Origin of the sequence: Alkalicoccus urumqiensis, from assembly GCF_002993335.1 — a bacterium.
Lineage (GTDB): Bacteria > Bacillota > Bacilli > Bacillales > Salisediminibacteriaceae > Alkalicoccus > Alkalicoccus urumqiensis.
In genome coordinates this window covers 1-56,658 of sequence record NZ_PVNS01000005.1, presented here as the reverse complement: position 1 = coordinate 56,658, position 56,658 = coordinate 1, and the positions used below count along the sequence as shown (strand labels likewise).

57 protein-coding genes, 10 tRNA genes and 1 pseudogene (1 of these 68 only partly in view) are annotated in these 56,658 nt (G+C 51.9%); 47 read left to right on the top strand and 21 right to left on the bottom strand.

All coding sequences use genetic code 11. The features are described 5' to 3' along the window. Nucleotides 1-627 carry the 3' portion of a sugar phosphate isomerase/epimerase family protein gene (locus tag C6I21_RS06435; protein WP_105958625.1) on the top strand. Its footprint begins 342 nt before the window's first position, so 627 of the gene's 969 nt are visible here — the last part of the coding sequence; its start codon lies beyond the left edge, outside the window; its stop codon occupies nt 625-627. Nucleotides 628-871: 244 nt separating this feature from the next. Here C6I21_RS06435 and C6I21_RS06430 read toward each other — a convergent pair whose 3' ends face one another. Continuing rightward, a complete protein-coding gene (locus tag C6I21_RS06430) occupies nt 872-1,063 on the bottom strand; it encodes a hypothetical protein (protein WP_142393223.1) in 192 nt (63 codons plus the stop codon). Nucleotides 1,064-1,296: 233 nt separating this feature from the next. Between C6I21_RS06430 and C6I21_RS16765 the strand changes: the two genes are divergently transcribed. From C6I21_RS16765 to C6I21_RS16875, 3 genes and pseudogenes are all read left to right on the top strand, one after another. After that, a complete protein-coding gene (locus C6I21_RS16765) occupies nt 1,297-1,419 on the top strand; it encodes a hypothetical protein (protein ID WP_280953443.1) in 123 nt (40 codons plus the stop codon). Continuing rightward, complete coding sequence (gene tnpB / locus C6I21_RS16880) at nt 1,397-1,579, top strand: IS66 family insertion sequence element accessory protein TnpB (RefSeq protein ID WP_105958623.1); 183 nt, start codon at nt 1,397-1,399, stop codon at nt 1,577-1,579. Before C6I21_RS16765 ends, tnpB begins: the two co-directional genes overlap by 23 nt. Beyond that, nucleotides 1,569-2,264 (top strand): annotated as a pseudogene (locus C6I21_RS16875) (IS66 family transposase); the annotation flags it as partial. The gene tnpB and the pseudogene C6I21_RS16875, both read left to right, overlap by 11 nt. On the opposite strand, the gene C6I21_RS06415 reads toward C6I21_RS16875, so the two are convergent. The 3 genes from C6I21_RS06415 to C6I21_RS06405 are packed head-to-tail and all read right to left on the bottom strand — an operon-like array spanning nt 2,170 to nt 5,782. Then, nucleotides 2,170-4,110 (bottom strand): PTS fructose transporter subunit IIABC, encoded by a 1,941-nt coding sequence (locus C6I21_RS06415; protein WP_105958621.1) that lies wholly within the window; start codon nt 4,108-4,110, stop codon nt 2,170-2,172. The pseudogene C6I21_RS16875 and the gene C6I21_RS06415 sit on opposite strands and share 95 nt — an antisense overlap. Continuing rightward, entirely contained in the window at nt 4,107-5,027 is a 921-nt protein-coding gene (gene pfkB, locus C6I21_RS06410) for a 1-phosphofructokinase (protein WP_181186131.1), read from the bottom strand. Before pfkB ends, C6I21_RS06415 begins: the two co-directional genes overlap by 4 nt. Next, nucleotides 5,024-5,782, bottom strand: coding sequence for a DeoR/GlpR family DNA-binding transcription regulator (locus C6I21_RS06405; RefSeq protein ID WP_105958619.1), 759 nt, complete (start codon nt 5,780-5,782; stop codon nt 5,024-5,026). Before C6I21_RS06405 ends, pfkB begins: the two co-directional genes overlap by 4 nt. A 193-nt stretch (nt 5,783-5,975) precedes the next feature. Here C6I21_RS06405 and C6I21_RS06400 point away from each other — a divergent pair, with 193 nt between their 5' ends. The 6 genes from C6I21_RS06400 to C6I21_RS06375 all read left to right on the top strand — a co-directional run bounded on the left by C6I21_RS06400 (nt 5,976) and on the right by C6I21_RS06375 (nt 14,172). After that, complete coding sequence (locus C6I21_RS06400) at nt 5,976-7,136, top strand: galactokinase (RefSeq protein WP_105958618.1); 1,161 nt, start codon at nt 5,976-5,978, stop codon at nt 7,134-7,136. A gap of 26 nt (nt 7,137-7,162) precedes the next feature. After that, a complete protein-coding gene (gene galE / locus C6I21_RS06395) occupies nt 7,163-8,164 on the top strand; it encodes a UDP-glucose 4-epimerase GalE (RefSeq protein ID WP_105958617.1) in 1,002 nt (333 codons plus the stop codon). Then, nucleotides 8,161-9,675 carry a UDP-glucose--hexose-1-phosphate uridylyltransferase gene (gene galT / locus C6I21_RS06390; protein ID WP_105958616.1) on the top strand — a complete coding sequence of 505 codons (1,515 nt, stop codon included), beginning with the start codon at nt 8,161-8,163 and terminating at the stop codon, nt 9,673-9,675. The genes galE and galT overlap by 4 nt, the downstream gene beginning before the upstream one ends. Beyond that, a complete protein-coding gene (locus C6I21_RS06385) occupies nt 9,672-10,865 on the top strand; it encodes an ROK family transcriptional regulator (RefSeq protein WP_105958615.1) in 1,194 nt (397 codons plus the stop codon). Before galT ends, C6I21_RS06385 begins: the two co-directional genes overlap by 4 nt. 116 nt (nt 10,866-10,981) lie before the next feature. Further along, nucleotides 10,982-11,743 (top strand): YtvA family blue-light photoreceptor, encoded by a 762-nt coding sequence (gene ytvA / locus C6I21_RS06380; RefSeq protein WP_245411553.1) that lies wholly within the window; start codon nt 10,982-10,984, stop codon nt 11,741-11,743. Between the two features lie 383 nt (nt 11,744-12,126). Further along, nucleotides 12,127-14,172, top strand: coding sequence for a catalase (locus C6I21_RS06375; protein WP_105958613.1), 2,046 nt, complete (start codon nt 12,127-12,129; stop codon nt 14,170-14,172). A gap of 48 nt (nt 14,173-14,220) precedes the next feature. On the opposite strand, the gene C6I21_RS06370 is transcribed toward C6I21_RS06375, so the two are convergent. Continuing rightward, a complete protein-coding gene (locus C6I21_RS06370; protein WP_105958612.1) occupies nt 14,221-14,613 on the bottom strand; it encodes a hypothetical protein in 393 nt (130 codons plus the stop codon). Between the two features lie 146 nt (nt 14,614-14,759). Here C6I21_RS06370 and C6I21_RS06365 point away from each other — a divergent pair, with 146 nt between their 5' ends. Further along, entirely contained in the window at nt 14,760-15,716 is a 957-nt protein-coding gene (locus C6I21_RS06365) for a D-2-hydroxyacid dehydrogenase (RefSeq protein WP_105958611.1), read from the top strand. On the opposite strand, the gene C6I21_RS06360 is transcribed toward C6I21_RS06365, so the two are convergent. The 3 genes from C6I21_RS06360 to C6I21_RS06345 form a co-directional block, all read right to left on the bottom strand. Next, a complete protein-coding gene (locus C6I21_RS06360) occupies nt 15,713-16,378 on the bottom strand; it encodes a class I SAM-dependent methyltransferase (RefSeq protein ID WP_245411552.1) in 666 nt (221 codons plus the stop codon). The genes C6I21_RS06365 and C6I21_RS06360 overlap by 4 nt on opposite strands. Before the next feature lie 237 nt (nt 16,379-16,615). Further along, nucleotides 16,616-17,080, bottom strand: a complete 465-nt coding sequence (locus tag C6I21_RS06350) for a hypothetical protein (protein WP_105958610.1) — start codon at nt 17,078-17,080, stop codon at nt 16,616-16,618. A gap of 111 nt (nt 17,081-17,191) precedes the next feature. Beyond that, a complete protein-coding gene (locus tag C6I21_RS06345) occupies nt 17,192-18,004 on the bottom strand; it encodes an HAD family hydrolase (RefSeq protein ID WP_105958609.1) in 813 nt (270 codons plus the stop codon). Nucleotides 18,005-18,333: 329 nt separating this feature from the next. Between C6I21_RS06345 and C6I21_RS06340 the strand changes: the two genes are divergently transcribed. Both C6I21_RS06340 and C6I21_RS06335 read left to right on the top strand, forming a co-directional pair. Then, complete coding sequence (locus tag C6I21_RS06340; protein WP_105958608.1) at nt 18,334-19,797, top strand: SulP family inorganic anion transporter; 1,464 nt, start codon at nt 18,334-18,336, stop codon at nt 19,795-19,797. 14 nt (nt 19,798-19,811) lie between these two features. Then, complete coding sequence (locus C6I21_RS06335) at nt 19,812-20,237, top strand: universal stress protein (RefSeq protein ID WP_105958607.1); 426 nt, start codon at nt 19,812-19,814, stop codon at nt 20,235-20,237. Nucleotides 20,238-20,375: 138 nt separating this feature from the next. On the opposite strand, the gene C6I21_RS06330 is transcribed toward C6I21_RS06335, so the two are convergent. The 4 genes from C6I21_RS06330 to C6I21_RS06315 form a co-directional block, all read right to left on the bottom strand. Beyond that, nucleotides 20,376-20,798 carry an ATP-binding protein gene (locus tag C6I21_RS06330; RefSeq protein ID WP_105958606.1) on the bottom strand — a complete coding sequence of 141 codons (423 nt, stop codon included), beginning with the start codon at nt 20,796-20,798 and terminating at the stop codon, nt 20,376-20,378. Beyond that, the gene (locus tag C6I21_RS06325; protein WP_181186130.1) at nt 20,795-22,045 is read right to left on the bottom strand and encodes a PP2C family protein-serine/threonine phosphatase; all 1,251 of its coding nucleotides are present in this window, start codon (nt 22,043-22,045) and stop codon (nt 20,795-20,797) included. Before C6I21_RS06325 ends, C6I21_RS06330 begins: the two co-directional genes overlap by 4 nt. 119 nt (nt 22,046-22,164) lie before the next feature. Next, nucleotides 22,165-22,473 (bottom strand): STAS domain-containing protein, encoded by a 309-nt coding sequence (locus C6I21_RS06320; RefSeq protein ID WP_105958604.1) that lies wholly within the window; start codon nt 22,471-22,473, stop codon nt 22,165-22,167. Continuing rightward, nucleotides 22,470-23,846 (bottom strand): methyl-accepting chemotaxis protein, encoded by a 1,377-nt coding sequence (locus tag C6I21_RS06315; protein WP_181186129.1) that lies wholly within the window; start codon nt 23,844-23,846, stop codon nt 22,470-22,472. Before C6I21_RS06315 ends, C6I21_RS06320 begins: the two co-directional genes overlap by 4 nt. Nucleotides 23,847-24,126: 280 nt before the next feature. Between C6I21_RS06315 and C6I21_RS06310 the strand changes: the two genes are divergently transcribed. Continuing rightward, nucleotides 24,127-25,119, top strand: coding sequence for a LacI family DNA-binding transcriptional regulator (locus C6I21_RS06310; RefSeq protein ID WP_105958602.1), 993 nt, complete (start codon nt 24,127-24,129; stop codon nt 25,117-25,119). Between the two features lie 105 nt (nt 25,120-25,224). Then, nucleotides 25,225-26,601 (top strand): sucrose-specific PTS transporter subunit IIBC, encoded by a 1,377-nt coding sequence (locus C6I21_RS06305; protein WP_105958601.1) that lies wholly within the window; start codon nt 25,225-25,227, stop codon nt 26,599-26,601. Between the two features lie 69 nt (nt 26,602-26,670). On the opposite strand, the gene C6I21_RS06300 is transcribed toward C6I21_RS06305, so the two are convergent. Beyond that, entirely contained in the window at nt 26,671-28,512 is a 1,842-nt protein-coding gene (locus C6I21_RS06300) for a BCCT family transporter (protein WP_105958600.1), read from the bottom strand. 155 nt (nt 28,513-28,667) lie between these two features. Here C6I21_RS06300 and csaA point away from each other — a divergent pair, with 155 nt between their 5' ends. Beyond that, the gene (gene csaA / locus C6I21_RS06295) at nt 28,668-29,000 is read left to right on the top strand and encodes a chaperone CsaA (RefSeq protein ID WP_105958599.1); all 333 of its coding nucleotides are present in this window, start codon (nt 28,668-28,670) and stop codon (nt 28,998-29,000) included. Between the two features lie 39 nt (nt 29,001-29,039). On the opposite strand, the gene C6I21_RS06290 is transcribed toward csaA, so the two are convergent. After that, nucleotides 29,040-29,876, bottom strand: coding sequence for a hypothetical protein (locus C6I21_RS06290; RefSeq protein ID WP_105958598.1), 837 nt, complete (start codon nt 29,874-29,876; stop codon nt 29,040-29,042). 107 nt (nt 29,877-29,983) lie between these two features. On the opposite strand from C6I21_RS06290, the gene C6I21_RS06285 reads away from it, so the two are divergent. Further along, entirely contained in the window at nt 29,984-30,547 is a 564-nt protein-coding gene (locus tag C6I21_RS06285) for a hypothetical protein (RefSeq protein WP_105958597.1), read from the top strand. Nucleotides 30,548-30,656: 109 nt separating this feature from the next. Here C6I21_RS06285 and C6I21_RS06280 read toward each other — a convergent pair whose 3' ends face one another. Beyond that, nucleotides 30,657-31,499, bottom strand: coding sequence for a GerMN domain-containing protein (locus C6I21_RS06280; protein ID WP_105958596.1), 843 nt, complete (start codon nt 31,497-31,499; stop codon nt 30,657-30,659). Nucleotides 31,500-31,709: 210 nt separating this feature from the next. Between C6I21_RS06280 and C6I21_RS06275 the strand changes: the two genes are divergently transcribed. Further along, nucleotides 31,710-32,324 carry a hypothetical protein gene (locus C6I21_RS06275; RefSeq protein WP_142393222.1) on the top strand — a complete coding sequence of 205 codons (615 nt, stop codon included), beginning with the start codon at nt 31,710-31,712 and terminating at the stop codon, nt 32,322-32,324. A gap of 66 nt (nt 32,325-32,390) precedes the next feature. On the opposite strand, the gene C6I21_RS06270 is transcribed toward C6I21_RS06275, so the two are convergent. The 3 genes from C6I21_RS06270 to C6I21_RS06260 all read right to left on the bottom strand — a co-directional run bounded on the left by C6I21_RS06270 (nt 32,391) and on the right by C6I21_RS06260 (nt 35,571). Next, the gene (locus C6I21_RS06270) at nt 32,391-33,416 is read right to left on the bottom strand and encodes a glycine betaine ABC transporter substrate-binding protein (protein ID WP_425352477.1); all 1,026 of its coding nucleotides are present in this window, start codon (nt 33,414-33,416) and stop codon (nt 32,391-32,393) included. 72 nt (nt 33,417-33,488) lie between these two features. Next, nucleotides 33,489-34,337 carry an ABC transporter permease gene (locus C6I21_RS06265; RefSeq protein WP_105958783.1) on the bottom strand — a complete coding sequence of 283 codons (849 nt, stop codon included), beginning with the start codon at nt 34,335-34,337 and terminating at the stop codon, nt 33,489-33,491. A gap of 37 nt (nt 34,338-34,374) precedes the next feature. Continuing rightward, nucleotides 34,375-35,571, bottom strand: a complete 1,197-nt coding sequence (locus C6I21_RS06260; protein ID WP_105958594.1) for a quaternary amine ABC transporter ATP-binding protein — start codon at nt 35,569-35,571, stop codon at nt 34,375-34,377. 288 nt (nt 35,572-35,859) lie between these two features. Between C6I21_RS06260 and C6I21_RS06255 the strand changes: the two genes are divergently transcribed. From C6I21_RS06255 to C6I21_RS06245, 3 genes are all read left to right on the top strand, one after another. Next, nucleotides 35,860-36,429 (top strand): GbsR/MarR family transcriptional regulator, encoded by a 570-nt coding sequence (locus tag C6I21_RS06255; RefSeq protein WP_105958593.1) that lies wholly within the window; start codon nt 35,860-35,862, stop codon nt 36,427-36,429. Nucleotides 36,430-36,660: 231 nt separating this feature from the next. Further along, on the top strand, nt 36,661-37,209 hold the full coding sequence (gene sigX, locus C6I21_RS06250; RefSeq protein ID WP_105958592.1) for an RNA polymerase sigma factor SigX: 549 nt from the start codon (nt 36,661-36,663) through the stop codon (nt 37,207-37,209). Then, on the top strand, nt 37,206-38,519 hold the full coding sequence (locus C6I21_RS06245; RefSeq protein WP_105958591.1) for a hypothetical protein: 1,314 nt from the start codon (nt 37,206-37,208) through the stop codon (nt 38,517-38,519). Before sigX ends, C6I21_RS06245 begins: the two co-directional genes overlap by 4 nt. A 663-nt stretch (nt 38,520-39,182) precedes the next feature. Here the strand turns inward: C6I21_RS06245 and C6I21_RS06240 are convergent. Continuing rightward, entirely contained in the window at nt 39,183-40,304 is a 1,122-nt protein-coding gene (locus C6I21_RS06240) for an MFS transporter (RefSeq protein ID WP_105958590.1), read from the bottom strand. A gap of 85 nt (nt 40,305-40,389) precedes the next feature. Beyond that, the gene (locus C6I21_RS06235) at nt 40,390-41,721 is read right to left on the bottom strand and encodes a sigma-54 interaction domain-containing protein (protein ID WP_105958589.1); all 1,332 of its coding nucleotides are present in this window, start codon (nt 41,719-41,721) and stop codon (nt 40,390-40,392) included. Between the two features lie 248 nt (nt 41,722-41,969). On the opposite strand from C6I21_RS06235, the gene C6I21_RS06230 reads away from it, so the two are divergent. Both C6I21_RS06230 and rocF read left to right on the top strand, forming a co-directional pair. After that, complete coding sequence (locus C6I21_RS06230) at nt 41,970-42,875, top strand: proline dehydrogenase family protein (RefSeq protein ID WP_105958588.1); 906 nt, start codon at nt 41,970-41,972, stop codon at nt 42,873-42,875. A gap of 87 nt (nt 42,876-42,962) precedes the next feature. Continuing rightward, the gene (gene rocF / locus C6I21_RS06225; protein ID WP_105958587.1) at nt 42,963-43,862 is read left to right on the top strand and encodes an arginase; all 900 of its coding nucleotides are present in this window, start codon (nt 42,963-42,965) and stop codon (nt 43,860-43,862) included. Nucleotides 43,863-43,934: 72 nt separating this feature from the next. On the opposite strand, the gene C6I21_RS06220 is transcribed toward rocF, so the two are convergent. Next, a complete protein-coding gene (locus tag C6I21_RS06220) occupies nt 43,935-44,702 on the bottom strand; it encodes a rhomboid family intramembrane serine protease (protein ID WP_105958586.1) in 768 nt (255 codons plus the stop codon). Nucleotides 44,703-44,782: 80 nt separating this feature from the next. On the opposite strand from C6I21_RS06220, the gene acpS reads away from it, so the two are divergent. From acpS to C6I21_RS06100, 24 genes are all read left to right on the top strand, one after another. Next, nucleotides 44,783-45,127 carry a holo-ACP synthase gene (acpS, locus tag C6I21_RS06215; protein WP_105958585.1) on the top strand — a complete coding sequence of 115 codons (345 nt, stop codon included), beginning with the start codon at nt 44,783-44,785 and terminating at the stop codon, nt 45,125-45,127. Nucleotides 45,128-45,141: 14 nt separating this feature from the next. Next, entirely contained in the window at nt 45,142-46,299 is a 1,158-nt protein-coding gene (gene alr, locus C6I21_RS06210) for an alanine racemase (RefSeq protein WP_105958584.1), read from the top strand. A gap of 150 nt (nt 46,300-46,449) precedes the next feature. Further along, nucleotides 46,450-46,722, top strand: coding sequence for an antitoxin (locus tag C6I21_RS06205; protein ID WP_105958782.1), 273 nt, complete (start codon nt 46,450-46,452; stop codon nt 46,720-46,722). Between the two features lie 5 nt (nt 46,723-46,727). Continuing rightward, on the top strand, nt 46,728-47,078 hold the full coding sequence (locus C6I21_RS06200) for a type II toxin-antitoxin system PemK/MazF family toxin (protein WP_105958583.1): 351 nt from the start codon (nt 46,728-46,730) through the stop codon (nt 47,076-47,078). Between the two features lie 202 nt (nt 47,079-47,280). Next, nucleotides 47,281-48,102, top strand: a complete 822-nt coding sequence (locus C6I21_RS06195) for an STAS domain-containing protein (RefSeq protein WP_105958582.1) — start codon at nt 47,281-47,283, stop codon at nt 48,100-48,102. Between the two features lie 12 nt (nt 48,103-48,114). Further along, nucleotides 48,115-48,471 (top strand): STAS domain-containing protein, encoded by a 357-nt coding sequence (locus tag C6I21_RS06190; protein WP_105958581.1) that lies wholly within the window; start codon nt 48,115-48,117, stop codon nt 48,469-48,471. A 3-nt stretch (nt 48,472-48,474) separates the two neighbouring features. Continuing rightward, entirely contained in the window at nt 48,475-48,876 is a 402-nt protein-coding gene (locus tag C6I21_RS06185; RefSeq protein WP_105958580.1) for an anti-sigma regulatory factor, read from the top strand. 32 nt (nt 48,877-48,908) lie between these two features. Next, nucleotides 48,909-49,913, top strand: a complete 1,005-nt coding sequence (locus C6I21_RS06180) for a SpoIIE family protein phosphatase (RefSeq protein ID WP_181186150.1) — start codon at nt 48,909-48,911, stop codon at nt 49,911-49,913. A gap of 65 nt (nt 49,914-49,978) precedes the next feature. Continuing rightward, on the top strand, nt 49,979-50,308 hold the full coding sequence (locus C6I21_RS06175; RefSeq protein WP_105958578.1) for an STAS domain-containing protein: 330 nt from the start codon (nt 49,979-49,981) through the stop codon (nt 50,306-50,308). Nucleotides 50,309-50,311: 3 nt separating this feature from the next. Beyond that, the gene (rsbW, locus tag C6I21_RS06170; RefSeq protein ID WP_105958577.1) at nt 50,312-50,800 is read left to right on the top strand and encodes an anti-sigma B factor RsbW; all 489 of its coding nucleotides are present in this window, start codon (nt 50,312-50,314) and stop codon (nt 50,798-50,800) included. Beyond that, nucleotides 50,763-51,560 carry an RNA polymerase sigma factor SigB gene (gene sigB, locus C6I21_RS06165; RefSeq protein WP_105958576.1) on the top strand — a complete coding sequence of 266 codons (798 nt, stop codon included), beginning with the start codon at nt 50,763-50,765 and terminating at the stop codon, nt 51,558-51,560. The genes rsbW and sigB overlap by 38 nt, the downstream gene beginning before the upstream one ends. A gap of 1 nt (nt 51,561) precedes the next feature. Beyond that, nucleotides 51,562-52,206, top strand: a complete 645-nt coding sequence (locus tag C6I21_RS06160; protein WP_105958575.1) for a SpoIIE family protein phosphatase — start codon at nt 51,562-51,564, stop codon at nt 52,204-52,206. A 214-nt stretch (nt 52,207-52,420) separates the two neighbouring features. Then, on the top strand, nt 52,421-54,571 hold the full coding sequence (locus tag C6I21_RS06155; protein WP_105958574.1) for a Tex family protein: 2,151 nt from the start codon (nt 52,421-52,423) through the stop codon (nt 54,569-54,571). A gap of 308 nt (nt 54,572-54,879) precedes the next feature. Beyond that, the gene (locus tag C6I21_RS06150) at nt 54,880-55,374 is read left to right on the top strand and encodes a SprT family protein (RefSeq protein ID WP_105958781.1); all 495 of its coding nucleotides are present in this window, start codon (nt 54,880-54,882) and stop codon (nt 55,372-55,374) included. A 138-nt stretch (nt 55,375-55,512) separates the two neighbouring features. Then, nucleotides 55,513-55,587 (top strand) — tRNA-Asn (locus tag C6I21_RS06145). 4 nt (nt 55,588-55,591) lie between these two features. Continuing rightward, nucleotides 55,592-55,682: transfer RNA gene (locus tag C6I21_RS06140), tRNA-Ser, on the top strand. 5 nt (nt 55,683-55,687) lie between these two features. Then, nucleotides 55,688-55,762 (top strand) — tRNA-Glu (locus tag C6I21_RS06135). 79 nt (nt 55,763-55,841) lie between these two features. Further along, nucleotides 55,842-55,917, top strand: a tRNA-Val gene (locus C6I21_RS06130). 11 nt (nt 55,918-55,928) lie between these two features. Next, a tRNA-Asp gene (locus tag C6I21_RS06125) sits at nt 55,929-56,004 on the top strand. Nucleotides 56,005-56,043: 39 nt separating this feature from the next. Beyond that, a tRNA-Leu gene (locus C6I21_RS06120) sits at nt 56,044-56,128 on the top strand. Nucleotides 56,129-56,137: 9 nt separating this feature from the next. After that, a tRNA-Leu gene (locus tag C6I21_RS06115) sits at nt 56,138-56,224 on the top strand. Between the two features lie 20 nt (nt 56,225-56,244). Continuing rightward, nucleotides 56,245-56,321 (top strand) — tRNA-Pro (locus tag C6I21_RS06110). 31 nt (nt 56,322-56,352) lie between these two features. Beyond that, nucleotides 56,353-56,426, top strand: a tRNA-Gly gene (locus C6I21_RS06105). A gap of 19 nt (nt 56,427-56,445) precedes the next feature. Next, nucleotides 56,446-56,522: transfer RNA gene (locus C6I21_RS06100), tRNA-Ile, on the top strand. Nucleotides 56,523-56,658: the final 136 nt, after the last annotated feature.

The window sequence follows — 56,658 nt, the reverse complement described above, 5'->3', positions numbered from 1 at the left end:
GCCGGGGATCACGACGGAGCCAAGCATCCGAACTGGCCTGTCGCTCCGTGGCCGCAGGAATACAGCGATATTCTGAAGTGGCAGTGGGAAGAAAAGCTGATTCCGACGTGGAAAAAGATTGCGGCGGAAGCAGACAACCACGGCATTAAAATCGGCATTGAACTGCACGGCGGATTTCTCGTACACTCGCCGCATACGATGCTGAAACTGCGTGAGGCGACGTCGCCGGCGATCGGCGCTAACCTGGATCCAAGTCACCTCTGGTGGCAGGGTATCGATCCAGTGGCTGCGATTAAGATTCTCGGTAAAGCCGGCGCGCTCCACCATTTCCACGCCAAGGATACGTACATTGATCAGGATAACGTGAACATGTACGGCCTGATCGATATGCAGCCTTACAGCGAGGTGCAGACACGCGCCTGGTCGTTCCGCTCGGTCGGCTGCGGCCACAGCATGCAGGAGTGGGCCGACATGATCAGCGCCCTCCGTACGTACGGCTATGACTACGTCGTCAGCATCGAACACGAAGACCCGATCATGTCGATCGATGAAGGCTTCCAGCGCGCAGTCAACAACGTAAACAGTGTGCTCATCCGCGAAGAGCCGACCGAAATGTGGTGGGCGTAAGCAGAGAAAGCCTTTATGATGAATTGGACACAGGCAGAGCTGGAGAGCGTTCTGCCGTGCAGCGGAAGCGCCCGGTCCACTCCAGGACCGGGCGCTTCCGTCTGAGAAAGAAGCAGACCGCTTCTTTTTTAACTAATAAGAATGTATAAAATCCAAAGCCTCTTCCAAGCAGGCATGCCAAGAGCTGCAGCATTTCAACGTTTTGCTGCATTTACCGTTTGTTTCTGTTGGTAGAGCTTCTCCGCTACTCGGCAGAAGCCTGCGTGGGCTTGTCTTTCAGCCGGGCACTATTTGCACGGCTGTATAGCATGAGCGGAGCCGGCCTATGGTTTGAGCCGCAGGGCAGCGGTCTTCTTTCATACGGCGCGGCCGCGCGGAGCCATGCTTCTTCAATCGAAGCATTGTCCAGCTGCAGCGCCCGCTCTGGTTCCTTCACCCCTGCCGAAGAAAGCAAAGAGCAGCTTTCGTCTGCAGGGCCTCCAGGACTGGTCGCTCGTGACCAGGGCGCTTCCGCTTTTCAGATTCCCTCCGGAACGCGTACGGCTGCAGGTGTAGGCAGGAAGCGGGAACCTATTCCATAAACCTCATTTTTTTCGAAGACCAGTCGGGTTCTGCCTGGTTTATTTAGGTTCTGCGGATTGGAAAGCGCCGCTTCCAGCTTCAAAGCGATTGGCAGGAGAGCTGCTTCTCACCTGCCGGGAGGTTCAGATTCACGTGCCGGCGGGATTTGAGCCGAAGCTTCTTGAGGAAGTCGTGGAGGTGGTGAAAGATGATACCGATATCCAGTGGTAAGCACCGGATTTTTCTTGCCCATGGCGACACCGGCATGCGCCTCGGAATTGACGGCATCTCGGCCCTGGTACAGGAACGCTTTCAATTGGATCCCTTCCAATCGGACCTTTTTTATTCTGCGGCAAATATAAGGACCGGATCAAGATTCTTCATTCGATAATAACCGGATGGAACGGGGCATTCGCAGTTTTGCCGTGGGACGAAACAACTGGATGTTTTCCCGAATCTCACGGGGAGCACGGATCAGCGCGGCGGTATACAGCCTGATCGAAACGGCGAAAGCTGACTACCTGCATCCCGATACGTACCCGACCTATCTGATGGACATGCTCCCGTACCGGCCGGACTGGAAGCTTACCTTCCCTGGTCCGACTCCCTTCCCGGCTCGCTGCGCCATAACTACCAAGGCACCGGCTCGTATAGGAAGCCGTCTGTTCGATGAAGCGGTGCTTCGGAAGGCCCGGCGGGGACGCCGATGGGATCAGCGCCGTCCGAAGATCCTTTCCCAGACCGGGGCGGTCTGGGAAATAGCTGAGGCAAGCCCCACGGCAAGCTTCCGCCGAGGTCTGGAGAAGCACCGCCATCCTTCTGCCTGTTCGACAACCTTCCCGAAAGGGAGGGTTTCTTTTTTTGCCTTCTATGCACGAATTCTTAGACGCTTCCGGCGGTCCGGTCCGGAAATACGCACAGCAAAAGGCCGTCCGCAATCGTCGATACGACTGCGGACGGCCCTGCTCTGTTCAGCAGTATTTAAGCTGCGGCGGATTTCTTTCCGCTGCTTTTCGTTTTCGGTGTGGCCGGTGCTGCTTTGTCCTTTTTCAGGATGCCGAGAAGCACAGCTGTGACAGCGGCTCCGATGACAATAGCCAGCAGGTACAGCGGCCAGTTTTCGACGAGCAGGAGAACGAACACCCCGCCGTGCGGCGCTTCGGTTGCTGCGCCGAACAGCATGGACAGGCCGCCTGCTACAGCGGAACCGGCAATAATGGATGGAATAACGCGGACAGGGTCCGCTGCGGCGAATGGAATCGCCCCTTCTGTAATAAACGATGCACCGAGCACATAGTTCGTGCGGCCGGAATCCTGTTCTTCTTTCGTGAACTTCTTCCGGAAGAACGTCGTTGCCAGGGCGATTCCGAGCGGCGGAACCATGCCGCCGGCCATGACCGCTGCGTGCGGTGCGAAGTTACCTGCTTCAATCATGGCAATACCGAAGGCGAAAGCCGCTTTGTTGATCGGTCCGCCCATGTCGACCGCCATCATACCGCCGAGCAGAATACCGAGGAATACAATGTTACCAGTGCCGAGACCGTCCAGCCAGCTGACCATTCCGGTCTGGGCTGCTTCGAGCGGCACAATCAGGAAGTACATGAGAAAACCAGTCGAGAAAATACCTAAGAGCGGAAGGACGAGAATCGTTTTAATTCCTTCAAGCGACTTCGGCATGAACGAGAAGAGCTTGCGGATACCAAGAACGAGATAACCACCGAGGAAACCGGCGATAATACCACCGAGGAAGCCGGCGCCGCCGGTTCCTGCCATCAGACCACCTACCATACCGGCAGCGAAACCAGGACGGTCGGCGATGCTGTAGGCAATAAAGCCGGCAAGAACAGGAACGAGCAGGAAGAACGCGTTGGCGCCGCCGATTTCAGACAGGATCTGTCCGAACGGGCTGATCTCGCCGCTGACCGGATCTTCAAAGAAAAAGGAGAGTGCGATGAGAATACCACCGCCGACAACGAATGGAAGCATATTGGAGACACCGCTCATCAGATGCTTGTAAATCGCCTGACCTGCGCCGCGGAGGCCTCCGCCACCGCCGGAGGAAGAGGCTTCTTCTCCTGAAGTACTGCTGCCGCTTCCACGGTGAACCGGTGCGTCGCCGCGGTTCGCCTGCTCCAGAAGTTCCTTTGGACGGCGTATTCCTGCAGTAACTGGTGCGTTGATCAGCTTCTTGCCGTCAAAGCGGTCCGTTTCCACCTTCGTATCGGCGGCGATGATGACCGCGTCCGCGCGGGAGATGTCCTCTTCGGTAAGGCGGCTCTTCACCCCGTCGGACCCGTTTGTTTCGACTTTGATTTCATAGCCGAGCTCTTTCGCTGCATCTTTCAGCCCGTCCGCTGCCATGTACGTGTGGGCGATGCCTGTGGGGCAGCCGGTAACAGCGATGAAGTAAGGGCGTGTGCCGCCGGAAGATTCCTGCGCTTCTGGCGCATCCTCTTCTGCGAGCTTTTCTTTTTCTTTTGCATCGACTGCTTTTAAAATATCCTCTTTCGAAGACGCTTTCAAAAGCACCTGACGGAAATCTTCGTCCATTAACAAGGTTGAGAGGCGGGAGAGGGCCTGCAGGTGTGTCTGATTGGCACCCTCGCTTGCTGCGATCATGAAGAACAGGTGGCTCGGCTGGCCGTCGAGGGCATCGTAATCAATGCCTTCCTGCGAGCGGCCGAACACGATCGCCGGTTCCGTGACTGCAGCTGTTTTTGCGTGCGGGATCGCAACCCCTTCCCCGATACCGGTGGAGCTCTGAGACTCGCGCTCACGGATCGCTTCTAAGAACGACGCGCGGTCATTCAAGTGGCCGGCTTTGTCGAGCGTTTCGGCAAGCTCCTCCATGACTGCTTCCTTGGAGGTCGATGCCAGTTCGAGCACCATCGTTTCTTTCTTCAACAGTTCTGTAATTTTCATGTTAATTCCCCCTTTAATAAATCAATCTCTGCTTCCAGTTTTTCAACAAGGGAACGAGTGGCAAATCCAGTGGAAAACGTCGTCGCCGACCCGAAGGCAACACTCGTGCGGAAAGCATCTTCGATCGAACCGTTTTCCTCCAGGCGGTAAAGAAATCCTGCCACCATAGAGTCCCCGGCGCCGACGGAGTTCCTCACTTCTCCTTTCGGTACGGCCGCTTCCGTAAAGCCGTCCCTGGATACGAGAAGTGCGGGATCCGCGCCCCTTGAAACGAGGACGTAATGTGCGCCGCCGGCCACCGCGCGGGAGGCAAGCTCTAAAACGTCGTTTTTCCCTGCCGCTTTTTCGCCGTACAATGCTTCCAGTTCTGCAATGTTCGGCTTAATGAGAAAGGGCTCTGCGTCGAGTGCCTTTTTCAGCGGTGTGCCGCTCGTATCGATCACGGTGCGGATGCCGCGGCTTCTTGCTTCGGCTGCCAGCCGGTAGTACGTGTCATCCTGGACGGTCGAAGGGAGGCTGCCGGAAAGGACGAGCGTATCGTCTTTGGTCAGTTCATCAATCTGCTGCTCCAGCTTTTTCACGTCTGCTTCGGTGATCGCCGGCGCCTGGCCGTTGATTTCCGTTTCGGTCTCTGTCTTCAGCTTCACATTAATCCGCGTCATGCCTTCCACGTGCAGGAAGTTTGTATGAAGCCCTTCCCCCTGCAGCGTGTCCTCCAGGTAGGCTCCGGTGAAACCGGCAGTGAACCCGAAGAGCTCTGTCCGGTGACCGAAGGCGTGAAGCACTTTTGATACATTAATACCTTTGCCTCCGGGAAGAAGCCGCTGGGAGGACGCCCGGTTTGTTTTCCCTTCGGTGAAGTGCTCCACTTCGAGGAAATAATCAATGGATGGATTCAACGTCACTGTATAAATCACAGCCTCACCGCCTTTACACGCGTATAGTCCATCAGCTGATGGAGAAACTTTTCCAAACTGTCCGTCTCTTCCGTGATCAATTCTGCTTCCTGCAGTTCCGCGAAGCGTGAAAACGACGTTTGATTCAGCTTGGAGGCATCCGCAAGCACAAAGGCCTGCTGTGCTTCCCGGATCGCCAGCTGCTTGATATTTGCTTCTTCCGGGTCCGGCGTAGAGTAGCCGAACTCAAGGTCAACGCCGTTTGTACCGATGAACGCTTTATCAAAGCGGTACTGCTTCATCGCTTCGACAGCAGCTCTGCCGACAAAGGCGTGCGTTCCGGATTTGACATAGCCGCCGAGAACGTAGGTGCGGAACCCGGCCCGGATGGAGGCTTCAATAATGTTCAGGCCGTTTGTCACGATCGTGACGTCTTTTGACTGTATGTGACTGATCATCGCTTCTGTCGATGTCCCGGCATCGATAAACACGGAATCTCCATCGGCAATTCTTCCTGCAGCGAGTCGGCCGATCTGATCTTTCGCTTTCGTAAACACCTGCCGCTTCGTCTGCATATCCGGCTCTTCCGACTTTCGTGACGGGAGGGATGCGCCGCCGTGGATCCGCTTGATGCGGTTCTGCTTTTCGAGTTCACTCAGGTCGCGGCGGATCGTCGATTCCGAGGCACCGGTCGCCGAAGTGAGTTCGGAAAGTTTGGCTATTTTCTGCTGCTCGAGAAGCTTTAAAATCGCTTCCTGTCTTTCATATGTGAGCATGATGTCCACCTCTTGTTGTTTTGTTAACGCTATCATAATACATCTTTCAATCAAAATCAATCACTTTTTATCAAAATCAATCAAAAAAATTCATTTTCGTGTAAGGGGTTGCATCTGCCAATCAATCCGCTATACTGCAAGTAGAACGTTTATTAAATTAATAAATAAAGATCGGGTAAGAAAGGATGGTTGGATGGAAGCCAAAGTACGTAAAGGGTTTGAAGAGCAGTTCGGCTTTCCGGCGGAGAAGCTGTTTTTCGCTCCGGGAAGAGTGAACTTAATCGGGGAGCATACAGATTATAATGGAGGATACGTGTTTCCGTGTGCACTGACCGTAGGTACCTACATGGCAGTCTCCCCGCGGTCGGACAGGCAGATCCGTCTGTTCTCCGGAAATTTCCGCGAACAGGGTGTCCAGTCGTTTACGCTGGATGAGCTTGTGTATGAGGCGGACCACGACTGGGCGAACTATCCTAAAGGAATGATGGCGGTTATGGCAGAGGCAGGCTGGAAAGGGGAGAAGGGCTTTGATGCTTACGTATACGGGAATATCCCAAACGGGGCCGGCCTTTCCTCCTCCGCGTCCATCGAACTCGTCATGGGAGCTGCCTGGGATGATCTGAATGATTTTCAGATCGACCGGATCGAGCTGGTGAAGCTGGCGCAGCGTGCGGAAAACGACTTTATCGGCGTTCAGTGCGGCATCATGGATCAGTTTGCGATCGGCATGGGTAAAGAAGCGCACGCCATGCTTCTGGACTGCAATACACTTGATTATGAATACGCTCCGGTGGAGTTAAAAGACATGAAGCTTGTAATTGCCAATACGAACAAACGGCGCGGACTGGCAGATTCGAAATATAATGAGCGGAGAGAGGAATGCGATAAGGCGCTGGCACTTCTGCAGCAGAAAAAAGACATCACTTACTTATGTGAACTGAGTCCGCAGGAGTTTGATGAGATCGCGGAAGTCCTGACAGACGATACACTCTACCGAAGAGCGCGTCACGCCGTCACTGAAAACGCACGCACGATTCAGGCAGCGAAGGCACTGGAAGAGGGGGATCTGCAGGCGTTCGGACAACTCATGACGGAATCCCATCAGTCGCTGAAAAACGATTATGAAGTAACCGGAACACATCTGGACGTGCTTCAGCATGCTGCAGCAAAACAGCCGGGTGTTATCGGCTCGCGGATGACCGGCGCCGGATTCGGAGGCTGTACCGTCAGCCTCGTGGAGAAGCAGGGAATGGATGATACCCTTTCCGCGATAGAGAAAGCATACGAAAACGAAATCGGCTGGAAGCCGGACTTTTACGTCGTCGGTATCGGCGGCGGAGCCGGTCTGTGCTGAATAGAAAAAAGAGAGGATGAGCGTATATGGCAGTATTAATCTGTGGAGGCGCAGGCTATATCGGCAGTCATGGAACAGCAGCACTGCTCGATCAGAACGAAGAAGTTGTCGTACTCGATAACCTGCAGACAGGACACCGGGAGGCCGTGATGGACGGAGCCGTTTTATACGAAGGAGATCTCCGCGACGGCGCGGTGCTCGATATTATTTTTCAGACCCATTCCATTACAGACGTACTTCATTTTGCCGCCGACTCCCTCGTCGGTGTCAGCATGAACGAACCGCTTACCTACTACGACAATAACGTCGGCGGAGCTTTAAATCTGCTGAAGAAAATGAAGGAATACGGCGTCGGACGCATCGTGTTTTCCTCAACCGCGGCGGTTTACGGAGAACCGGAAACTGTTCCGATTACGGAAGACATGCCGGTAAAACCCGGCAACCCATACGGTGAGACAAAGCTCGCGATTGAGCGGATGCTTCACTGGGCAGGAGAAGCGCACGGAATCCGCTCTGTCTGCCTGCGCTATTTCAATGTGGCCGGCGCGCATCCGGTACACGATATCGGCGAGGACCATCAGCCGGAAACCCACCTGATCCCGATTATTCTGCAGACCGCTCTGGGACAGCGGGAAAAAATATCCGTTTTCGGTGACGACTATCCAACAGAGGACGGCACGTGTGTACGCGATTATATTCACGTCCACGACCTGATTCAGGCCCACCTGCGTGCGGTCGACTACCTGCGCGGCGGCGGAGAATCGAATGTCTTTAACCTCGGCAACGGCAGCGGCTTCAGCGTGCAGCAGGTCATCGATACGGTGGAAGCCGTCACCGGGAAGGACATTCCGAAAGAAATCGCTCCGCGACGGGCAGGAGATCCGGCTGTTCTTATCGCCTCCTCCGACAAAGCGCGCCGCGTGCTGGACTGGCAGCCGGAGCAGCAGGATCTTCATACGATCGTGAAAACGGCCTGGGAATGGCATCAGCGCCATCCGGAAGGGTACCGCGGAGGCGGAGCGCTATGAACATCGACGCGCTGTTAAATGAACTGATCGACTACGCCGCCTCCAAGCATCTCATTGAGACCCAGGACCGCATTTACTGCAAAAATCAGCTTCTCTCTATCCTTGATATAACTGAATCGATCGAGCGTCCGGCTAAGGGAGACGGTGCCAGAGAAGCCGCAGCCATCCTTCAGGATATTCTGGACTGGGCCGCGGAAAACGGCGTTCTGGAACAGAACACGGTCACAGAAAGAGACCTGCTCGATACGAAGCTGATGGATGTTTTCGCCCAGAGGCCGTCGGATGTGACGCGCCGGTTCCGTGAACTGGAAAGAGAGAAAGGGATCCGGGAGGCAACGGCCTGGTTTTATGAATGGTGCCAGGATATACACTATATCCGCCGTGACCGGATCGCCAAAAACCTCAGCTGGAAAACGCCGACAGAGTACGGCGCTCTCGATATTACGATTAACCTTTCCAAGCCGGAGAAAGATCCGAAAGAAATTCAGGCAGCGAAAAAAGCGGTGGTTTCCTCGTACCCGCTCTGCCTGCTCTGCCAGGAGAATGTCGGCTACGCCGGACACTTAAATCATCCCGCCCGGCAGAACCTGCGGACGATTCCGGTGAAGCTCGCTGACGAAGAGTGGCACGTGCAGTTTTCGCCGTACGTCTATTACCATGAACATGCCATCGTTCTGAAAGCAGATCATGAGCCGATGAAAATTACAGCAGATACCTTTCTGCGGCTGCTCGACTTTGTGGAGCAGTATCCGCATTACTTTATCGGATCAAACGCAGACCTCCCGATCGTCGGCGGCTCCATTTTAAGCCACGATCACTATCAGGCAGGCCGGTACGAGTTCCCGATGGCGCGGGCGGAAGTCGATAACAAAGAGGAGCTTGCCGCCCACCCGGGAGTCACAGCAGGCCGCGTCCGCTGGCCGATGTCGGTCGTCCGTCTCAGCGGAAAGGATAAGCACAGTGTCGTCCGGGCAGGGGAAGACATACTCCGGCAGTGGAAGCAGTATGAAGACCGCTCCGTGCAGATCATTCCGGAAACGGACGGCACGCCGCATCACACGATCACTCCAATTGCACGGATGCGCGCGGAGCAGTTTGAGCTGGATCTGGTGCTTAGGAGCAACCTGACGTCCGAAGAACATCCGATGGGTATCTATCACCCGCACGAAGAAGTGCATCACATTAAAAAAGAAAATATCGGCCTCATCGAAGTTATGGGTCTCGCCGTTCTGCCGGGAAGGCTCGATAAAGAACTGGAACTGACTGCAGAAGCGCTGAACAGCGCGGATCCGGAAGCGGCATTGAAAGACAGCATTGCTGAAAAGCATGCCGCATGGGCGCTTGAGGCAGTGGAAAAAGGAGAAGCGGTGGACAAAAAAGCGTTTCTGGAGCAGGAAGTAGGCAATGTGTTCCATACGATTCTTCATCACGCCGGCGTCTTTAAACGCACCGGGGAGGGACTGGATGCATTTGACCGGTTTCTGCATACAGTGCAGGGGAAGCGGCCGTGAAAGAACAGACGAGCTTCTCCCGGATGAAATCCTACAACCGTTCCCGGATTCTCACCGCCATCCGGAGCCGCGGTCCCGTTTCCCGAGCAGAAGTGGCCAAATTAACGAAACTCACACCGCCGACGGTGACGAATCTGACCGCGGAGCTGATTGAAGAGAACGTCATTTTTGAAAGCAGTTCCGGGATTTCCAAGGGCGGCAGACGGCCGATTTTACTGAAGATAAAAGCAGACAGCCGCTCGATTATCGGCATTGATATCGGTGTGCAGAAAGTGCGGCTCGCCAGGACGAACCTGGAGGCGGAAGTGAAAGAGCGGCGGCTGGTGGAGATGCCGGATTCTCTGGATGCAGCGTCGTTTTCCGAGTGGATCGGGGAGGTGACCGAAGCCTTTATCCGGGAGATCCCGGAAGAGGCGCCTCCGCTTATGGGCATCGGTGTCGCCATGCACGGCATTATTGATCATGAAACGGGCACGGTCGAGCACGCACCGTCTCTCGGTTTCCGCCATGTGAAACTGAAGCAGTCGCTTGAGAAGCGGACGAACCAGACCGTGATTGTAGAGAATGATGCGAAAACGATGGCACTCGGAGAGCGCTGGTTCGGTGCGGGACGCAGTGCGGATACATTTCTCTGCCTGAACATCGGCGAAGGAATCGGCGGCGGCTGTATTATTGACGATACGCTGTACCACGGCGCCGACAGCCTCGCTGCAGAAATTGGTCATATGGCGATGGAGCGGAACGGGCGGATGTGCTCCTGCGGCGCTGTGGGATGCCTGCAGACGCTGGCATCCGGCGAGGCGCTCCGCTATCAGGCGGAAAAGCTTGCAGAAGCAGGTACGCTGAAGCTTGCGGAAGACCAGCGGGACGGAGCAGGAATTTTTTCGGCAGCTGAAAATGGAGACCGGGAGGCGGTGAACCTGCTGATGGAGGCCGGAGAAGAGCTCGGGCGCGGGCTCATCAACGCAATTCACCTGCTGAATCCGCCGTTGATTATACTCGGCGGCGGCGTGGCAAAAGCGGAGGACTACCTGCTGCCTGCCGTAAAAAGAGTCATTGAGGAACGGGCGCTCACAGAACGAGCCGCGGCGACGACAGTCGTGACGGCGGAGCTGAAAGGCGAAGCGTCGCTCATCGGTGCCTGCACGCTGATTCTTTCCAGGCTGTATGACCCGGATGTCCACGAATAGCTGCTGCTTTTCAATACTTTGGAATTTCGCTACAATAGAGAAAGCGGAAATTCAGAGCCTGCTTTCACCGGAAAGCGGGAGTATTTGAGAAAAGGGGCGATCCAGTGGTAACGGATTTGCAGGAACTAAAAAACAAAGTGCTCGAAAAAACGCAGCTCGTGTTCATTATCAGCGATCCCGAACAGCCGGATAATCCGATTATTTATGCCAACCAGGGTTTCTCGGATCTGACCGGCTATCCGAGGGAGGAAATGATTGGACGTAACTGCCGCTTTCTTCAGGGGGAAGATACCGATCCGGAGACGCTTGCCACGCTCCGGAAGGCGATTGCAGCGAAAGAACCGGTGTCTGTCGAAATCCTGAACTACAAAAGGGATGGGACGCCTTTCTGGAACCTGCTTCATATTGACCCCATCTACCTTGAGGCAGAGGAACAGCATTATTTTGTCGGCATTCAAAAAGATATTACGGAGTATAAAGAAGCGCAGGAGCAGCTGAAGCGGTTCAACGAAGAAATTGAGCTGCTCTCCACCCCTGTCGTGCCGGTAAAAGAAGGTGTCTCTGTCCTGCCGATCATTGGAAACATCGATGAGCGCCGGATGAATATTATCATTGAGCGCATTCTGCCGCAGCTTGATAAAGACGAGGTGGAGACGATGATCGTCGACCTGTCCGGATTTCAGGATATGGATGAAGCGGCGACATACGGCATTTTTCAGCTCGGAGACCTTCTCAAGCTGAAAGGAGTACGCATGATTATTACTGGCATCACGCCGAAAATCGCCATGCGTACAAGAGGCATCAATATCGACTTTACGGAACTGCAGACGTATGGCTCGGTCCAGCAGGCGATCGAGGCGCTGGAAAAAGGAAAATAATAAATAGAGGCTGGGACAAAACCAGAATCAGTAGAAGCCCTTACCATTGTTGGTGAGGGCTTTCTGTATGAGGGGTTGATCCTTCCAAGGGCAATCGCCTGCCGCGGGCAGGGCTTCAGCTAACCGCCGTAAAAACAGCAGCGGTGGATCTTCAGCTCCTGCTTTTCCCGCATGTATCTCTTTTCTTTTAAGACCAGGCAGTTTCTGCCTAATTTATTTATGCTGAAAGAAGGCATTCCAGTGGAATTTGTATGCGATTGTATTCCGACGAAAGTCTTGTTCGAAGGCAGAACGGTTTAAGTCATTTCCCGGATGGGAACAACTGTCTCTACAGGGAAAGGCCGGATACCGGCTTTTTCACTATGCAGGAGAGGATGACTTGAATGGCGGAAAACCGGAAACCAACGAAAAAAGACGAGCAGCTGGAAAAGTACACAGTCGTAGATAAAGGCAAGAAGCTGACGACGAACACGGGATTGAAAATGGCGGAGGATGAGTTCTCTTTAAAAGCCGGCGAGCGCGGGCCGACGCTTCTCGAGGACTTTCACTTCCGGGAGAAAATGACTCACTTTGACCATGAACGGATCCCGGAACGCGTCGTGCATGCGAGAGGGTATTCGGCACACGGCGAATTCCAGGTGTATGAACCGCTGAAGGAATTTACGAAAGCCGGATTTTTAAACGATACATCTAAAACGACGCCGGTATTTGTCCGTTTTTCCACCGTCGCCGGTTCAAAAGGTTCCTCCGAGACAGTGCGCGATGTCCGCGGCTTCTCAACGAAATTTTACACAGATGAAGGAAATTACGACCTCGTTGGAAATAACATACCTGTCTTCTTTATTCAGGATGCCATCAAGTTTCCGGATCTCGCCCATGCGGTGAAGCCGGAGCCGCACAACGGCATGCCTCAGGCAGCCTCAGCCCACGATACATTCTGGGACTTTATTGCGAACAATCAGGAATCTGCACACATGGCGATGTGGGCGATGTCCGACCGCGGTATTCCACGAAGCTTCCGTATGATGGAAGGCTTCGGTGTGCACACGTTCCGGCTCATCAATGATAAAGGGGAGTCCCATTTCGTGAAGTTCCACTGGAAGCCGGTGCTCGGTACGCACTCCCTCGTCTGGGATGAAGCGCAGAAGCTTTCCGGTAAAGATGCGGATTTTCACCGCCGCGACCTGTGGGAATCGATTGAAAACGGCGAATACCCGGAATACGAGCTCGGTCTGCAGATTATTAAAGAAGAAGACGAATTTTCCTTTGACTTTGATATTCTCGATCCGACAAAAGTGTGGCCGGAGGAAGAAATACCGGTGAAAATCGTCGGAAAAATGACGCTGAACCGGAACGTGGATAACGTCTTTGCAGAAAACGAGCAGGTCGCTTTTCATCCGGGAAGCATCGTGCCGGGAATCGACTTCTCCAACGATCCGCTGCTCCAGGGACGTCTCTTCTCCTACACGGATACGCAGCTGATCCGTCTCGGCGGACCGAACTTCCACGAGATTCCGATCAACCGTCCGGTCTGTCCGTTCCATAACAATCAGCGGGACGGCCACATGCGCCAGACGGTGAATCGGGGTCAGGTAAGCTACGGCAATAACTCGCTTGCAGATAATACGCCGGAGACGACGCCACCGGAAGAGGGCGGCTTCGAGCATTATCACGAGCGGATCGATGCACACAAAATCCGGGCGCGGAGCGACAGCTTCAAAGATCACTTCTCGCAGGCACGGTTATTCTGGAATTCGATGAGCGATCCCGAGAAAGAACACATTAAAGAAGCGTTCAGCTTCGAGCTCGGGAAAGTCGGCGAGCCATCTGTCCAGAAGCAGGTCGTGGACATGTTTGCCAACGTAAGCCGTGAGCTTTCCGACACGATTGCGGAAGCAACGGGTACAGAGAAAGCAGTCGGCACCGAGTCCCAGGTGACAAAAGCGTCCCCGGCACTCAGCCAGGAAAACACAACGTTTACGCCGTCCGGACGGAAAGTCGGCATTATTGCTGCAGACGGCTATAATGCAGATGCGGTACGCAGCGCGGCGGAAAAACTCCGTGCAGAGGGAGCGGTGATTGAAGTGATCAGCGCCAAGGGCGGCGAGCTCACCGGCTCTGACGGCACGAAACTCGGTGTGGATCATACGTTCCTTACCGGAGAATCCGTCCTGTTTGATGCCCTCCTTGCTGTCGGCGGAAAAGATACGGACCGTCCGTTCCAGCATGATGCCCGCTACTTCCTGCTGGAGGCGTTCCAGCACTTCAAGCCGATTGGCGCGACGAAAGATGCCGCTGCATGGCTGGAGGCAGAAAACATGAACGACCGGCCGGGAGTGGTACTTGAAGACAATGCGGCAGACTTCCCTAAGGCCTTCGCCGAAGCGGTTGCTTCGCACCGTTTCTGGGGCCGTGACATTATGAATTAAACGGTAAAACAGCCCCGGACAAAAAACGTCCGGGGCTGTTTCTTTTCATCAGGCAGTCTCATTATCCGGCGTTTTCAGTGCCATAATGAAAAAGAGGAAAAAGCTGATCATGAGGATAGAGCCGCTGATGATATAATAGAGAAGGGTAAACAATTCCGGCAGGTTAAACGGGCTGAGCATGAATACATACATGCCCGTACAGAGGCCGATCGTGCCGATGATGCCGCTCCAGACCTGGAAAAAAGCAAGCTTTCCGGGAGCAGGGCGGTACACTTTATAGTACATGGACCAGACCGCAAGCGTCAGCCAGCCTACGACGAGGACGTGTGCGTGAATCGGACGGAGCGCCGGACCGCCGGAGCCTGCCATGTGCCCTCCCATAAAAACACCGACGACACCGAAGGCCGCGGCAGTGACAAGAAGCAGTTTGTGATAGGACATGGGGATTCTCCTTTTCTGTATACGTTTGTTTTATGGTGCATCCTGTAGCACCAGCCTTGTTCAGTATACCGGAGAAAGTAGACACCATCTACCATGTTCACAAAGGTGTCGCGGAATAATCCAGCAGAAAAGGATGTGTGCGTACGATGAAACGGAAAATGTTTATTGGAAAAAACCTCTCTGACACGTTAAAACAGGAGCTGAGCCGGGAACTTCCGGACTGGGCGATTTCGTTTAAGGAAAAGGACAGCCTGCAGACAGAAAAGCTGCAGGAGGCGGATGTCATTGCAGCATGGAAGCCGGAAATGGAGGAAGAGATCGGAAAAGGAGCGCCGCTTTCCTGGATTCAGACGTGGAGTGCGGGCGTGGATCAGCTGCCGCTGGAGCGTTATGCGGGACGTGGATGGCGTGTGACGAGTGCGAACGGGGTGCATGCGCGGCCGATTTCGGAGACGATTTTTGCGATGCTTCTTGGGTGGACGCGGAAGATTGCGGCATACGTGCGTCTGCAGGGAAAAAAGGAGTGGCATCATGCGGGTCTGAAAGAGGAGATCCACGGGCAGACGGTGCTTTTGTATGGGATGGGGGCAATCGGGACAGAGACGGCCCGTCTGGCGGAGGCGTTCGGTATGCGTGTGATTGGTGTAAGGAGGAGCGGAAAACATGCGGATTATACGGAGAAGACGGTGACGCCGGAGGAGGCGGATGCGTACCTGGAAAAAGCGGATGTCGTGGTGAATACGCTGCCGCTGACGGAGAATACGAAAGAGTGGTTTACGAAAGCGCGGTTTGAGAAGATGAATGAGAGAACTTTTTTTATTAATATCGGCCGGGGCGGTACTGTCGAGGAGAAAAGTCTGGTGGAGGCGCTCCAGAACGGCGTGATTGCCGGGGCGGGGCTCGATGTGTTTGACGAAGAGCCGCTGCCGGAGAATCATCCATTCTGGGAGATGGAGCAGGTGATTCTGACGCCGCATACGGCAGGGTCTACGAAGTATTATGATGAACGTGTCGTCCGGGATATTTTGATCCCGAACGTGAAGGCGTTTGAGAAAAACGGGGAGCTTCCGGTCAACGAAGTGGATGTGACAAACGGTTATTAAACCGTCGACTCCGGAGCAGTCACGACGGCGATGCCGATCGGATAGTGGACGCCGGGGCGCTTCTGCTGATCAAAGCTGACGCCGAGCTGGTAGTACTGCTGTACGGATGCAAAGGAAAAATAGCTGTCGTGAAGCAGGGAGGTGAATTCCTGCTCGGTTAATTGAAAGTAATGGAACGGCGATCTGCATGGCTCGTGTCTGCCGGCGCCGAACGGCGTGGACAATACGAGTGTGCCGCCGGGCTTGAGGAGTGCGGCGAGCCGCTGCAGGCATTCTTTGTCATCGGGAAGGTGTTCCAGTGTTTCGAACGAAAGTATGGTATCGAAGGTGCCGATCTTTTCCGGGAGCTCCGGGTCAAGCAGGTCGCCGGCTGTGTACGTGAGCGACGGGTGGTAGTAGCGTCCTCTTGCGTAATGAATGGTTTCTTCATCCACATCGACCGCCGTTACTTCAGACACTTCGTTTTTCCGGGATTTCGCCGTCAGCTGCGCGCCGTATCCGCTGCCGCAGGCAATATCAAGAACCCGTCCTCCTGCATAAGGGAGGGCAAAGTGGTAGCGGGCGATGTGTTCGAGAAGCATGCCGTTGGTAGCTTTCATTTCATCCGGGATGATCCGTTCGCCGGTATCCTGCAGCATAAAGTTCACCGCTTTCCGTATCATTGCGTTCAACCGCAGTATAACACGGAGAGCGGACGGACGGCATAAGAAAAGCAGCCGGGAGCATGTCAAAGCTCTCCGGCTGTTTTTCGGTTATTCCGCGGTGCTGCCGGCAGCCTTCGACGTTCCGACCTCCTGCCAGTGTTTTAAATCGTTCAGCCTGAACAGCGGAGAAATAGACAAAAACTTCTTCACCGCTCTCCTGATAAAGCCGAATGCTTCTCTTTTAGGTTCAGGCAGTTATTCCTCGTCCAGAGCCTCTCCATCCTGCACTTCCAGTTCCTGAACAAGGCGGTGCTGATACATTTCTTCGGAGGCTTTCTCATCTTCATCCAGAACCGCAAAAGCGGCTTCCGCCTCTACCGTATACATACCGGGACCCGCGTCGATTTCCACCGTATAGCCGGCGCGGTCATCCCCTTCACGGAAAACTGTCTGCTGATCGACGTCGACAGCCTCTTCCTCCGCTTCATAAATTATTTCTCCCTCATGGCGGACTTCCGTAATTCTGGAGATGCTGTGCCCATAGTGAAATGTTCTGGTCTCTTCCCCATCGTATGTAAGAACCGGTGTGATAGAAAGCGTCCCCTGGGAATAGACGGGATCAATTGTCAGCTCCGCTGCCTCATATGGTTCATTATCACTGCAGGATTGAAATGTTATGACTGATCCTGCAAACAGTGCCAGTAAATATGTTTTGACCACGATAAACTCCCTCCCAGCCTAAGTGTAGCGGAGGCGGAAGGGGGCGTAAATCGTTTACAGTAAAATGGAGAAAAATAGGACAAACGATGATAAAATGACGTGTTTTACTTTTTACAGGGAAAGTGCAGCAGCCGGCGCGGGGAAATGATTCTTTAACACAAACCCTTCCAGAAAGCGGGCCACCCCGTCTGCTTCGTGATGCATCGTCACGAAATCGGCGTTCTGCTTCAGGAGATCCCCGGCGTTTGCCATCGCGACACCTGTTCCGCAGTGCAGAAGCATTTCCATGTCGTTCGGTCCGTCGCCGAATGCGAGGGATTCCCGTTTATGAATGCCATATTGATAAAGAAGGTATTCGATCGCTGCCCATTTTGAAACGCTGCTCCGCACGAGCTCAAAGCCGTCATCCCAGCGGATCATATCCGCATGCGGGCGGTAGAGAGAAGAGGGGACGGTTAAATGAGAGAAGGAGCGGACGCTGTATTTTAATATAGTGGATGGAAGGGCGTCTGTAATCGGGCCGGCATAAAGCGGCGCGCGCCGTCCTTCTCTGGACCATTCCTGGATGATGCTGCATTCCTTTTCGCAGTATAGTCCTTCTGCTGAATGAATCATTAAATTTCTCGGAGACTGAGCCATGACTGCCTGATGAAGCTCCTTTTTAATCGGAAGCGGGCGGAGCTGCAGTGGGTCCAGTGAATAGGAATCGTAAACTGCCGCACCGTTCAGGCAGATGATCGGCGTGTCCAGATCGAGTTCACGGTGGTAGGGAAGGGTGATATCCAAGTGCCTCCCTGTTGCTAAAAAAACGTGGACTCCCTGTTGTTTCAACCGGGCTACTGCTTCCCTCGTCCGGTGGGAAATAGTGTTGTCTGAGCGCAGCAGCGTCCCGTCCATGTCCAAAAAAACCGCTTTAATCTGCATATATATCCTCCTTCAGTCTGCTTCAGGCACTCCCGGTACCTGATTCCACCTTAACGGATGCATATAAAGGGGACGTTAATTTGATGTAAGGATGACGTAAGTAACGTGAAGATTCTGTAAATGAAAGGGAGACAAAGAAATTTCACATTTTGAAAAAGAGAATAAACAGGCGTATGAGGAAGATGAATAGAGAATAAAGGGAATGATGCACGCTTACATGGAGTTTTGACTTATTACTGGAAGCTGTTATACTCCGATTGTTCACTACGGACCGAGTCTTTCGCGGAAGGACTCATGAACAACAAAAACTTTAGGAAGAGGTGCATCTCTTGTTCTCGAAAGAAAAACTGAAAAATGAGTGGTTTGGCAATGTAAAAGGAGACATTCTCTCCGGTATCGTCGTGGCACTGGCCCTGATTCCGGAAGCGATTGCTTTCTCCATTATTGCCGGTGTCGATCCGATGGTAGGTCTTTATGCAAGCTTCAGTATCGCTGTAGTTATTGCATTTGTCGGCGGTCGTCCGGGTATGATATCCGGGGCAACAGGGGCAATGGCGCTCCTGATGATTACGCTCGTTGCCGATTACGGACTGGAATACCTGCTTGCAGCGACGATCCTGACCGGGGTGCTGCAGATTTTATTCGGCGTCTTCCGTCTGGCAAAGTTTATGAAATTCGTCCCCCGCTCCGTTATGATCGGTTTTGTCAATGCGCTTGCGATTCTCATCTTTACGTCGCAGCTCCAGCATTTCGTTGGAGAGACGTGGGTGATGTACTCGCTCGTCGCACTGACACTCGCGATTATCTATCTTCTTCCACGCGTGACGAAGGCCGTTCCTTCCACGCTGGTTGCCATTATCGTCGTTACCGGCATTGCTATCATGATGAACGCCGGTGTACGCACCGTCGGGGACATGGGGACGCTCCCAAGTACCCTTCCGGTCTTTTTACTGCCGGATATCCCGCTGAATTTTGAAACACTCGCGATCATTTTCCCGTACTCGCTTGCACTTGCTGTTGTCGGTCTACTGGAGTCGCTGCTGACTCAGTCGATTGTAGATGACATGACAGACACGGACAGCAATAAAAACCAGGAAAGCCGCGGACAGGGTTACGCGAACGTTGTAACTGGTTTCTTCGGAGGAATGGCCGGCTGTGCCATGATCGGTCAGTCTGTCATTAACGTGAAATCAGGCGGAACCGGAAGATTGTCTTCTCTTACTGCCGGTGTGGTTCTCATGACGATGATCATTGCGCTGAACGGAATCGTCGTTCAGATTCCAATGGCTGCGCTTGCCGGCGTAATGATCATGGTTTCGATCGGTACATTCGACTGGTCTTCCTTAATGAACATTCACAAAATACCACGGACCGATGCGATTGTAATGGTCGTCGTTGTGGCGACGGTCGTCTATACACACGACTTGTCCATCGGTGTGTTTGCCGGGATTTTACTGAGTGCGATCTTCTTCGCATGGAAGCTTTCCAAAGTAACCGTGGAAGAGCACTTCAACGTCAAAGCACAGTCCCTGACATATGAAATCCACGGGCAGCTGTTCTTTGCTTCCGTTCAGGATTTTGTCGATCAGATCGACTTTGAAGCAGACGTGAAAAAGGTTATACTGGACGTATCGAATGCGCATTTATGGGATGACTCTGCTGTCGGTGCGATCGACAAAATTGAGCACAAATATGATATGCGCAATATTAAGGTGGAAGTGACCGGACTGAATAAAGAGAGTTCCGAGCTGATGGATAAAATCGGCGGACTCAGCAAAGCGTCCGGACACTAATTGGAGGATGCTGTATGTTTAAAAAAATTCTGCTGGCGATTGATGGTTCCGACCACAGCCGCCGTGCGACAGAGAAAGCAGTGGAGCTTGCTTCGTTAAACGAAGGAGCGTCGATTGAAATCCTCTACGTCGTTGCGGGAAACAAATCAAAAACCGATGTGCTGCACTCCGGTGATTCCGAGAGCGCATCACGAAAAAGAGAAAGAATGGTACGCCAGTTTGAAGAGCAGGTTAAAGAGGAAGGCATCGAGGCTTCCCACACGATTCTTCACGGAAAAAATGGCGTCGCTGAAGCGATCATTGAGCATGCAAATGAAGGGGAGTACGACGCACTCGTTCTCGGCAGCCGCGGGCTGGGCACCGTGCAGACGATGGTCCTCGGAAGTGTGAGTCATAAAGTCATGAAGTACGTGAAAGCACCTGTCATGATGGTGAAATAAACATGAAGCCGTTCCGGCAGCCTGAATAGGGCGCCGGAACGGCTTTTTTTCTATGGGAGAAGAAAGCAGCAGCCAGGAGGACCGCCAAAAATGAAATCGCCAGGAGAACCAGCGCTGAATCGAGGTGCCGGCCCGCGGCTATCGCCGCTTTTTCACCAGCAGCACTTGATTGCCTTCTTTGTTATAGCGTACGGCATCACTGCCTTCCTGCATGATAAGGAGACCGCGGCCGGATTCGTCGAGTATATGTTCTGCAATATACGTTTCCCGATTTTCGCGGAGAAGGGCCAGGCGGCCGTTGCCGTCAAATCCGGATCCGTGGTGGGAAACCCGGACGAAAATTCGTCCGGCCGAACGGCGGATACAGATCGTGATGCCTTGACCAGTCACTGCTTCAGATTCTGTGTAGGAGATACTGTTCATGACGGCTTCACTGACGGCCACATCAAATACCCCAAGACCGCTTTCCAGTTCTTCCGCAAGAAGCGGCCGGATTTTTTGCATCAGTGCTTCATAGTCCTGCAGTGATGGAGAGTACAGCGTATGGTGGAAAACAATCATTCTGAAGCCTCCTGTACATCTCCGGCTGGGAGAATCAGCATCGAAGCAGCCGTAGCATCATCGCGTTTATGATATACCGCAAGTGTCTTAAGGTAACTGCATACATCGTCATAATTGGTAATGGCGGCGAGTTTGTCCACGTGAATCAGGTCAAAAATACCGTCAGACAGAAGATGGACGTGCTCCCCATCCTGCAGAAAAAACGTTTCTGTAGTAAAAGTGGCATTCTCAAACATACCGATAAATGGGCTCGGGGTCTCGATCGAAGCGGTCCCTTCTGTCGTGCCGTGCAGGAAGTGGTTGACGCCTGCCGAAGTGTACGAGAGTTCGTTGGTCTCAAGGTCAAACTCCATCATGATCGCTGCAGCAAAGTAGTCGACCGGCAGGGTTTCGTAGCTGACTGCATTTATCTGTGCCATCCGCTCATGAAGTGGAGCACTGCTTCTGCCTGCCTGTTCAAAAAGAAGGCGAACGGCCGCTGTCTGTATCGCTGTCGGCAGACCGTGACCCATCACATCGATGAGGTAGGCGTAAATCTTCCGTCCGTCTTCTTTGCAGTAGTAGCCGTATGTATCCCCGCTCACGTGTCCCGCTGGCTGATACACCGGGTCCAGCCGGATCCTTGCATCCCGGAGCGGCGGCGGCATCATCGACTTCTGCAGCATGCCGGCAATCAGCACTTCCTGTTCGAGGTCCAGTTCGCGCGTCTGATTCCGGCCGAACGCGGAGAATGCATAAATATCCCCCTCCTCATCGTAAAGCGGTGTAATATCCCAGTCGAACGTATAAAAAATGGAACGGGACTGCAGATTGCCACGGAATGTGCTGGTGCCGTCGGCTGCCGCACGGAACAAGGCGGCTTCCAGCTTTTCTTCCGTCTGATTTAGAAAAAGCTCAGGCAGCCGGCAGTCGGAAAGAGACACAGCTGTGTCTTCAATATAGCCTTCCATTTTCAAATTCCACGTGCAGACTGCCATATTCACGGTAAATGTGAAGACCGGGTAGGGGAGCGTGTCCATGAGCTGGCGGGAGCTGATCCGGTCCTTTCCGCCCTCTGCATCGTGAGGGACGAATGAGAGGAAATCCTGTATCAGCTGTACCGAATCACCGGTCAGCTCCCGGACGTCATATTTCGGAAACCAGACGGAGCACTGCTCGTTGAACCAGTAGACGGCGTGGTCCTGATGCAGATGCAGCCGCCCCTGTTCTGCAGGCACAGGAGAGGAGAGGACCGGTACTTCCCGCATCCCAGTATCCTCCACGGAGAAAAAGCCCGCCGGTGTAGACAGCAGGGCTCTGGTCAGAGGGGTTCGTTTCAAGATAAGGTGAACGGCGCGGCGGAGGGCGTCATCAAAAGAGGGCGTACTCATGAAGGGTCCACCGAAAAGACGTGGTGAAGCCGTGTAAGCGTGAAAATTTCCGCCACCTGCGGCTGTGGATTCTGAATGCGGACGCCTCCATTATTCTGGGCTGCCCGCTTGTAGATGGCCACAAGCACACCAAGCCCGGCGCTGTCGATAAACGTCACCTTGGAAAAATCAAAAACGAAATTGGATTTGCCTTCTTCGGCATAAGGAAGCAGCTGCTCCCGCAGCGTCGATGCATCCTGCACATAAATGTCACCGCCGAGGGTGACACGGACGTTTTCTTTTTCTTCCTGGATCGATAATATCATGATGCGGCATTCTCCTTTCGTTCATAAAAGACAGAGACGGCTTCCCGGAGCCTTGAGGCCAGTTCATTCATTTCCTCTGTACTTTCAGCGATTGTTGTGAGTGTAATATTGGTTTCTGACGCGGACTCCGACACGCCTGCAGCACTTTTTTCCGTACTCTCGACAAATGTCGCCAGCTGGTCAATGAGTGATACGATCTTTTCCGATGTCGCGACTTCTTCGTTCGTCACTTTCGAAATATCCTGCATGTTGGAAGCTGTACTGCGGATGGAGGTAAAGATGGACTCAAACATCTGCGCGGTTTCTTCCATTTCCCTGCTTCCTGCAGCAATGGAACGGTCATTGTTCTCCATCGCATCGGACGCCCGGGCTGTCGTCCGGGTAATTTCTTCAATGATGCCGGTGACATTTTCTGCTTCGTTTGACGTCTGTTCGGCAAGCTTACGTACCTCATCTGCAACGACCGCAAATCCGCGTCCGGCATCCCCGGCCCGTGCCGCTTCAATGGCTGCATTCAGCGCAAGGAGGTTCGTCTGTTCCGAAATATCGGTAATGGTATCCACGATGGAATGAATCTGCTTGGAATAGTCATCCAGAGAGGCGACATGCGCCTTCGTTTCTTTGGATTCGTTCCGCATTTCTTCCATCGATGCTGTTATCTCTTCCAGGCGGGTACGGCCGGCTTCCGAGGCTTCGAGTGTTTCGGACGTCGTTTTCTCAGCTGCGCCGGCTTTTTCTTTGGCAATCTGTATAAGTGAGGACAATTCGAGAAGCGCCTGGGATACTTCTTCAATCGCCTCGTTTCCGCTTCTCGCCTGCTGAAGCATGCCGGACGCATTGTTCGTTACTTCTTCCGTGCCGGCGTGGAGTTCCTCGACGGCAGCGGCGTTCTGTTCGGCTGCATCGGCGACATCTTTGGACGAGCTGCGGACAGAATGTATGATGGAATCCATCGTTTCATTCAGACGGTTGAACGCGGTGCCGAGCTGTCCGATTTCATCCTCGGAGCGAACAGAAACGCGCTGATCCAGGTGAATTTTTTCTCCCTGCATCTGCTGGATTGTTTCGTTCATTTCCATGACCGGCCGGAGAACAATCCGCCGGAGGCCGATGAAAACGACGATCACGAGGATGAGCGTGTTGACGATGAGTGTAAAGTACGTCTGCAGGATGCTGTTCACTTCACTGCCGAGAAACGAAAGAACACCGCTGTCAAAAACGAGCAGCTGTATGTAGGAGATTGGTGCTCCCATCAGAAGACTGAAAAGGGTGGCGCCGACGATTAAAAGCGTCATTTTCCGGCTGATGGTCCGTTTAAAGGAAAGTGGCGGGCGTCTGCCCGCAGATGGTGCCTGCGTAATCGATTGTTCCATAAGTACAGCCTCCTGCATTCAAGTATTTAGGTATAAAGTGTTAAGTATATCATACCCCATTCCCTGCATTCTTAGTACAAAAAGAACATAAAAAATGAAAAATGGCTCCATACTAAAAAGAAATGACACCATAAGGCCCCGTCTATATCCAATTGCTGGCGAAGCAGAATGATTTGACTGCAGCACAACTCGTGCTACACTATGATCAGAAAAGCGCTGTCATCTTCTGAAAAACCGGTGGATGGGGCGGTTTTTACAATCGAAGGAGAGGAGGTGCCGTGTGGTAACGATCAATGATATTGCGAGGCAGGCAGGCGTTTCCAGAACGACGGTTTCGCGGGTGCTTAATGCATCGGGCTATGTCAGTCATGAAGCGAGAAAAGCGGTGGAGCAGGTTATAAAGGACACAGGTTATGTGCCGTCCGAGCACGCAAAGTCGCTCAGGCTGAAACGGACGAAAGCAGTTGGAGTCATTATTCCCCGCATCAGTACAGAAACGACGAGCCGGATCGTGGATGGGATCAGCCGGGCGGTGGAAGAGGCCGGCTACCATATCCTGCTTGCCAATTCGAATCTGCAGCCGGAAAAGGAAATTGAGCACATGCAGTTTTTGGAGAGCAGACGCGTGGACGGTATTATTCTTCTCGCAACGAACCGGGAGGCACGCGTTACCGAAGCGCTCCAAAATTTAAAAATTCCTGCAGCTGTTGTCGGCCAGGATTTTGAAGATGCTTCTTCTGTCATTTTTAAGGATTACGAAGCGGCCGGTGCGGTCGTCCGTCAGTTGATAGCAGCGGGAAAAACACGCATCGGATTCATCGGGGTCGATGATTCGGATGAAGCTGTTGGCAGAAGAAGAAGGCTTGCGTATGAGGATGCGCTGCATGAGGCGGGTATTACACCGGAAGCTGCATGGGTGCAGACAGCAGGTTTTGACCTTCCGAGCGGAGAAAAGGCAGCCGAACGGATGCTTCAGGAATGTGTGGAGGTGCCGGATGCTGTGTTTGCGGTAACCGACCGTCTTGCAGCAGGGGCCCAGCACGTGTTTCAGCAGCGGGGATACCGTATTCCGGAAGAGGTTCAGATTGCCGGTATGGGTGGAACAGAAATTGCGGCATATATGTCGCCGCCGTTATGGACAGCTGACTACCAGTATGAGGAAGCAGGGGAAGAAGCAGTCAGACTCCTGATGGAACAAATACAGTCCGGAAAGAAAAAAGTCGAAAAATCTCGAATTAGTTATAGACTTTTAAATACGGATCGTTTATCATGATGATGGAATCGATTACACAAACGATTTTCTCTTTTTTATAGGTTGTGGAATCGATCACATGTTTACCAGTCAACCAGAAACACATAAACGAAAGGAGCGTTCTGCATGGCGGATGAAAACCGTAGAATAGCAGAAGAACTGATCGAGGCCATCGGCGGCAAAGAGAACATCGATACTGCTGCCCATTGTGCGACACGACTTAGATTGATGGTGAAAGACAAAGAAAAGATCGATCAGGAAAAAGTAGAGGAAATTGATAAAGTAAAAGGAGCGTTTTACAATTCCGGACAGTATCAGGTCATTTTCGGAACCGGTACCGTAAACCGAATTCACGAGCAAGTGATTGACCTTGGGGTGTCCGAGTCCTCCAAGTCTGATCAGAAAGAACAGGTGAAACAGCAGGGGAACGCCTTCCAGCGTCTGCTGCGGACATTCGGTGACATTTTCGTGCCGATCATTCCAGTACTCGTTGCTACAGGTCTTTTCATGGGGGTACGGGGATTAATTACAAACCTATTCCCTGACGCACTGCCGGAAAACTTCCTGCTCTTAACGCAGGTTCTTACAGACACCGCATTCGCCTTCCTGCCGGCGCTCATCGCCTGGTCGGCGTTCAGGGTGTTCGGTGGAAGTCCGGTCATCGGTATTGTACTTGGTCTGATGCTCGTAAACCCTGCACTCCCGAACGCCTATGATGTCGGTTCCGGAGATGCGTCACCGATTATGTTCTTCGGTTTTATTCCGATTATCGGCTATCAGGGATCGGTCCTTCCGGCATTTATCGCCGGTTTCTTCGGAGCGAAGCTCGAGAAGTGGCTCCGTCAGCGTATTCCGGAAGCACTGGATTTAATTTTAACGCCATTTTTAACGCTGTTAATTATGATCTTTGCTGCATTGTTCGTCCTCGGCCCTGTATTTTCCGCTGTGGAAGCAGCGATTATGGCCGGTGCGACGTTTGTACTCGATCTTCCATTCGGCATCAGCGGTCTTATTATCGGCGGACTGCACCAGGTAATCGTTATTACAGGTGTACATCACGTTTTCAACCTGTTTGAAATCCAGCTTCTTGCTGACAACGGACTCAACCCATTTAACGCGCTCATTACTGCCGGTATTGCTGCGCAGGGTGGTGCTGCTCTGGCCGTCGGTTTGAAAACAGCATCGAAAAAGCTGAAAGCACTGGCGCTGCCATCGTCCTTGTCTGCGTTTCTCGGTATTACCGAGCCGGCGATCTTCGGTGTTAACCTCCGTTACGTCAAGCCGTTTTTAATGGGACTGATCGGGGGCGCGGCAGGTGGCTTCTTCGCCTCACTGTTTAACCTGCAGGCAACAGGCATGGCGATCACCGTCATTCCGGGTACGCTTCTTTACCTGGATACGGCGATGTCCCTTATTCTCTATATCATGGCAAACCTCATTGCAGCCGGTACTGCCTTTATTCTCACATGGCTCTTCGGCTTTAACGACAAAATGACACAGTAGAAAGAAAACTGGCCCCCTATCGGATTGCATCTTCCGAAAGGGGGCCTCTGTTTGTATACAAAAGTATCCTTATTTGTCCCGGTCCTCCTGCTGCCGGCGCTTGATCTCTTCGGTATCTTCCTCAAACGGTTCCTCAAGATCTTCCCGGAGATCTTTGTACACTTTCTCTTTTACTTCTTCGTACACTTCGTCTTTAATATCATCATACACTTCCTCTTTCACCTGCTCGTACACGTCTTCTTTCATTTCATCGTACATATCTTCTCTGACTTCTTCTTTGAAGTCATTACGCAGATCATCGCGGACGTCATCCCGGAAATCTTCGTATACGTTATCTTTCATACCGCCGTATACTTCTTTTTTCACCTGTGTCCGCTCCCGCTTCCGCTGACGGAGACGGTCTGCTTTCAAATCTTTGCTCATCATGGTGAGAAGCGAGAACAGCATAACAATCATGACGAATGCAAACGGCAGTGCGGCGACAATCGACGCGGTCTGCAGTCCTTCAAGTCCGCCGCTGAAGAGCAACGCACTTGCCGTCCCGGCGATTAAGAAGCCCCAGATCACTTTGATGGACAGCTTTGGTGCAAGACTGCCCTGACTTGTCAACGCACCGAGCACATAGGAGGCGGAATCTGCCGATGTAATAAAGAAAATAATAATGAGAATAACCGCGAGCGTACTCATAAGGCCGGCGAGCGGCAGTTCACCGAGGGTGGCAAATAAAGCTATTTCCACATTTTCCTGTACAAGTTCGCCGATCTGATCATTTCCCTGGAAAATCAGATCAAGCGCTGTACCGCCGAATGCCGTAAACCAGATGGCAGCGAGAAGGGACGGTACGATCAGAACACCTGCAACGAATTCGCGGATCGTACGGCCCCGTGAAATACGGGCGATAAAGATTCCCATAAACGGCGCCCAGGAAATATGCCAGGCCCAGAAGAAGATGGTGTTATTACCGAGCCACTCCCCATCACCGAAAGGATCGAGGTCCAGGCTCATCGACATGACGTTGGACATGTAGCTTCCGATCGTCGTCACAAAATTCTGGGCGATAAACAGTGTCGGTCCGACGATAATGACGAAAAGAAGCAGCACGGCACCGATCGACAGGTTAATCGTACTCAAAATTTTGATGCCTTTATTTACACCGGTGGCCGCAGAGAAAATAAACAGCACGGTGACGATACCGATGATCGTCATCTGCGTAATCGCATTGTTTGGAATCGGGTCAAATAAGTAGGAAAAGCCGCCCGAAATCTGCAGCGCACTCAGGCCGAACGTTGTCGCAACACCGGTGGATGTAGCTAGTACCGCTAATACATCGATCCCTTTTCCGAGCGGACCCTGGGCACGGTCACCGAGAAACGGCTGAAACGCGGAACTGATGAGCGCCGGCTGGTCTTTCCGGAACTGCACGTAGGCGAGCGTCAGGGCAACAAGGGAAAAGATCGCCCATGGATGCAGCGCCCAGTGGAAGACGCCGTAGCGGAGCCCTGCGCCGGCTCGGATCTCCTCACTTGCACCGGCAAAGTCGGGGTGCGGATCGAAAAAGTAAAGGACAGGCTCCGCGACTCCCCAGAAGACGAAGCCGACACCGATGCCGGCCGAGAAAAGCATGCCAACCCATGTGAAAAAGTTGTATTCCGGCCGTTCGTCCGGTTTGCCGAGTCGCAGCTTTCCGAACGGACTCAGCGCGAGAAACAGGACGAAGGCGATAAAAAAGGCGGTGGAAAGCATATAAAACCAGCCGAAATTATCGAGTGTAAAAGCAAGGCCGACTGCAGAAGTATCCGCAAGTGAGCCGGGGCTGATCAATCCCCAAAACACAAAGGCGAGAACGAGTGGAGCGGTTATGTAAAATACAATGCTCGGCCTTTTCGTTTCATATTCGTAGTTGTCTGCCATGATGTATCTCCTCCAATGATGTCGTATTAGGAAAGGCCTTATCATTAATACTTATACCTACCCTCTATGACAGCGTTGAAAAACATCTATTAACAAAGTTACCTGTCGATGACAGAGGGCGTTTCCAGTATACTAGAAGAAACAGGAGGGATTCGATGGCACAATTTGAAGATTTTTTGAAACTCGATATCCGTATCGGCACCGTAGTGGAAGCGTGGCATCTGGAAAAAGCAAAGGTTCCTGCGGTGGCGATGAAAATTGATTTTGGTCCGGAGATTGGCATTCTGCAGTCGAGTGCGCAGATTACAAAGCGGTACAGTCCGGAAATTATGAAAGGGAAGCAGGTAACGGGAATCGTTAATTTTCCGCCGCGGAAAATCGCCGGTTTCTCCTCCGAAGTGCTTGTCATCGGTGGAATGCCGGAAGAGGGGGATGTCGTCCTCGTACGTCCGGATGAACACGTGCCGGACGGAACGAAAATCGGCTGAATGAAAACAGGCTGTCTGCGGGTGCAGACAGCCTGGCGTTTACGAAGCCGGCGGATTTACGTAGAAAGACGTTGTATCATAGAGCGTATCATCCAGGTAGACGAGAAGCTCATATTCTCCTGTGTCGAGCTCCGGATCGGCAAGGTCCAGCAGATCAAGCGAAAGCCTTCCGGTGGAAAAAAGCGACACTTCAAATGTCCGGACCGGCTCCGTGTCTGTGCCGGAGCGGTAAAACAGTTCATAGGAGAGCGTTTTTCCTTCGAGGGAAGGCCCGGCATAAAAGAGATTTACAGAGCCGCTGTATTTTTCAAATACCGGATCATCCATGACATCGAGCATGCCCTCCGGCGTAGGGGTCCGTTCCTCATCGTAGACATAGACGCCGCTTTCCACAGGCGGATTGTACTGCCACTCGAGCAGGGTGATCAGCGGCCAGGCAGCCAGGAGAAAAGCGGCAGCCGGTGCGATCAAGGCTGCTCTCATGCTCCGGCCGGACATCCGGAAAATCGGCGCATTGGAAGGGTGGTATTTTTTCTTCTCCAGCGCACGGTAGAACCAGGCGTTTCCGAATACCCCAAAAAGAAGATGAACGAACACGAATGGGACCGCGACAAGTAGAGGTGTGCGTACAAACGCGCCGGATAAGCCAAGCCACGCAGGCAGAAAAGATTCGACAAACGCAGCAGCTGTCAAAAATGCGGCATAAAAGAGCACAGCCCCGTATAAATGCCGGGACGCGCTCCAGAATGGCGCGGCGAAAAAGGCAGCGGTATTCCATCCTGCGAACAGATGCGGTTTCCGACTGCGCTCAAAAGACCGTATGTAGCGCTCTGCATTGGGGCCGATCATCGTATGATAGGATTCTGAATTCAGCATAGTCCGTCTCCTCAAGTAAGTTATACAAAGTCAAGATGAAGTGTAACATATCCGGAAGCCGGATGGACGGCTTCTGCTTGAACAATCAGTGAAAGGAGAGGCTTTTAGTGAGAATACGCCTGTTTTTCCTGTTCCTTCTGACTGCCGGGTGCAGCACGTTTTCCGATGAACCCCCATACTCTCTGATGGATTCGTCGTTTTCCTATGACGGGTTTGTCTACCCAGAGCAGTGGGAAATGGTGGCCATGGCGGAAATTCCCTCTGAAAGCGGGGAAATGCCTGTCCGCTATGCTATCCGGTTCGGGGAAAAAGCGGGAACCAATGAGGTCTCTGAAGCAACCATCGATGATTTTAATCAGGAGTCAGGAGAGCGGCGTCAGCTCTACTACCATACATACTATGCGCATTACGCGGATTTTACTATTTCGGAAAACGGCCTTTCCACGCCGCTTGCTGGACTGGAAGGGACAGGCTCGATGATCGTTAAAGGAACGGAAGTGCTTATGCTGGAAGAAGAGGGGCGCTGGGCGGCGAACTGGTTTCAGGACGGCACGTACTATGAGCTTCTCCTTCACCGGGAGGCAGGAGTACAGTCCGAAGCAGAGTTCAGGCAGATTGTCGAAGGATTTTTAACGTCACCGGAGGAGCAGGGGCTGCGCAGGTTTTTGTAAGACCAGAGAGACGATTTCGATGGTACATATAAAAACGCTGCAGCGGCCTGTTCTGGACCGCTGCAGCGTTTGTCGTCAGGAGGGAGAGGGCTCCCTGCAAGTACTTTCATTATTCTGCGGAGTACAGCTCAACTGCTTCCGGATCTCCCGCCTGAATTGGTTCAGAGAGGTCCATGTGTCCGAGGAAGTCACTGACTTCTTCGCCGTCAATCAGAATCATTGTTTCTTCTGCACCGAACTGCTCCATCATCAGTGCAATCTGGTCGGTAAGCATCATTTCACCGCTTGAACCGAGATTCGCATCCTCTGCTTCCGGAGAAAGAGAGACGGTGGCCATCGTATCGTCAAGCTCCACTGACTGGACAGAAGCGCCTTCCGGCAGCAGGCCGTAAAGCTCCTCTTCTTCCGGACCGGCGGCCCAGAGTTCCATCGCTTCCATTGCACCGGCGTCATCCATTGTGACGCTTGTGTCCGCTTCTACTTTGAACGTGTCCAGAAGCTCTGCATCCGCGTAGTAGAGGTGCAGCGGATCGACCATGGCTGCTTCTTCATCCGCCGCAGCTTCTTCTTCACCGCTCTCATTCTCATTCAGCTCGGCCGTTTCGGTTTCCGGCTCTTCTGCAGATTCGTTTGTCTCGTTCGCCGCAGAGGCTTCCTCTTCCGTTTCTGCTTCTTCCGTTTCCTCTTCGTCTTCCTCCGGAGAGGTGACTTCTTCGTTCATGTTTTCCTCCGGATCTTCCTCATTGGCATCAGCACCGGACGTCTCATTCGTCTCATTTTCTTCCGGATCGCTCTCCGGCTCTTCATCCGCCGGCTCATTTACTTCGTTGGTTTCTGTATTGCTGGAGGAGTTAATTTCTGTCGTCTCCCCGTTTGTTTCTTCCCCCTGGCCGCAGGCAGCAAGCGTCGTAAGTGCTGCTGTTCCTGCAAGAACAAATGTTAATCGCTTCATGTCGTGACATCCTTTCGTAAAATGGAGTATGTGTTTGGAATTCCAGTTTGTTAGTCGAGAGTTTCATGAATAATGTTACATCCAGAACAACACATAGTATAATAAGGGACATCGTCCCTATGCAAGCGACGAAGTAACTATCCAAATGAGAAAAGGGGAGGAAGCCCTATCGCCCGGGATAAATATACCGTTGAATATATCTATGAAGGAATGATGGTCATCCTCGCCTTCGCTGCTGTTGCGACCATCTGGTATGAAACGCAGTATGATTCGTACATCGTATGGGGAACGTGGGGCGTCTTTTTCATTGATTTCTGCATCCGATTTTACCGTGCGGAGAAAAAATGGCGCTTTATTAAACAAAATCCGTTCGTCGTGATCGCCGTTATTCCGCTGGATGCCATCTTTCAATTTGCCCGCATCGCGCGCATTCTTCATTTTCTCCGTCTGAAAACGATGACGAAATATTATACGAAGCCGGCTGTGAAGCTGCTGACGCAGCAGAAGGCAACGCATATTATACCCGGTATCTTTGTCATCGTGTTTTTAAGCGCGATCCCGCTTTATCTGGCTGAATCATCCAGACTGGATCACTACGCGGAAGCCTGGGTCGGAAGTGTGGCTGCGCTCGTTTTCTTCGGGTATTCCTATATTGAACCGGAAACAACACTTGGCACGGTCGTCATCACCTTTTTGACAATATGCGGCGTTATGGTTCATGCTGTGACGATCCGCTTCCTTCTCTTCTGGGGAAGAGACACGTGGGTGGCACGAAAAGCGGCAAAAAAAGCCGAGAAAAAGTGGAATGCTTTTCGAAACGACTGACCAATACTAAAAAACGACCCGGAACTCCAAAGGAGCCCGGGTCGTTTTACGTTCGTTCTGCTTTATTTACTGAAGATCTTCAATGGAGTCGATGTCCATGTACTCAGGAACAACGAGGCCGGTACGTGCACCTTCCAGGTTTGCTCCGAGGTCTTCCATGGAATCACCGTAATCTTCAACAAGGTGCTCGTGTGTCAGTGGGAGCCATGCAGCTACCATTGCATCTGCTTCACCTTCAGATACGGCCTGGAACATGAAGTTTGCTTCCAGTGGGTCCATTGATACGTCGTAGCCGAGGTCTTCAAGGACGAGTGCGATCATGTTTGTGGATGCAATTTCAGAATCCCATGCAACAAAGACGAGGCTGATTTCTTCGCCGTCTACTTCTTCCACACCGTCTGTCCATTCAGCGACAGTATCTTCATTGTTGTCGATCCAGTTACGAGCAGCTTCAACTTCGTCTGTGCCGTCCTGGATTTCCATCATAATTTCACCCATGTCTTCTTCAGACCACTGGAAGTTGTCCAGAACCTGGTATGCTTCCGGCATGTCTTCTTCAAGACCTTCGCGGGCAAATGTGTGAATGTCTTCCGCTTCGCCGTAAACGCCTTCTGGATCTTCGAGGAATTTCAGGTCAAAGGAAGAGAACTTCCAGTGAGGAGTCCAGCCAGTTACGATAATCGGCTCTTCATTTTCCACTGCGTCCGCAAGTGCCTGCGTCATCGCAGCGTCCGAGCTTGCTGTTACGTCCCAGTCGGACAGCTCGTATGTTTCCACTGCTTCGTCTGTTGCAGACATGATTCCGGCACCTGCATCAATACCAGTGATTGTGTAATCCAGCTCTTCACCGACATTTCCGGAAGCTTCGCCGCCGTCGTTGTCTGCTGCATCATTTTCTTCAGCAGCGTTGTTTTCGCCTGCGTTGTTCTCTGCAGCGTTATTTTCGCCCGCATTGTTCTCTTCAGCAGCGTTATTTCCGCCTGCATTGTCAGCAGCATTGTTTCCAGCGTTGTCTTCTTCTGCACCACACCCTGCGATAACGAGACCGAGAGAGAGGCTTGCAGCAAGACCAAATTTGTTCATTTTACGCATAATGACATCCCCTTTAAGATAGTAATATTTATTTTCACCCGGGAGAGAAAGCGTCTCCCGGGCCGAAAATCATTAGGAAGCGCGTTTATCCGGATTGAGCGCCTGAGTCAGGCGGTCCAGAATAATCGCGAGAATAACCAGGCTGATCCCGGCTTCAAAGCCCATAGCCAGATCGTTCCGGCCGACCGCATAGTAAACCTGGCGGCCGATACCGTCTGTACCGATCATCGCGGCGATAACAACCATAGATAGTGCAAGCATGATCGTCTGGTTCACACCGGCCATAATCGTTACTTTTGCCATCGGCAGCTGTACTTTAAACAGCTTCTGTCCCGGCGTCGAACCGAACGCGTCGGATGCTTCAATCAGCTCCGCCGGAACCTGGCGGATACCGAGATTTGTCAAACGCACCGTCGGCGGCACCGCGAAAATAACGGATGCAATAACACCTGGTACAATACCGATACTGAAGAAAGCGACGGCAGGAATCAAGTAAACGAAAGCCGGCATCGTCTGCATGAAGTCTAGAATCGGTGTGACAATGTTGCGTACCATATCATTCCGGCCCATCCAGATACCGACAGGAATACCGATAATAATCGAAATAAGCGTCGCTGTCAGAACGAGCGACAGTGTCAGAATCAAATCATCCCAGTAGCCGATACTCTCGATGAATAACAAACCGAAGAAAATTAAAATCGGCAGACCGAATTTTCCGGTTTTCCGGACGAGAAGGTAACCGACAGCGGTCAAAATAAGAATGAATAAAATCGGCGGTATCAGGCTGAAAAAGCCGTTAAACACGTCCGTAACAAACGCGACTGTACCGCGGATAGCCATAAACAGCCACGCTGCGTTCTGAAGCCACTCAACAAATGCTTCGATCCAGTCTCCCACCGGAAGCTCCGGCATGAAATCCAGGATCGCATCAAACCAGTCGTAAAACGATTCCCATGCGTTACTCAATCTCATTCACCTCTTTTCCGGATAGTGCAGATAGAATTTTACTGCGGATCACGATGCCTTCGAGCTTGTTGTCTTCTCCGACAACAGCGATCGGCACGCTGGAAGTGGAAGTGAGATTGAACAGATCGTGCATCGGTGTATCCAGGCTGCACGTCGGAACGTCTTTTTGAACATACGGTACAATGTCACGCTCATCGCGCTTAACCGCTTCGGCAATATCTGCCGCGTGGACAATACCCTGCAGCTGGCGGGAGCGGTTCACACAGTAAACGCTTGATATATCCGCATCACGCATCCGCTGAAGCGCCACGCGGGTACCGTCTTTATCAATATTCACCGTCTCCGGACGCGTCATAATATGTTCAGCTGTGTACACTTTCGAGCGGTCCACATCTTCAACGAACCGGCTGACGTAATCATCAGCAGGATGCATCAGAATATCTTCCGGCGTTCCGATCTGTACAACAGCTCCGTCTTTCATAATCATGATCCGGTCTCCAATGCGGAGCGCCTCATCAAGATCGTGTGTAATGAAAATAATCGTCTTCTGCATTTTTGCCTGCAGATCAAGAAGTTCATCCTGCATATCTTTACGGATAAGCGGGTCGAGTGCGGAGAATGCTTCGTCCATAAGCAGAACCGTCGGGTCATTGGCAAGTGCCCGTGCCAGACCGACACGCTGCTGCATGCCCCCGGAAAGCTGATCCGGATACTGCTCCTCATAGCCTTCCAGTCCGACAAGCTTTAGAGCTTCCATTGCTTTCTGATGACGCTCTTCTTTGCTGATAGCCTGAACTTCCAAGCCGTATTCCACATTCTGAAGAATGGTGCGGAACGGGAAAAGGCCGAACTTCTGGAACACCATGCTCATTTTCTTTCTGCGGACTTCCCGCAGCTGTTCGTCGTTCATTTTAGCAAGGTCGTCGCCGTCGATTTGAATCTGACCTTCTGTCGGATCAATCAGACGGTTCAACAGCCTTACAAGCGTTGATTTTCCGGAGCCGGACAGCCCCATGATAACGAAAACTTCAGCTTCGTTTACGTCAAATGTGGCCCGGTTGACACCGACAGTCAATCCGGTTTCTTTTAAAATTTCATCTTTCGACTTCTTTTCTTTCAGCATTTCCAAAGCCGGTTTCGGCCGTCTGCCGAATATTTTGGATAAATTTCTTACTTCGATCTTCGCCAATGCTGTCACCTCGTTTTCTTCGTGGAGTTGTGTCGTTGGAACCATGTGAGATTATGAGTAAATGTAAAAAATCGACCTTTCACACTATACGTGCTGCCAGACAGAATTTCAACTGATACATGCAGGGAAATAAGCGTGTAAAGTTTGTACAGAAAAAACTGTATGAAAATGAAGAGCCTCCATCTCCATTATACTCTATTTTCCTTGCTTTTAGATGCCTATCTGTAATTTTACTTTCATTTTCTGTCTGCTAGCATAAGATTAGACACTAAATCGGGTGGTGATTGTATGGATATGGAAGAATCCCGTGCCCGTCTGGAAGAAGCGAGAGAACGTTTTGTACACGAATTGACGAATCATATTCACCTGTATGATATCTCGGGCTCTGTGGGACGTTTGTACGGTACGATCCTTTTTGCTGAGAATCCTATGACGCTCGACGAAATGGCGGAGAAAACCGGGATGAGCAAAACGAGTATGAGCACCGGGGTCCGTGCGCTGTCGGAAGCGAATATGGTGGAGAAAACGTGGAGAAAAGGTGTGCGGAAAGATTTGTACCAGACGGATCCCGACTGGTACAAAGCGTTTGCCACGGTGTTTATTAAACGATGGGCCGAAGCGGCAGAGATGAATCAACGGGCACTGCTTGAAACGAAAGCGAAACTGGAGCAGCTCATACAGGAAGAGGACCTGGAAAAGGAAGTTCAAGAGCAGGCAGCGCATGATCTGGAAAAACTGTCTGAGGCGGAAGCCTTTTATGACTGGCTGAATGAAGTCACGAACTTATTCGAATCCGAAGCGATTTACTCCATTATACCAAAACGGACAAAAGAAAGCCCGCTGCACCGAAAAGCATAACCGGTGCAGTTTTTTCTATGCAGGGGGATTTTTCTGTTTTCTATGTCCCGGGGCAGGAAGCTCCACGCAATCATTTCCTGTAAAACCCTCTTACGGACGCTGAATTCTGGTAAAATGAACATGTACATAATCTATAAAGAAAAACTTCCGTCTGATTGATATAAATATGTAAAAGGCCTGTAACATCTGCACAGAAATATCGACAAATGATTTGAGCAGGGAGGGAACGATGTGAAAGAAGAGTTCGAACGACTATACTCTGCTTACCACCAGCAATTATTTCAATATGTTTTTTACCTGGTCCGCAGCCGGGAAACCGCGGAGGAGCTCGTGCAGGAAGTATACATTAAGGTACTGAATTCCTTTGAATCGTTCGAAGGAAAAAGCAGCGAAAAAACATGGCTTTATTCCATCGCAAAGCACGTGGCCATTGACTGGATCCGCCGCCAGTCCCGTAAAAAGCGGAAGTTTGAAGGGAAAGAATACGAATGGAGTGAGCGGGAATTTGAAATAGAAGATAAGCAGCCTCTGCCGGAGGATATCGTCATGCAGAAAGAAGAAATCCAGCAGGTGTACCGGATGCTCGAGAAATGTACAGCAGACCAGCAGCAGGTGATGATTCTGCGCTACGTGCAGTCCTTAAGCATTGCGGAGTGTGCAGATATCCTCGGCTGGTCGGAAAGCAAAGTGAAAACAACGCAGCACCGAGCGCTGAAGGCACTGCAGAAGCAGTTGAAATCAGCAGAGGATGCCCGCGGAAGAGAGGAGGGAGCCCGTTGACGAAAGAAAAATGGACGGAAGACAAAATAGAGAAAACGCTTACGGACCTGCCGAAAGTCGAAGACCGCAGATCCAAAGACGAGCTTTTTCAGACGATACAGGCCCAGAGCGGACAGCGGCGGATGGAACGACGTAAAGATAAAAAGCCGTGGTTTTTCCCGGCTGCAGCATCTGCTGCGGCAGCGCTGCTTCTGCTGCTCATGCTGCCGTCATTCATGAACACCGGCCTGTTTACTTCAGATCAGCCACAGTCAAATACCGCAGGAAGCAACCAGGCAGCGGTGGAAAATAATGCGGCAGCGCCGGCAGAAGAGGAAGGAACGGATACGGAATCTGACGACGGTGGTTCCATGACGGCTATGGATGAAGCAGATAATACTGAAGCAGAAGAAGCTGTGGTGGAACGTCCTGAAAATACCGAAAATGAAGAAAATACTGCCGCAGAGAATGACGCCGGAGGCGACAATGCAGCGCAAAACAATGAGAATATGAATACTGCGGAGCTGCCGGAGGAAAATGACGCAGAAGAAAATGCAGCTGCCGAAGAAGAAGTCGAGTATACAGTCACAGAGGAAAATGACATTTTCCTGATTGCGGAAGCTTCTCCAGAAGAAGACATTGTCACAGTGACGCCTGCCTCAGCTTCCGGACTCGACCGGGAACAGGCTGTACGTGAAGCGCTGGAAGCCGGAGATCCGACGGGAATGGATCTTTTCGCACAGCTTGAGGAAGTCGTTTTCGACTCACCGGAGGAAGGAGCTGTTTCTCTCCGCTTTGAAGAGGATGTGATGCTGCAGTCGATGAGCAGCGCACAGCAGGTCTATACATCCGAAGTGCTTCAGGAAGTGCTGTCCCTCTACCGGGTCCGGGAAGTATACTTCTTTGTCGGGGACGAGCCGGCTGATTTCGGCCAGTCCGGCGAAGACCGCATGGATATATCGTCTCTGAACAGAGGTTTTTACGGCGTGCCGGGAAGTGACCGGCTGATCAGTGCCCGGGCGTCCGGCGAACAGCAGACAAACGGCGCCGGCGAACCACTGAACTTTGTGGAAACCGTGCTCGAAATGCAGGATGCCGAATCGGGCGGTACGGAAAGCGTCATTCCCGACGCTCTCGAGTTCACAGGGGATATGTACGTGGAGGGAGATACCGCGATGATCTTCTATACGTATGACGGCGGAGAGGCGGAAGAAACCCGCTTTCACGAAGCAGTACAGCTTACGGCAAAGTATTTCACTATTTCCGAGATCGAGTTTTACAACGAATCGACCGGTGAACTGACGATCGCTCCGGTCGGAAACGGCTCATAATACAAGTAAAAGACAGACCGCAGGACTTCCTGCAGTCTGTCTTTTTTGGAGTACAAGAAAGTATAAAATTCGAAGCCTCTTCCGAGCAGGAATGCCAAGGGTTATAGCATGTCAACGTTCTGATTTATTTGCCGTTTGTTTTTGTTAATGGAGCTTCTCCGCTTTTCGGCAGAAGCTTGCCGTGGGCTTGTCTTCAGCTATTTCTCATGGCCTGCGCCCTGAGAAAGGATCTTCAGACTGCGCTTGATCCCACCGGCGTCTCTGCCGAACGCTTCGAAGCGCAGTAAAATAGAGGTGAAATACGAAGGATTCATAGCAGAAAAAATGTTTATAAGGTAATGATGGTCTCTTCCCATTCGATTGAATGACAGCATTTCTGCGCAAAAGGGATCGCTTCTAACAAGTGTTTTTTCTACCTGCCGAAACCGGAGGCCGTCGACTCCGGGAGGATCCGAACGAGGCGAAAATCCATTCCTTCTGACGGAAGGAAGAAGGAATTAGTTGAGCCCGTTCCCTCCGGAACGCGTACGGCTGCAGGTGCAGGCAGAAAGCGGGAACCTCTTCAATAGATCTCTCTTTTCTCTTAAGACCAGGCGGTTTCTGCCTGGTTTATTTTACTTTTTAAGAACAACGCTGTTCCATAGAAACCTTCCGGTGTTTTCGTTAGTCACCCGGACGGAGGAAAAAGAGAACAGCAGCGGCGGCTGCGAGGAAACCGGCTGTCAGAAGAAACGGAATGCCCAGATGATCGGTGACAAATCCCGCACCGGCGGAACCTGCGACGACGCCGAAGGAGAAGCATGCATAAAACAGGCCGTAGGCTTTACCGCGGTCCGCTTCTTCGACGCTGACGGCTGTCATCTGATTCATCGACGGGAAGATAAAGGCAAAACCGACGCCGTAGACGATCATCGCGCACGCGAGCAGGACGATTCCCTCTGCCGCATGAAGCAGTGTCATGGATACGGCAATAATGCCGATACCGGAAACCACGAGAGAGACAGGTTGTGCCCGCTGGTAAATGCCATTTAACGGAGTGATAAAAATAAGAAGAGCGGTAATGCCGTACGTGCTGAGAAGGGCGCCGGAAGCGGCCGTGGAGAAGCCGGCGCTGGCTGCTGCAAGCGGCAGGGCAAATGCGAGGACTCCGTTACTGACCATGAGCGAAAATGCGGCAAGAGATGCCTGCATCAGCTGTCTGTTGTGCAGAAGGTTTCTCCAGCGGCCCTGCTGCTTCTTTTTTTGGGGAATGCTCGTTTCCCGGACGAAAAAAAGCGCCAGTACAATCCCGGCCGCGAAGAGAATAAACGTGACGTAAAAGACAAGCTCGTACTGCCCGCGTGAGGCAAGAATACCGCCGAGTGCCGGGCCGGTCACAGCGGAAATGCCGATAGCAGCACCGGCGTATGCCATCATTTTCCGGCTGCCACTGCTGCTGCGGTCCCCGATCAGCGCGAAGGCGGCGGGTATCATAAGGCCTCCTGCCAGACCGTGAAGAAACCGCACAGCAACAAGCTGCCAGCCATTCTGGGCGAGTGGATACAGGAGAATCACGGCAGCGACGGAAATCATCCCTGCAAGCAGTACCGGCTTTCGTCCTGCGCGGTCGATCCACGCACCGCCGATGATGTTACCGGCGATATTCATGAGGGAATACATCGAAACAACGACCCCGGCAAGCGCTGCCGACGCACCGAGGCTCAGCGCATACGGTGTCATCATCGGCAGCTGGATAAACGTATCCAGAAACACGATAAATATGAGAACATACATCAGTTTCGTCAACAGATGGACTCCTTTAATACAAGTATAGTAAACACTGTTTTCTGCAATCGTATCACAAGAGAGAAGTCCAGTCAGAGCAGGCCACTCAAAAACGGAGGTCGTATTTATGAATGCGGTACTGCAGGCTCTGCCGTTTGATGCCGAGAGTACGGGCGGAGGCACTGATATTTCCTCCATGATAGGTAAGCACCTGCTGCAGATACTGCTTTTCTGCTTCTTCCATTCGTTCGGAGAGCGGGGAGAATTCATCTTTCTGCGGCACTGGAGGAAGCGGAGGCGGATGACTTCCGGGGAGCGCCACTTCCAGCGGTCTCCCCTCCGGTGCCAGGTTTACAGCTCCTTCGATTAGATGCTCCAGCTCCCGGACATTGCCTGGAAAGTCATACCGGGTCAGCCGGTGAATCGAAGTCTGGGTGATCGACGGGATGTCCAGGTGGAATAAGTGTGTGTAATAGGATAGGAAATGCCCGGCAAGAAGCGGGATGTCTTCTTTTCTCTCCCGGAGCGACGGGAGGTGGATATCGACAACGCTCACGCGGTGGTACAGATCTCTGCGCAGTGCTCCCGAAAAGAGAAGCTCCTCCACCTCACCGCCCACAGCTGCCAGAATACGGACATCCACTGCTGTTTCTTTCGTGGAGCCGAGCCGCCGTACACGTTTTTCCTCCAGCACACGTAGAAGTTTTGCCTGCAGCGCCGGAGGCAGTGTATGCAGTTCATCGAGGAAAAGTGTTCCCTGGTCCGCCTGTTCAAATAAACCGGGCTGATCTGCAGCATCGGTAAAGGCGCCCTTAACTGAACCGAAAAGAAGCTGCTCACTTAACGAAGCCGGCAGTGCTGCGCAGTTCTGTGCAATAAATGGGCCACCTGCGCGCGGACTGCCCTGGTGAATACTCTGTGCGATCAGTTCTTTTCCAGTGCCTGTTTCTCCAGTAATGAGAACGGGAGACTGCGATAAGGCTGCACGTTCCGCCCTGTGGACAGATTCCACAAAAGCCGGAGCCTGCCCGATCAGATCCTGAAACGTCCAGCGGAGGCCGCGGCGCTCCCGGCTCATCCGCTCCAGGCTTGTGATATCTCTTGCCAATTCCACCGCTCCGATACAGACGTCGTTTTCGTAAAGTGGAAAAATATCGTTAATCGTTGTGATGCGGTCTCCTTTAAATGTATGATACGTCTGCTGCATGCCGGTAAATGTTTTTCCTGAATGGATGGCCTGAAGCAGCCGGCTTTCTGTACTGGATGCGAATTGAAAAATATCGAGCAGGTGTCTGGATACCACCTCTCCAGGGTCCATACCTTCGATGCGGGACATTTTCTGGTTATATACCTGCGAACGTCCGTCTGCATCAATCATATGGACGCCGGTGTCCAGTGAATTCAGCAGATTCTGCCAGGGCTGCGATACAGGAAACATACAATCACTCCTACATAAAATAACGTCCTTGAATGACAAAAAAATAGGCGGGTTTACGAAAAAATATTTTACACTGCAAATTGATTTTGCACAAGAGGGATTGTAAGCCCTTTCACAACAAGGGGGTGTTCTGGCACGTTTCTTGCATTATTTAGTAAGTAGAAGGAGCAGCATCCGGTTATTTTCAGGATGATTTGGGAATAGTACTGCAACCGGAGGCTGCAACTACCTGAAAGGAGTGTAGATGAATGATTACCCGTACATTTTTTCTATTTCTGGCGAAAAACCAGTTTGTAAAGGATAAAGCAACAAAATGGGGTCCGAAGTTTGGTGCGAAGTCGGTCATTGCAGGTGAAACGATTGAGGAAGCGATGGAGACCGTGCGGAAGCTGAATGAAAAAGGGTTGTCTGCAACCGTTGACCATCTCGGAGAATTTGTCTATACGAAAGAAGAAGCAGAAGATGCGGCAGACTACTGTCTCCGTACACTCGATGCGATCGAGTCCTCCGGTGTGGACTGCAACCTTTCTTTAAAATTGACACAGCTCGGACTCGATGTCGACCGGGGACTGTGCATGAACAACATGCGCATGATTCTGGACCGCGCCCAGTCCTATAATAATTTCGTCCGTATCGACATGGAGGATTATTCCCACCTGGAGCCGACGCTCAGCGTCCTGCAGGAACTGCGTGAAACATACACGAATGTCGGCACAGCCATTCAGGGCTACCTGTACCGTGCGGAGCAGGACATTGACGCGCTGAAAGGAACGAACGTCCGCCTGATCAAAGGAGCGTACAATGAACCTCCGGAAGTGGCTTACCAGGATGCGGACGAAGTGTATAAAAATTATTTAAACATGATTAAACGTCATCTGCAGAACGGAAGCTACGGTGCCGTAGCGACCCATGATCACAATATCATTGCCGAAGTGAAAGAATTTGCGGAGAAAGAAGGAATTCCGAAAGATCAGTTAGAATTTCAAATGCTGTATGGTTTCCGCAGTGAACTGCAGGAGGAAATTGCTCAGGAAGGGTACAAAATGAGAGTGTACGTTCCTTTCGGCAACGACTGGTACGGCTATTTCATGCGGCGTCTGGCTGAGCGGCCGCAGAACATTACGTTTGCTGTACGCGGACTGCTGTCGAAGTAGGATCTTCTAAAAAGAGGACCGTATCCCGGGAAACTGACGGGGACGGTCCTTTCACATGAGTCATTACATACTACAGGAGGAATAGACATGAAGAAAATTGCACTGATTGGTGTGCCGATGGATTTGGGACAGATGCGCCGGGGCGTTGATATGGGCCCGAGTGTGATCCGCTATGCAGGAGTCGTGGAGCGGCTTGAAGCGCTCGGCTATGAGGTGGAGGACAGAGGAGACATTACGATCGACCGGCCGGGCCGGGTGGACGTAAAAAATGGCGACAATTTAAAAGATCTGCAGGAAGTCGTCAAGGCAAATGAACGTTTGTCGGACGAAGTAGCCCGGGCTGTGTCGGAAGGGAAATTTCCGCTCGTTCTCGGCGGCGACCACAGCATTGCAATCGGCACGCTGGCAGGGACATCGCAGAAACGAAAAAATTTAGGCGTTATCTGGTACGACGCGCACGGAGACTTAAACACCGGCGAAACTTCCCCATCAGGGAACATTCACGGAATGCCGCTTTCCGTAAGTCTGGGGCTCGGCCATGAGTCGCTCACTGGTATTGGCGGCACAGACGCGAAAGTGAAGCCGGAGAATGTCGTCTTAATCGGTGCGCGTTCCCTTGATCAGGGCGAACGCGATCTCATTAAAGAGAAAGGTATCCGTGTGTACACGATGCATGAAATCGACCGGCTCGGCATGAGCCGTGTTATGCAGGAGGCGATGGAATACGTAAATGACGGCACAGATGGAGTGCATCTGTCCCTGGACCTGGATGCGCTTGATCCACATGATGCCCCGGGTGTGGGGACGCCGGTTGTCGGCGGACCGACGTACCGGGAGACGCACCTGGCTATGGAGATGCTTGCAGAAAGCGGAATGATTACGTCCGCAGAATTCGTGGAAGTCAATCCAATTCTGGACGTAAAAAACCAGACGGCAGAAGCGGCGGTTGCTCTGATCGGCTCGCTTTTTGGAGAAAAACTGCTTTAAGCGTGTATCCGGCTTTGTTTTTTTCATACGTAAAAAGGCTGCCTGCAATTAATCCGCAGGCAGCCTTTTTGATTACATAAAAAAGATCCAGTTGACGACAGCGAAAAATCCGATCATGAGCGCAGCGCCGCTGAGAAGGTACATCCAGCGCCGTTTTTTCCATTTCTCCTTCTTCCGCCAGCGGTCGGGATCAAAGCCGATTTCATCCTCAGCCGGACGGGAGGCAGAGCGGTACGTATCCGATGGCGTTTTCCGCCGGAGAAGGAGCGGAGAAACTGCAGCTCCGGCGATCATACCGAAAAGATGGGCGATGATATTAATTCCAGGGTTGATGAAAGTCATAATAACCCCGATAATAATGATGATTGTAATTGTCTGTGCATTCACCCGGGAAATCAAGTCTTTCCTGACGGCGGCCATATATAAATACATACCAAGCAGGCCGTACACGGCGCCGGAAGCCCCAAGGTGGGAAATGCGCGGATCGCCGAGGAACAGGTAGACGACGTTCGCGAATACGCCGGTTCCCAGGTAAAACAGCAGGAACTGGAATCTGCCGAGGAGTGTTTCCAGGGCCGGGCCGAAGAGAAACAGCGCGAACGAGTTGAAAGCAACGTGCATAATCGTCGCATGAAGGAAGATCGGTGTAAGCAGGCGCCACCATTCGTCGTAGACGAGCACTGCTATGTTGTTGCCGATTCCCAGCAGCTGAATTTCCTGACCGCCTAGAAACGGAAAAAATCCGGTCCAGACATAGATAAACAGATTGATTGCAATCAGCCATGATACGATTGGATAAAAGCGTATATATTCAGAAAAGCGTTCGTTACGGAGAAACATTCTTCTCCTCCTTTCTCAGATACAAAATAAGTTTAGCACAGGAGGAGAGGCGGGCGCACGGGAGAGAGGACCGAAGCATCATGATTGAAGGAACCGGAATAGATGTGATTGAAATTGAGCGTGTTGAAAAAGCAGGAAAAAGACTCGCGGAGCGGGTGCTGACGGATATGGAAAGACAGGAGTTCGAACGGCTGGAAGGCAGGCGCAGGTGGGAATACCTCGCCGGAAGGTACTGTGTCAAAGAAGCCTACGCGAAAGCCAACGGCACCGGGATCGGCACAAATGTCTCTTTTCAGGACATAACGACCGTGCGCAGCGAGAACGGCCGGCCGTATTTAACGGTACGCCGGGAGGCCAGGCGCCTGCACGTTTCCATCAGCCACACGCACGATCTGGCGTGTGCACAGGTTATTATCGAGTCGTGAAAGAAGGGTATACTATGACATTTTACCGTGATACTTGGGCAGAAGTGGACCTCGATGCAATACACAGCAACACGAAGAATCTGCGCGGCCTCCTTGATGAGAACGTACAGATCATGGCTGTCGTTAAAGCGGACGGCTATGGCCATAAAGCAGTGCCGACAGCAGAGGAGGCACTGGCAGCCGGTGCACAGTGGCTCGGTACGGCACTTCTTGATGAAGCGATCGCGCTTAGAGAAGCTGGGATCACTGCCCCGATTCTCGTGCTCGGCATGATCCGGCCTGAGGACGTTGTGACAGCGGCGGCAAACGATATAATCGTAACGGCATTCCAGCCGTGGTGGCTCGAACGTGCGGAGAAAGCAGCGGCAGCGTCCGGACAGTCCTTTGACTACCATATAAAAATCGATTCCGGCATGCACCGTCTAGGGCTTAAAACGAACGAAGAAATCGATGCGTTTGCTTCCCGTGCAGCTTCAGCGGAATTCGGACGGGCCGTGGGCATGTTTACGCACTTTGCCCAGGCGGACGAACAGGAAACATCGTACGTTGAAGAACAGACAGCCCGTTTTCAGGAGGTGGCAGACCGTCTGGAATCTGTCATCGGCAGCATTCCGGTGCGTCACTGCGCAAACAGTGCAGCAGCCATGCGTTTTCCGGAAGCAGGCTTTTCCCTCGTCCGCTTCGGTATCTCGATGTATGGGCTGACGCCGTCCCCCTCCATTACAGCGGACCTTCCTTTTGCGCTGAAACCAGCTTTTTCACTCCACAGCCGCATTACGCATGTAAAAACTCTCGAACCGGGAGACACGGTCAGCTATGGGCGGACGTATACGGCAGAAAGCCGGGAGCGGGCTGCAACCGTTCCAATAGGGTATGCAGACGGCTGGATCCGGATGCATCAGGGCGGAGATGTCCTCGTTAACGGACAGCGCTGCCCGATCATCGGCAGAATCTGCATGGATCAGATGATTATCCGCGTGCCGGAAGGAATCGAATCCGGAGAGCTTGTGACACTGATCGGAGCGCAGGGAAGCGAGTATGTATCGATGGAAGAGGCAGCGGCCAGACTAGATACGATCAATTATGAAATTCCGTGTGTGATCAGTGCCAGAGTGCCGCGCCTTTTACAGAAACAGGGAAGAAAGACGGAGGTCTACTACAACATCTTGTGATACAATAGCGGCGAAACCGGATTCAATGTCAAGAAAATTCACGAAAAATTGTGGGAGAAATGTAAAAAACCGCTTTGCATACCACCCCTTCAAATGCTATGATGAGTGTGGACTTATTATTGTATTGTCGTGTGGAGGTGCCGTGTGATCATGGAAGCCAGGCAAGATATTACTGTCAATCTGCCCGAAACACTTGTTTCTGAGGTGGATGCTCTGACTGGAGGGGATCGTTTGGAACGAAATGAAATGATTCAGGAAGCAACGAAACTCTATGTGCAGGAACGGAAGAAAGAGCACATCCGCGAAACCATGCAGCAGGGATATATGGAAATGGCTAAAATTAATTTGAACATCGCTGCAGAATCCTTTTTGGCTGAAGAGGAGGCGGAGACCACGCTGGATCGGCTAGTCAGCGGGGTGTAGCAGCGTTGATAGTCAAACGTGGAGACGTTTATTTTGCAGACCTCTCACCTGTCGTCGGCTCCGAACAGGGCGGGGTGCGTCCGGTGCTTGTGATACAAAACGACATCGGCAATCGTTTCAGCCCGACCGTAATCGTTGCAGCCATCACTGCCCAGATCCAAAAAGCGAAACTCCCAACACACGTAGAAATTGATGCCGAAAAATATGGATTTGACCGCGATTCTGTGGTCTTGTTGGAACAGATCCGCACGATTGACAAACAGCGGCTGACTGACAAAATAACGCAGCTCGACGAAAAGATGATGGGAAAAGTGAATGAAGCCTTAAACATCAGCATCGGCCTCATTGACTTTTAGTTGTCATCTTACAAAAACCGGACGAAGAGATACCGTCCGGTTTTTTTGTGTCTCTGCATCCGGCGCAGTGCCTGCCCTCGTGCAACTTTCAGAGAAAATAGCAGAACTCTTTATGTTTTCCCGGCCTGAACGTTTGCAAAACCTTACTATCAGTGGAATAATAGACTCATATAGACTGTTCGAAGAGTGGAGGCAATGACGGATGAAGGTCACAATACGAGAAGAAGTACTTCAGTATCAGGATCAGATTATTGAAGCCTGGCTGGAGCAGGTACAGACATTCCGGCAGGATGAGTCACTGAAAAATATATCTGCCTCGGTGTATGAAAGTACAAGCCGGGAATTTATTGATAAATTATTAATTACACTTCAGCAGGATGTAGTAGCGGACACAGAGCTTAATCAGTTTGTGGAAAAGCTCATCCAGATGGGGTGGCCGCTTAATTTTATTACCCGCGGCCTGCAGGAGTTCCGCAAGGCTTCGGTGAAAATAGTAGCAGAGAATTCAGACGAGTTCAGCAGTAAAATTGAATTCTTCCAGGACATTGAAAACTGGGTGGATGAGGTTGTCAATCTTCTTGTGGATCAGTATTCCGGCTCCTGGGAAAACACCGTGTTTCTGCAGAAAATGGCGCTCAAAGAACTGTCAGCACCGCTTATCCCGGTTTTTGACAAAATCAGTGTCATGCCGCTTGTCGGAACAATCGATACCGAACGTGCCAAGCTGATTATGGAAAATCTGCTGGAAGGTGTTATTGAACACCGCTCCCAGGTGGTGCTTATCGATATTACCGGGGTTCCGGTTGTCGATACGATGGTGGCGCACCACATTATTCAGGCATCTGAAGCCGTCCGTCTTGTCGGAGCGACGTGCATACTTGTCGGCATCCGTCCGGAAATTGCCCAGACGATCGTTAATCTCGGCATTGATCTTGGGAAGTTTCCAACGAAGAGTACGTTGAAAAAAGGCGTAGAAACCGCACTGGCAATGACCAAGCGGGAAATTATTGAAACGGAAGCGTAGGGGGGACCTGGGTTGCGAATTCCTATACTGAAATTACACGACTATCTATTAATCTCTGTGCAGGTGGATCTGGATGATCAGACAGCACTGCAGTTTCAGGAAGATGTCCTGGAAAAAATCCACGAAGAAGGGTCCCGCGGCGTCGTCATTGATCTGACGTCAGTGGAGATGATTGACTCGTTTATAGCAAAAGTACTTGGCGATGTAGTGGATATGTCCAATTTGATGGGAGCGCGTGTCGTACTGACCGGGATTCAGCCGGCAGTAGCCATCACGCTGATCGATATGGGCATTGCACTTGATGAAGTGCCGACTGCATTGGACCTTGAACAAGGGCTGGAACGACTGCAGCTCGAACTGGAGGGGTGAAATATGCAAGTTCAAACCCACGTCGACATTAACAGTGAATGGGGAATTGTCGCAGCCCGTCAGGCCGGCCGCAAACTGGCTAGAGAGATCGGGTTCGGTTCTGTCGATCAGGCAAGAATAACTACAGCCATTTCTGAGCTTGCGCGTAATATTTACCTGTATGCCAATCAAGGTCAGATTAAAATTGAGGAAGTAGCGGATTCGAATAAGCGGGGAATGAAGATCATTGCCTCGGACGAGGGGCCCGGAATCCGGGATGTCCGCCGGGTCATGGAAGATGGATTTACCACATCGGGTGGACTGGGCGCCGGACTTCCCGGCGTAAAACGGCTGATGGATGAATTTGATATTGATTCGGAGCTCGATAGCGGGACTGTCATTACTGCAGTAAAATGGCTCCGATAATCTGAAAAAGGAGGAAGGGCCGGTTGGAGGATATGCAGGTTTCTATGTATCAGCTCTATCGTGATATGCTGACGAGCTATCTCGAAGACAAGAGCGAACATGCACTATACCACGCACAGCAGTTCAGCAAGCAGATGATGGAACAGGATATGTCGCCTGAAGAAACTGTAAGTCTTCACCTTTCCGTTTTTCAGGATATTGCACATGACCTGCCGGAGGAGGTTAAAGATTCGTTTGACCTTCTCGTGGAAGTCATGATCGGCTATGGGCTTGCCTACCGGGAGCATCAGAGTCTCAGAGACCGTCAGCAGGAGCTTGAATCCGAGCTGAATGTGGCTGCGGAGATGCAGCGGACGCTTCTTCCGGAACGGCGGATCGACCTGGATGGGGTCGATTTCGGCGTCGTCAGTGTCCCTGCCGGGAAGATGAGCGGCGACTACTACCACTATGATCTTGATGAGCATGGCAATCTGGCTATTGCGGTCGCCGATGTTATCGGGAAAGGTGTGCCCGCAGCAATGTCGATGTCGATGATTAAATATGCGATGGACACACTGACAAACAATCAAATGCAGCCGGGGTTCGTACTGGAGAGTCTGAACCGGGTTGTGGAGCGTAACATAGATGAAGATATGTTTATCACGATGATGTACGGTGTGTATCACCCGGACAAGCATCATTTTTATTTTGCCAGTGCCGGTCACGAGCCCGGCTTTTTTTATCATGCATCCACGGATACGTTTGAAACGCTGGAGGAAAAAGGGCTTGTTCTCGGTGTCTTCCCCCGGGTTGCCTACAAGGAACAGTCCTTTGAACTTTCCCCTGGCGATTTCGTCGTTTTCCTGTCGGATGGTGTAACGGAAAGCCGTGTGGACGGTGAATTTATTGAGCGGGAGCAGATTACTGATATGATCCGTGAGCGTCTCCATCTTTCCGCGCAGGAGATCGTCGATGAAATTTTCCAGGAACTCGAAAAGGCACAGGAGTTTCAGCTGCGTGATGATTTCACACTCATGCTTCTCCGAAGAGAGGTTTAAGTTTCTTATCAGAGGGAATAGGCTTCAAGATACTCACTCGATTGAAGAATAGTAGGAGGGAAAGCATGAATTTAGATATCCAGGTTCATGAACATGAACAGGAAACAGTAGCTTTTGTTAATGGAGAAGTAGACGTATATACAGCTTCCAAGCTGAAAGAGACGATTACGCCGCTTGCAGAGGAAGAAAACAACCGTCTCGTTGTGGATCTCGCAGGTGTTGATTATATCGACAGTACCGGACTCGGCATTTTTATCGGTGCGTTGAAAACAGCCGAAAAATCCGGAAGCAGCCTCGTACTTACAGGATTGAATGACCGTGTACGCCGTCTGTTTGAAATTACCGGTCTTCACGAAGTTATTCAAATTGATTCAGCACGAAGAGAGGAGGCCTGAAGTATGAACCAGTCATCTGAAGTTATTGAGATGAAAGTTCCTGCCAGACCGGAATATGTAGGTGTCGTCCGGCTGACTGTATCCGGTGTGGCAAACAGACTCGGCTACTCCTATGATGACATTGAAGACATCAAGATTGCGATTGCGGAAGCGTGTACGAACGTTGTCAATCATGCCTACGCCCAGGATTCTGAAGACAACACGATGCACGTAGCTTTCACGGTCCACGAAGACCACCTGGAGCTGATGGTTGCAGATCACGGCGGAGCGGTGGATGTGGATACGCTTAAAAACCGCGGACCTGTATCCAAGGACGAACCGGTGGAGGACTTGAAGGAAGGAGGGCTTGGGCTTTTCCTTATTGAAACTTTGATGGATGAGGTGACTATCCAGGGAGAAGCAGGTGTCATCATTACAATGACGAAATTCCTGCAGAGAGATGAGGTGGAAGCCCATGTCGAGCCAGCCGCAGAAGAATCACCAAAACAATAACCAGCCGAAGCAGGAGCTTCTGGATAAAATAGCTGAGTTTCAGGAAACCGGCGACGAGAGCCTGCAGACGGAACTTGTTCTTGAATTTGAGAGTCTCGTTCATGCACTGGCCCGGAAATTTTCACGCGGTCAGCGCCACGACGAGGATCTGATTCAGGTGGGCATGATCGGCCTGCTTGCAGCTCTCCGCCGCTTTGATCCTACTTACGGCCGGAGCTTCGAGTCGTTTGCTGTTCCGACGATTGTTGGTGAAATCAAGCGTTTCATCCGGGATAAAACGTGGAGCGTACATGTGCCGCGCCGTATCAAAGAGCTTGGTCCAAAAATTAAAAGTGCCGTCGAAGAGCTTACGACGTCTCTGCAGCGCTCTCCGGGTGTTCAGGAAATTGCCGATCATCTCGGCGTTTCAGAAGAAGAAGTTCTGGAAACGATGGAAATGGGCAAGAGCTATCAGGCATTGTCCGTTGACCGGTCCATTGAAGCAGATGATGAAGGCAGTGCTGTCACGCTTCTCGATCTTGTCGGCCAGGATGAGGGCGGCTATGAGAAAACGGATCAGCAGCTTCTTCTGGAAAAAGCGTTTACCGTACTTACAGAACGTGAGAAGCAGATTCTGCAGCTCACCTATTTTGATAACATGAGCCAAAAAGAAACCGGCGAAAAATTAGGCATTTCCCAGATGCATGTTTCCCGTCTCCAGCGCCGCGCCCTTCAGAAACTGAGGGAGTCTATTCGAATCGAGCCGACGGAGGCATTCTAACATGATGGAGCATCTGCACCTCGGCAAAGCTGATGTCAGCGTGTTCCATACCGCAAAAGGCGGTAACTGGTGCTCGGGAGATGATTATTTTGCTACTGCAGAAAATGGCAGTATTACATGCGCCATGGCAGACGGGCTCGGGAGCGGTGAAGAAGCAATGGAGGCAGCATCCATTGCGATGACGCTTGTGAAAGAGGAAGCATCGCTTCCACTGGAACAGCTGTTTCACCGAATTAACGATGCGATGTCCGGCACGCGCGGTGCCGTCGTATCGATTCTCCGGATTTATCCGGAGGAGGAGCAGTGTGAATACATGAATGTCGGGAATATTACGCTGCACCTTCATTATCCGGACGGAAATGTTGTCCGTCCGGTTCCCAAGCGCGGGTATCTTTCCGGCCGCCCGCAGCGGCCGGTCCGCCAGAATTGGGAGTTTCCGAAGAATACGTATTTTTCTATGTATTCGGACGGGTTTGCGAAAAACCCGCTGCACCGGCAGCTGTTTTCGATCCACGAATCACCGGAGGAAATTATGCTCCGGATCAGCCGGGAAATTAATCACATTGATGATGATGCGACGTTTATGGTCGGTCGGCTTGTTCTTTCTTCCAAAGAGAAAGAAGAGCAGGATCAGGAACAGCAATAATAGGGAACTGTCAGGCATCCGCTGTCTGGCAGTTTTTTTATGGATATCCAGCTGCAAATGCGGCGCAGTTCAGTGAGTCGGGTGCTCACTCTCTAATGGAGGGCGGCTGCCGGTAGAAGCGTGGTGTTTATCCGGGCATGGAGATCTATCGAAAGCCGCTGTATTTTTGTGCGGCTGAAACGTTATACTGAGAGGGCATAGGAGGAGGATACATATGACAGCAGCAGTAGAGCAGATTGCGAAGGCTCAGGAAATACGGGCGAAGTCGGTGGAACAGGTCATTTCGCTTTCCGAGGAGGGCAATACGGTTCCGTTTATTGCCCGGTACAGGAAGGAGCAGACCGGCGGACTTGATGAGGAAGAGATTCGTGCGGTCCTGGAGCAGTGGCAGTATATCCAGTCCCTGGAGAAACGGAAAGAAGAAGTGCTCCGGTTAGTGGAGGAGCAGGGGAAGCTGACAGAGGAGCTGGAGAGCCGGGTGAAGGAAGCCGAGCGGCTGCAGACCGTGGAGGATTTGTACCGGCCGTTTAAGCAGAAGCGGAAGACGCGCGCTGTTAAAGCAAAAGAGCGTGGCCTGGAACCACTTGCTGCGCTTCTGGCTGAGGGCTCAGAAAAGATCCGCCCGCTGAAAGAGGCGGAATCCTACGTGACCGAAGACCTTTCAGCGGAAGACGCACTTCAGGGGGCGCTGGATATAATTGCGGAACAGGCAGCGGATGATCCGGAGGCGCGAAGCTGGATCCGGCGGGCTGTCTGGAATGACGGCGTGCTTATGGCAGAGAAAAAGGCAAAAGCGGAGGATGAGAAAGAAGTTTTCGCGCTGTACTACGAGTTCCGTGAGTCTGTAAAGCGGATGGTGCCGCACCGGACGCTCGCGGTGAACCGTGGGGAAAAAGAAGAAATTCTTCGTGTAAAAGTGGAACCGCCGGAAGAGAGTGTGAAGCGGTTTATGGAGAAGAAATGGATCACGTATCCGGGGACAGAGGCTTCCAATGAAGTGATCCGTGCGCTGGAGGATGCGAGAAAGCGTCTGATATATCCAGCTGTCGAGCGCGATATCCGCAATGAACTTACAGAAAAAGCAGAGAATCATGCCATTGATGTATTCTCACAGAATCTCCGTCAGCTGCTCCTGCAGCCGCCGCTCCGCGGAAGAGCGGTTCTCGGCGTGGACCCTGCGTACCGGACCGGATGTAAACTCGCAGCGGTGGACCCGAACGGAAAGTTTCTGGAAGCGGGCGTTATTTTCCCGACGCCGCCGAGGAATGAAGTGGAAAAATCAAAGAAGACAGTGCTCGACTGGATTAAGCGTCATCAGATTACGATGATAGCCATCGGCAACGGCACGGCCTCCCGTGAAACGGAGCAGTTTATTGCCGATGTAATGAAAGAAACGGATGGCAGCGTCTATTTTGTCATTGTCAATGAAGCTGGAGCGAGTGTATATTCTGCTTCCAAAGCGGCAAAAGCCGAATTTCCTGAGTTAAAAGTGGAAGAGCGGAGTGCGGTTTCTATTGCGAGACGTCTGCAGGATCCGCTGGCTGAACTGGTCAAAATTGACCCGCAGTCCGTCGGGGTCGGTCAGTATCAGCATGATGTGAGTCAGACAAAGCTCGCCGGGAGCCTTCAGTTTGTCGTTGAAACGGTCGTGAACCGCGTCGGCGTTAATGTGAATACAGCTTCGCAGGCGCTTCTCCAATATGTGTCCGGTCTATCTTCGGCTGTTGCAGGCAATATCGTCAAGCACCGCGAAGAAAACGGGCCGTTCACAAAACGCACAGAACTAAAAAAGATTCCAAGACTCGGAGCGAAGACGTATGAGCAGGCCGTCGGTTTTCTTCGGATTCCGGAAGGCCGGCAGCCGCTGGATGCTACAGCCGTGCACCCCGAAAGTTACGCGGCAGCAGAGGAAGTCCTTCGTGAGCTGGGCTTGACCGCCGGGCAGATAGGATCTGCTGAAGCGGAAAAAGCGGCAGCAGGTGTTGATTCCGGGAAGCTCGCGGAGAAAACCAATACCGGTCTTCCGACCATTCAGGATATTTTAGAAGCGGTCCAGACGCCGGGCCGGGATCCGCGTGATGAAGTGGCTGAACCGCTGTTAAAGCAGGACGTATTGAATATGGAGGATCTGGAAAGCGGCATGGAACTCGAAGGAACGGTACGGAATGTGGTCGATTTCGGCGCATTCGTCGATATCGGTGTAAAACAGGACGGCCTCGTACACGTGTCCAAAATGGCTGAGCGATTTATTAAAAATCCGATGGAAGTCGTTTCGGTCGGAGATGTCGTCACCGTCTGGGTGGAACAGGTGGACGCAGCGAAAGGAAGAATTTCGCTGACGATGAAGCAGCCAAAAAGCCAATAGATCATGTAAACAAGAAAGAGCAGGAATCAGCGGTCATTTCAGACTGCGGTGGTCCATTAATCGGCCACCGCAGTCTTTTTAATTTCAGATACATACCGCGCAAGCAGCAGACATTTCCGGTGAAGTACCGGGATGGGACAGAGGCGGGGTGGATCCTCTGCTTTCGGACAGCCGTCAGAAGTACCGGGACAACCATCCTGAAATGCTGTTTAATCCGGCCTGTTATGATTTTTGGAAAGCAGCCTTTTCAGCAGCGGGGGAAGATGGTAAGATACGGACATAAACTTATCGGGATGGAGTGGCGGACTTTGCGGAATGACGAACTGCAGAAACTGACAGAAGAGCTGTCAGAACGTTATTTTAATAAAGCATTTCAACATGAAGCCTTTTTCAACCACCGCCTCCGCACCACCGGTGGCCGTTATGCGCTGGAAACTCATCATATCGAGATCAACCCGAAACATCTGGAATATTACGGAATGGATGAATTAATCGGGATTATTAAGCACGAACTCTGCCATTACCACCTTCATCTGGAGGGCCGGGGCTACCAGCATCGTGATGCCGATTTCCGCAGGCTCCTGCAGAAGGTGGGAGGTTCGAGGCACTGCCAGACACTCCCGGGGGCCAGAAGAAAAAGCCGGACGGTCCATTTGTATTCCTGTCTTTCCTGCAGTCAGGAATACCCGCGCAGGCGTAGAATGAATACAGATAAGTATGTGTGCGGAAGGTGCGGCGGTCGCCTGGAGAAATTGGATGAAAAAAAGATAGGAAAGTCGTTGACGTCGTTCTCTTCTCTGTGATACATTATAAAAGTCGCCGAAACGCCGGACAGCAATTATAGAAAAAAAGTTGAAACAATATTGACATAATAATTTGCTGCATGGTATTATAGCTCTTGTCGAAACGGAGCGTATCGGCACAGCAACTACTTACATTATTCCACAGTAGCTCAGTGGTAGAGCAATCGGCTGTTAACCGATGGGTCGTAGGTTCGAATCCTACCTGTGGAGCCATCACGGAGAAGTACTCAAGTGGCTGAAGAGGCGCCCCTGCTAAGGGTGTAGGTCGCGCAAGCGGCGCGAGGGTTCAAATCCCTCCTTCTCCGCCAGATATGGCCCGTTGGTCAAGTGGTTAAGACACCGCCCTTTCACGGCGGTAACACGGGTTCGAATCCCGTACGGGTCACCAATTATTTTCTTAAAAAAGTTATTGACGACACAGAGTTATTCAAGTATAATAAGTTCTTGTCGGTAACAAAACGACCCTTGGAGGATTAGCTCAGTTGGGAGAGCATCTGCCTTACAAGCAGGGGGTCGGCGGTTCGAGCCCGTCATCCTCCACCATCAGAATATACGGTCCAGTGGTGTAGCGGTTAACATGCCTGCCTGTCACGCAGGAGATCGCGGGTTCGATTCCCGTCTGGACCGCCATTTTTACCAAGTGAATAACATAGCAACATTTACACACATGCGGGTGTGGCGGAATTGGCAGACGCGCTAGATTTAGGATCTAGTGTCTTCGGACGTGGGGGTTCAAGTCCCTTCACCCGCACCATTATTTTTTGCGGTTGTGGCGGAATGGCAGACGCGCTAGGTTGAGGGCCTAGTGGGGGTTCACCCCGTGGAGGTTCGACTCCTCTCAACCGCACCATACTTATTTTATGAGTGAAACGGGAAGTAGCTCAGCTTGGTAGAGCACTTGGTTTGGGACCAAGGGGTCGCAGGTTCAAATCCTGTCTTCCCGACCATTGCTTGCTTAATTAAATAAGTTCTCACTATGCGGGTGTAGTTTAGTGGTAAAACCTCAGCCTTCCAAGCTGATGTCGTGGGTTCGATTCCCATCACCCGCTCCATTTTTATGCAGGAAAAAATGGGCCTGTAGCTCAGTTGGTAAGAGCGCACGCCTGATAAGCGTGAGGTCGGTGGTTCGAGTCCACTCAGGCCCACCATGAAAAGCCCTTTGAAAACTAAACAAAAGACAAAAGTGAAGGAAAGAGAATGACACATTCTTTGTTCAATTTCAATTTGGAATCTAAGCCAGATTCCGTCTGATGCAGCGAAAGCTGCGTTGTCAGTTCAAACACT

Excerpts from the sequence above, each read along its gene's own strand:
- C6I21_RS06415 (WP_105958621.1), bottom strand. The coding sequence starts at position 4,110 with ATGAAAATTACAGAACTGTTGAAGAAAGAAACGATGGTGCTCGAACTG.
- rsbW (WP_105958577.1), top strand. The coding sequence starts at position 50,312 with ATGAACCAGTCATCTGAAGTTATTGAGATGAAAGTTCCTGCCAGACCG.
- galE (WP_105958617.1), top strand. The coding sequence starts at position 7,163 with ATGGCAGTATTAATCTGTGGAGGCGCAGGCTATATCGGCAGTCATGGA.
- C6I21_RS06160 (WP_105958575.1), top strand. The coding sequence starts at position 51,562 with ATGATGGAGCATCTGCACCTCGGCAAAGCTGATGTCAGCGTGTTCCAT.
- C6I21_RS06405 (WP_105958619.1), bottom strand. The coding sequence starts at position 5,782 with ATGCTCACATATGAAAGACAGGAAGCGATTTTAAAGCTTCTCGAGCAG.
- C6I21_RS06230 (WP_105958588.1), top strand. The coding sequence starts at position 41,970 with ATGATTACCCGTACATTTTTTCTATTTCTGGCGAAAAACCAGTTTGTA.
- C6I21_RS06305 (WP_105958601.1), top strand. The coding sequence starts at position 25,225 with ATGGCGGATGAAAACCGTAGAATAGCAGAAGAACTGATCGAGGCCATC.
- csaA (WP_105958599.1), top strand. The coding sequence starts at position 28,668 with ATGGCACAATTTGAAGATTTTTTGAAACTCGATATCCGTATCGGCACC.
- C6I21_RS06400 (WP_105958618.1), top strand. The coding sequence starts at position 5,976 with ATGGAAGCCAAAGTACGTAAAGGGTTTGAAGAGCAGTTCGGCTTTCCG.
- C6I21_RS06290 (WP_105958598.1), bottom strand. The coding sequence starts at position 29,876 with ATGCTGAATTCAGAATCCTATCATACGATGATCGGCCCCAATGCAGAG.
- sigB (WP_105958576.1), top strand. The coding sequence starts at position 50,763 with ATGTCGAGCCAGCCGCAGAAGAATCACCAAAACAATAACCAGCCGAAG.
- C6I21_RS06195 (WP_105958582.1), top strand. The coding sequence starts at position 47,281 with ATGAAGGTCACAATACGAGAAGAAGTACTTCAGTATCAGGATCAGATT.
- C6I21_RS06360 (WP_245411552.1), bottom strand. The coding sequence starts at position 16,378 with ATGATACGGAAAGCGGTGAACTTTATGCTGCAGGATACCGGCGAACGG.
- C6I21_RS06335 (WP_105958607.1), top strand. The coding sequence starts at position 19,812 with ATGTTTAAAAAAATTCTGCTGGCGATTGATGGTTCCGACCACAGCCGC.
- C6I21_RS06315 (WP_181186129.1), bottom strand. The coding sequence starts at position 23,846 with ATGGAACAATCGATTACGCAGGCACCATCTGCGGGCAGACGCCCGCCA.
- C6I21_RS06370 (WP_105958612.1), bottom strand. The coding sequence starts at position 14,613 with ATGTCCTATCACAAACTGCTTCTTGTCACTGCCGCGGCCTTCGGTGTC.
- alr (WP_105958584.1), top strand. The coding sequence starts at position 45,142 with ATGACATTTTACCGTGATACTTGGGCAGAAGTGGACCTCGATGCAATA.
- C6I21_RS06205 (WP_105958782.1), top strand. The coding sequence starts at position 46,450 with ATGGAAGCCAGGCAAGATATTACTGTCAATCTGCCCGAAACACTTGTT.
- C6I21_RS06180 (WP_181186150.1), top strand. The coding sequence starts at position 48,909 with ATGCAGGTTTCTATGTATCAGCTCTATCGTGATATGCTGACGAGCTAT.
- tnpB (WP_105958623.1), top strand. The coding sequence starts at position 1,397 with ATGATACCGATATCCAGTGGTAAGCACCGGATTTTTCTTGCCCATGGC.
- C6I21_RS06330 (WP_105958606.1), bottom strand. The coding sequence starts at position 20,798 with ATGATTGTTTTCCACCATACGCTGTACTCTCCATCACTGCAGGACTAT.
- C6I21_RS06375 (WP_105958613.1), top strand. The coding sequence starts at position 12,127 with ATGGCGGAAAACCGGAAACCAACGAAAAAAGACGAGCAGCTGGAAAAG.
- rocF (WP_105958587.1), top strand. The coding sequence starts at position 42,963 with ATGAAGAAAATTGCACTGATTGGTGTGCCGATGGATTTGGGACAGATG.
- C6I21_RS06185 (WP_105958580.1), top strand. The coding sequence starts at position 48,475 with ATGCAAGTTCAAACCCACGTCGACATTAACAGTGAATGGGGAATTGTC.
- C6I21_RS06300 (WP_105958600.1), bottom strand. The coding sequence starts at position 28,512 with ATGGCAGACAACTACGAATATGAAACGAAAAGGCCGAGCATTGTATTT.
- C6I21_RS06325 (WP_181186130.1), bottom strand. The coding sequence starts at position 22,045 with ATGCGGGAAGTACCGGTCCTCTCCTCTCCTGTGCCTGCAGAACAGGGG.
- galT (WP_105958616.1), top strand. The coding sequence starts at position 8,161 with ATGAACATCGACGCGCTGTTAAATGAACTGATCGACTACGCCGCCTCC.
- C6I21_RS06270 (WP_425352477.1), bottom strand. The coding sequence starts at position 33,416 with ATGCGTAAAATGAACAAATTTGGTCTTGCTGCAAGCCTCTCTCTCGGT.
- C6I21_RS06175 (WP_105958578.1), top strand. The coding sequence starts at position 49,979 with ATGAATTTAGATATCCAGGTTCATGAACATGAACAGGAAACAGTAGCT.
- C6I21_RS06220 (WP_105958586.1), bottom strand. The coding sequence starts at position 44,702 with ATGTTTCTCCGTAACGAACGCTTTTCTGAATATATACGCTTTTATCCA.
- C6I21_RS06365 (WP_105958611.1), top strand. The coding sequence starts at position 14,760 with ATGAAACGGAAAATGTTTATTGGAAAAAACCTCTCTGACACGTTAAAA.
- C6I21_RS06155 (WP_105958574.1), top strand. The coding sequence starts at position 52,421 with ATGACAGCAGCAGTAGAGCAGATTGCGAAGGCTCAGGAAATACGGGCG.
- C6I21_RS06275 (WP_142393222.1), top strand. The coding sequence starts at position 31,710 with ATGATGGTCATCCTCGCCTTCGCTGCTGTTGCGACCATCTGGTATGAA.
- C6I21_RS06280 (WP_105958596.1), bottom strand. The coding sequence starts at position 31,499 with ATGAAGCGATTAACATTTGTTCTTGCAGGAACAGCAGCACTTACGACG.
- C6I21_RS06255 (WP_105958593.1), top strand. The coding sequence starts at position 35,860 with ATGGATATGGAAGAATCCCGTGCCCGTCTGGAAGAAGCGAGAGAACGT.
- acpS (WP_105958585.1), top strand. The coding sequence starts at position 44,783 with ATGATTGAAGGAACCGGAATAGATGTGATTGAAATTGAGCGTGTTGAA.
- C6I21_RS06235 (WP_105958589.1), bottom strand. The coding sequence starts at position 41,721 with ATGTTTCCTGTATCGCAGCCCTGGCAGAATCTGCTGAATTCACTGGAC.
- C6I21_RS06345 (WP_105958609.1), bottom strand. The coding sequence starts at position 18,004 with ATGCAGATTAAAGCGGTTTTTTTGGACATGGACGGGACGCTGCTGCGC.
- C6I21_RS06320 (WP_105958604.1), bottom strand. The coding sequence starts at position 22,473 with ATGATATTATCGATCCAGGAAGAAAAAGAAAACGTCCGTGTCACCCTC.